Source organism: Ruegeria marisrubri (genome assembly GCF_001507595.1).
Taxonomy (GTDB): domain Bacteria; phylum Pseudomonadota; class Alphaproteobacteria; order Rhodobacterales; family Rhodobacteraceae; genus Ruegeria; species Ruegeria marisrubri.
On record NZ_LQBQ01000012.1, the window covers coordinates 169624 to 225850 of the forward strand.

At 61.6% G+C, this 56227-nt stretch carries 56 protein-coding genes (2 of these 56 running past the window's edge); 31 read left to right on the forward strand and 25 right to left on the reverse strand.

Annotation, left to right across the window (positions count from 1 at the left end):
* The 8 genes from tolB to folD form a co-directional block, all read left to right on the forward strand.
* A protein-coding gene (gene tolB, locus AVO45_RS07880) for a Tol-Pal system beta propeller repeat protein TolB (RefSeq protein ID WP_068345674.1) crosses the window boundary here: on the forward strand, nt 1–788 show its 3' portion. Its footprint begins 532 nt before the window's first position; only the last 788 of its 1320 coding nucleotides appear in the window; its start codon lies beyond the left edge, outside the window; it ends in the stop codon at nt 786–788.
* A gap of 88 nt (nt 789–876) precedes the next feature.
* Complete coding sequence (gene pal / locus AVO45_RS07885) at nt 877–1383, forward strand: peptidoglycan-associated lipoprotein Pal (protein WP_068345676.1); 507 nt, start codon at nt 877–879, stop codon at nt 1381–1383.
* Between the two features lie 4 nt (nt 1384–1387).
* Nucleotides 1388–2212 carry a tol-pal system protein YbgF gene (gene ybgF, locus AVO45_RS07890; RefSeq protein ID WP_068345678.1) on the forward strand — a complete coding sequence of 275 codons (825 nt, stop codon included), beginning with the start codon at nt 1388–1390 and terminating at the stop codon, nt 2210–2212.
* The gene (tilS, locus tag AVO45_RS07895) at nt 2209–3462 is read left to right on the forward strand and encodes a tRNA lysidine(34) synthetase TilS (RefSeq protein WP_240482098.1); all 1254 of its coding nucleotides are present in this window, start codon (nt 2209–2211) and stop codon (nt 3460–3462) included. The genes ybgF and tilS overlap by 4 nt, the downstream gene beginning before the upstream one ends.
* Nucleotides 3463–3541: 79 nt before the next feature.
* The gene (gene ftsH / locus AVO45_RS07900; RefSeq protein ID WP_068345681.1) at nt 3542–5458 is read left to right on the forward strand and encodes an ATP-dependent zinc metalloprotease FtsH; all 1917 of its coding nucleotides are present in this window, start codon (nt 3542–3544) and stop codon (nt 5456–5458) included.
* A 326-nt stretch (nt 5459–5784) separates the two neighbouring features.
* Nucleotides 5785–7461, forward strand: coding sequence for a formate--tetrahydrofolate ligase (locus AVO45_RS07905; protein ID WP_068345683.1), 1677 nt, complete (start codon nt 5785–5787; stop codon nt 7459–7461).
* Between the two features lie 60 nt (nt 7462–7521).
* Nucleotides 7522–7854 carry a chorismate mutase gene (locus AVO45_RS07910; protein WP_068345685.1) on the forward strand — a complete coding sequence of 111 codons (333 nt, stop codon included), beginning with the start codon at nt 7522–7524 and terminating at the stop codon, nt 7852–7854.
* A 46-nt stretch (nt 7855–7900) separates the two neighbouring features.
* Nucleotides 7901–8791: a bifunctional methylenetetrahydrofolate dehydrogenase/methenyltetrahydrofolate cyclohydrolase FolD gene (folD, locus tag AVO45_RS07915; protein ID WP_068345688.1), complete on the forward strand. Its 891-nt coding sequence runs from the start codon at nt 7901–7903 to the stop codon at nt 8789–8791.
* A 48-nt stretch (nt 8792–8839) separates the two neighbouring features.
* On the opposite strand, the gene pdeM is transcribed toward folD, so the two are convergent.
* Entirely contained in the window at nt 8840–9502 is a 663-nt protein-coding gene (gene pdeM, locus AVO45_RS07920; protein ID WP_068345690.1) for a ligase-associated DNA damage response endonuclease PdeM, read from the reverse strand.
* 41 nt (nt 9503–9543) lie between these two features.
* The gene (locus AVO45_RS07925) at nt 9544–11964 is read right to left on the reverse strand and encodes a ligase-associated DNA damage response DEXH box helicase (protein ID WP_068345692.1); all 2421 of its coding nucleotides are present in this window, start codon (nt 11962–11964) and stop codon (nt 9544–9546) included.
* Between the two features lie 110 nt (nt 11965–12074).
* Between AVO45_RS07925 and AVO45_RS07930 the strand changes: the two genes are divergently transcribed.
* Nucleotides 12075–12554 (forward strand): DUF4405 domain-containing protein, encoded by a 480-nt coding sequence (locus tag AVO45_RS07930; RefSeq protein ID WP_068345694.1) that lies wholly within the window; start codon nt 12075–12077, stop codon nt 12552–12554.
* Nucleotides 12555–12567: 13 nt separating this feature from the next.
* On the opposite strand, the gene AVO45_RS07935 is transcribed toward AVO45_RS07930, so the two are convergent.
* From AVO45_RS07935 to AVO45_RS07990, 13 genes are all read right to left on the reverse strand, one after another.
* Entirely contained in the window at nt 12568–13875 is a 1308-nt protein-coding gene (locus AVO45_RS07935; RefSeq protein ID WP_068346664.1) for an ATPase, read from the reverse strand.
* 117 nt (nt 13876–13992) lie between these two features.
* A complete protein-coding gene (locus AVO45_RS07940; RefSeq protein WP_068345696.1) occupies nt 13993–14538 on the reverse strand; it encodes a prepilin peptidase in 546 nt (181 codons plus the stop codon).
* A gap of 3 nt (nt 14539–14541) precedes the next feature.
* Nucleotides 14542–15390 carry a tetratricopeptide repeat protein gene (locus tag AVO45_RS07945; protein WP_068345698.1) on the reverse strand — a complete coding sequence of 283 codons (849 nt, stop codon included), beginning with the start codon at nt 15388–15390 and terminating at the stop codon, nt 14542–14544.
* A gap of 30 nt (nt 15391–15420) precedes the next feature.
* On the reverse strand, nt 15421–16005 hold the full coding sequence (locus tag AVO45_RS07950) for a tetratricopeptide repeat protein (protein ID WP_082688722.1): 585 nt from the start codon (nt 16003–16005) through the stop codon (nt 15421–15423).
* A gap of 12 nt (nt 16006–16017) precedes the next feature.
* Entirely contained in the window at nt 16018–16995 is a 978-nt protein-coding gene (locus AVO45_RS07955; protein ID WP_068345700.1) for a type II secretion system F family protein, read from the reverse strand.
* Nucleotides 16996–17007: 12 nt separating this feature from the next.
* Nucleotides 17008–17976: a type II secretion system F family protein gene (locus tag AVO45_RS07960; protein ID WP_068345702.1), complete on the reverse strand. Its 969-nt coding sequence runs from the start codon at nt 17974–17976 to the stop codon at nt 17008–17010.
* Nucleotides 17977–17985: 9 nt separating this feature from the next.
* Nucleotides 17986–19434, reverse strand: coding sequence for a TadA family conjugal transfer-associated ATPase (locus AVO45_RS07965; protein ID WP_068345703.1), 1449 nt, complete (start codon nt 19432–19434; stop codon nt 17986–17988).
* 22 nt (nt 19435–19456) lie between these two features.
* Nucleotides 19457–20692: a CpaE/TadZ family protein gene (locus AVO45_RS07970; protein WP_068345705.1), complete on the reverse strand. Its 1236-nt coding sequence runs from the start codon at nt 20690–20692 to the stop codon at nt 19457–19459.
* A gap of 202 nt (nt 20693–20894) precedes the next feature.
* Entirely contained in the window at nt 20895–21524 is a 630-nt protein-coding gene (locus tag AVO45_RS07975; RefSeq protein ID WP_068345707.1) for an OmpA family protein, read from the reverse strand.
* A gap of 17 nt (nt 21525–21541) precedes the next feature.
* Complete coding sequence (locus AVO45_RS07980; protein WP_068345709.1) at nt 21542–22948, reverse strand: type II and III secretion system protein family protein; 1407 nt, start codon at nt 22946–22948, stop codon at nt 21542–21544.
* Between the two features lie 192 nt (nt 22949–23140).
* Complete coding sequence (cpaB, locus tag AVO45_RS07985) at nt 23141–24004, reverse strand: Flp pilus assembly protein CpaB (RefSeq protein ID WP_068345711.1); 864 nt, start codon at nt 24002–24004, stop codon at nt 23141–23143.
* A 200-nt stretch (nt 24005–24204) separates the two neighbouring features.
* On the reverse strand, nt 24205–24390 hold the full coding sequence (locus AVO45_RS19865; RefSeq protein ID WP_099045719.1) for a hypothetical protein: 186 nt from the start codon (nt 24388–24390) through the stop codon (nt 24205–24207).
* 98 nt (nt 24391–24488) lie between these two features.
* On the reverse strand, nt 24489–24710 hold the full coding sequence (locus AVO45_RS07990) for a hypothetical protein (protein ID WP_068345716.1): 222 nt from the start codon (nt 24708–24710) through the stop codon (nt 24489–24491).
* A 193-nt stretch (nt 24711–24903) separates the two neighbouring features.
* Between AVO45_RS07990 and AVO45_RS19870 the strand changes: the two genes are divergently transcribed.
* Both AVO45_RS19870 and AVO45_RS07995 read left to right on the forward strand, forming a co-directional pair.
* Nucleotides 24904–25062 (forward strand): hypothetical protein, encoded by a 159-nt coding sequence (locus AVO45_RS19870; protein ID WP_169795999.1) that lies wholly within the window; start codon nt 24904–24906, stop codon nt 25060–25062.
* On the forward strand, nt 25059–25928 hold the full coding sequence (locus AVO45_RS07995) for a lytic transglycosylase domain-containing protein (protein WP_068345719.1): 870 nt from the start codon (nt 25059–25061) through the stop codon (nt 25926–25928). The genes AVO45_RS19870 and AVO45_RS07995 overlap by 4 nt, the downstream gene beginning before the upstream one ends.
* 49 nt (nt 25929–25977) lie before the next feature.
* Here AVO45_RS07995 and AVO45_RS08000 read toward each other — a convergent pair whose 3' ends face one another.
* From AVO45_RS08000 to tldD, 5 genes are all read right to left on the reverse strand, one after another.
* Complete coding sequence (locus AVO45_RS08000) at nt 25978–26604, reverse strand: CoA transferase subunit B (protein WP_068345722.1); 627 nt, start codon at nt 26602–26604, stop codon at nt 25978–25980.
* A 3-nt stretch (nt 26605–26607) separates the two neighbouring features.
* The gene (locus AVO45_RS08005; RefSeq protein WP_068345724.1) at nt 26608–27312 is read right to left on the reverse strand and encodes a CoA transferase subunit A; all 705 of its coding nucleotides are present in this window, start codon (nt 27310–27312) and stop codon (nt 26608–26610) included.
* 133 nt (nt 27313–27445) lie between these two features.
* Nucleotides 27446–30073 carry a type I DNA topoisomerase gene (gene topA, locus AVO45_RS08010; RefSeq protein ID WP_068345726.1) on the reverse strand — a complete coding sequence of 876 codons (2628 nt, stop codon included), beginning with the start codon at nt 30071–30073 and terminating at the stop codon, nt 27446–27448.
* Between the two features lie 234 nt (nt 30074–30307).
* Nucleotides 30308–31459, reverse strand: a complete 1152-nt coding sequence (gene dprA, locus AVO45_RS08015; protein WP_068345728.1) for a DNA-processing protein DprA — start codon at nt 31457–31459, stop codon at nt 30308–30310.
* A 238-nt stretch (nt 31460–31697) separates the two neighbouring features.
* Complete coding sequence (gene tldD, locus AVO45_RS08020) at nt 31698–33119, reverse strand: metalloprotease TldD (protein WP_068345730.1); 1422 nt, start codon at nt 33117–33119, stop codon at nt 31698–31700.
* A 174-nt stretch (nt 33120–33293) separates the two neighbouring features.
* Between tldD and coxB the strand changes: the two genes are divergently transcribed.
* The 11 genes from coxB (at nt 33294) to AVO45_RS08070 (ending at nt 43230) form a co-directional block, all read left to right on the forward strand.
* Nucleotides 33294–34130, forward strand: coding sequence for a cytochrome c oxidase subunit II (gene coxB / locus AVO45_RS08025; protein ID WP_068345732.1), 837 nt, complete (start codon nt 33294–33296; stop codon nt 34128–34130).
* An 89-nt stretch (nt 34131–34219) separates the two neighbouring features.
* On the forward strand, nt 34220–35164 hold the full coding sequence (cyoE, locus tag AVO45_RS08030; protein ID WP_068345734.1) for a heme o synthase: 945 nt from the start codon (nt 34220–34222) through the stop codon (nt 35162–35164).
* Nucleotides 35161–35322: a hypothetical protein gene (locus AVO45_RS19875; RefSeq protein WP_169796000.1), complete on the forward strand. Its 162-nt coding sequence runs from the start codon at nt 35161–35163 to the stop codon at nt 35320–35322. Before cyoE ends, AVO45_RS19875 begins: the two co-directional genes overlap by 4 nt.
* Nucleotides 35322–35897, forward strand: a complete 576-nt coding sequence (locus tag AVO45_RS08035) for a cytochrome c oxidase assembly protein (protein ID WP_068345735.1) — start codon at nt 35322–35324, stop codon at nt 35895–35897. Before AVO45_RS19875 ends, AVO45_RS08035 begins: the two co-directional genes overlap by 1 nt.
* A 22-nt stretch (nt 35898–35919) precedes the next feature.
* Nucleotides 35920–36738 (forward strand): cytochrome c oxidase subunit 3, encoded by an 819-nt coding sequence (locus AVO45_RS08040; RefSeq protein WP_068345736.1) that lies wholly within the window; start codon nt 35920–35922, stop codon nt 36736–36738.
* Nucleotides 36739–36948: 210 nt separating this feature from the next.
* On the forward strand, nt 36949–37626 hold the full coding sequence (locus AVO45_RS08045) for an SURF1 family protein (protein WP_068345737.1): 678 nt from the start codon (nt 36949–36951) through the stop codon (nt 37624–37626).
* Nucleotides 37623–39011 carry a threonine synthase gene (thrC, locus tag AVO45_RS08050; RefSeq protein ID WP_068345738.1) on the forward strand — a complete coding sequence of 463 codons (1389 nt, stop codon included), beginning with the start codon at nt 37623–37625 and terminating at the stop codon, nt 39009–39011. The genes AVO45_RS08045 and thrC overlap by 4 nt, the downstream gene beginning before the upstream one ends.
* Nucleotides 39008–40270 carry a M16 family metallopeptidase gene (locus AVO45_RS08055; RefSeq protein ID WP_068345739.1) on the forward strand — a complete coding sequence of 421 codons (1263 nt, stop codon included), beginning with the start codon at nt 39008–39010 and terminating at the stop codon, nt 40268–40270. The genes thrC and AVO45_RS08055 overlap by 4 nt, the downstream gene beginning before the upstream one ends.
* Nucleotides 40270–40854 carry a GNAT family N-acetyltransferase gene (locus AVO45_RS08060; protein WP_068345740.1) on the forward strand — a complete coding sequence of 195 codons (585 nt, stop codon included), beginning with the start codon at nt 40270–40272 and terminating at the stop codon, nt 40852–40854. Before AVO45_RS08055 ends, AVO45_RS08060 begins: the two co-directional genes overlap by 1 nt.
* 103 nt (nt 40855–40957) lie before the next feature.
* Entirely contained in the window at nt 40958–41776 is an 819-nt protein-coding gene (locus tag AVO45_RS08065) for an MBL fold metallo-hydrolase (RefSeq protein ID WP_068345743.1), read from the forward strand.
* Between the two features lie 38 nt (nt 41777–41814).
* Nucleotides 41815–43230: an FAD-binding oxidoreductase gene (locus AVO45_RS08070; protein WP_068345745.1), complete on the forward strand. Its 1416-nt coding sequence runs from the start codon at nt 41815–41817 to the stop codon at nt 43228–43230.
* Between the two features lie 13 nt (nt 43231–43243).
* Here AVO45_RS08070 and AVO45_RS08075 read toward each other — a convergent pair whose 3' ends face one another.
* The 3 genes from AVO45_RS08075 to AVO45_RS08085 form a co-directional block, all read right to left on the reverse strand.
* Nucleotides 43244–43783, reverse strand: coding sequence for an adenine phosphoribosyltransferase (locus tag AVO45_RS08075; RefSeq protein ID WP_068345747.1), 540 nt, complete (start codon nt 43781–43783; stop codon nt 43244–43246).
* 108 nt (nt 43784–43891) lie between these two features.
* On the reverse strand, nt 43892–44521 hold the full coding sequence (locus AVO45_RS08080; protein WP_068345749.1) for a LysE family translocator: 630 nt from the start codon (nt 44519–44521) through the stop codon (nt 43892–43894).
* Between the two features lie 68 nt (nt 44522–44589).
* Nucleotides 44590–45462 (reverse strand): S-methyl-5'-thioadenosine phosphorylase, encoded by an 873-nt coding sequence (locus AVO45_RS08085; protein ID WP_068345751.1) that lies wholly within the window; start codon nt 45460–45462, stop codon nt 44590–44592.
* A 225-nt stretch (nt 45463–45687) separates the two neighbouring features.
* On the opposite strand from AVO45_RS08085, the gene AVO45_RS08090 reads away from it, so the two are divergent.
* On the forward strand, nt 45688–47316 hold the full coding sequence (locus tag AVO45_RS08090; RefSeq protein ID WP_068345752.1) for a SulP family inorganic anion transporter: 1629 nt from the start codon (nt 45688–45690) through the stop codon (nt 47314–47316).
* A gap of 165 nt (nt 47317–47481) precedes the next feature.
* On the opposite strand, the gene AVO45_RS08095 is transcribed toward AVO45_RS08090, so the two are convergent.
* Entirely contained in the window at nt 47482–48087 is a 606-nt protein-coding gene (locus AVO45_RS08095; protein WP_068345754.1) for a flavin reductase family protein, read from the reverse strand.
* Nucleotides 48088–48160: 73 nt separating this feature from the next.
* On the opposite strand from AVO45_RS08095, the gene AVO45_RS08100 reads away from it, so the two are divergent.
* From AVO45_RS08100 to AVO45_RS08120, 5 genes are all read left to right on the forward strand, one after another.
* Complete coding sequence (locus AVO45_RS08100) at nt 48161–48655, forward strand: GNAT family N-acetyltransferase (RefSeq protein WP_068345756.1); 495 nt, start codon at nt 48161–48163, stop codon at nt 48653–48655.
* A gap of 55 nt (nt 48656–48710) precedes the next feature.
* Nucleotides 48711–49469, forward strand: a complete 759-nt coding sequence (locus AVO45_RS08105) for an EcsC family protein (protein ID WP_068346668.1) — start codon at nt 48711–48713, stop codon at nt 49467–49469.
* Nucleotides 49470–49617: 148 nt separating this feature from the next.
* Nucleotides 49618–50070 (forward strand): NUDIX hydrolase, encoded by a 453-nt coding sequence (locus AVO45_RS08110; protein ID WP_068345759.1) that lies wholly within the window; start codon nt 49618–49620, stop codon nt 50068–50070.
* A gap of 81 nt (nt 50071–50151) precedes the next feature.
* Complete coding sequence (locus AVO45_RS08115) at nt 50152–50595, forward strand: DUF1178 family protein (RefSeq protein ID WP_068345761.1); 444 nt, start codon at nt 50152–50154, stop codon at nt 50593–50595.
* A 3-nt stretch (nt 50596–50598) separates the two neighbouring features.
* The gene (locus tag AVO45_RS08120) at nt 50599–51237 is read left to right on the forward strand and encodes an SDR family oxidoreductase (RefSeq protein WP_068345763.1); all 639 of its coding nucleotides are present in this window, start codon (nt 50599–50601) and stop codon (nt 51235–51237) included.
* Here the strand turns inward: AVO45_RS08120 and AVO45_RS08125 are convergent.
* Entirely contained in the window at nt 51231–51584 is a 354-nt protein-coding gene (locus AVO45_RS08125) for a hypothetical protein (RefSeq protein WP_068345764.1), read from the reverse strand. The two genes, AVO45_RS08120 and AVO45_RS08125, sit on opposite strands and share 7 nt — an antisense overlap.
* Before the next feature lie 164 nt (nt 51585–51748).
* Between AVO45_RS08125 and AVO45_RS08130 the strand changes: the two genes are divergently transcribed.
* The 3 genes from AVO45_RS08130 to zwf form a co-directional block, all read left to right on the forward strand.
* Entirely contained in the window at nt 51749–52984 is a 1236-nt protein-coding gene (locus AVO45_RS08130; protein ID WP_068345766.1) for an aspartate kinase, read from the forward strand.
* A 45-nt stretch (nt 52985–53029) separates the two neighbouring features.
* Nucleotides 53030–55273, forward strand: coding sequence for a phosphoenolpyruvate--protein phosphotransferase (gene ptsP, locus AVO45_RS08135; RefSeq protein ID WP_068345768.1), 2244 nt, complete (start codon nt 53030–53032; stop codon nt 55271–55273).
* Between the two features lie 161 nt (nt 55274–55434).
* Nucleotides 55435–56227: the 5' portion of a glucose-6-phosphate dehydrogenase gene (gene zwf / locus AVO45_RS08140; protein WP_068345770.1), read on the forward strand. 650 nt of this gene lie beyond the right edge of the window; 793 of the gene's 1443 nt are visible here — the first part of the coding sequence; it begins with the start codon at nt 55435–55437; its stop codon lies beyond the right edge, outside the window.

The following is a 56227-nucleotide window of genomic DNA, read 5'->3' on the forward strand; positions in this document are numbered from 1 at the left end:
GCCCCAAGGATCAGCGGCGCAAGCGGTTGGCGATCATGGACTACGATGGCGCAAATGTTCAGTATCTGACCGACAGTTCCTCGATCGTTCTGGCGCCGCGGTTCTCACCCACCGGCGACCGGTTGCTTTATACCAGCTATGAAACCGGGTCGCCGCGCATCTACGTGCTGGATGTGAACAGCGTCAAGCGGCAGGTCCTGCCGACGCAAGAGGGCACGATGAGTTTCGCGCCCCGGTTCTCGCCGGATGGCAAGACGGTTCTCTATTCACTGGCACAGGGTGGCAATACGGATCTCTGGCGGATGGACATCTCGACCGGCAACAGTGTGCGGCTGACCAGCGCGCCCTCGATCGAGACGGCCCCCAGTTATTCGCCGGACGGCAGCCAGATCGTTTTCGAAAGCGACCGTTCAGGCACGCCGCAGCTATACATCATGCCCGCCAACGGGGGCGAGGCGACGCGGATCAGCTTTGGCAAGGGGCGATATGGCACGCCTGTCTGGTCGCCGCGCGGCGACCTGATCGCCTTTACCAAGCAGAGCAAGGGGCGGTTCCATATCGGCGTCATGCGCATCGACGGCAGCGAAGAACGGTTGCTGACGGCCTCGTTCCTGGACGAAGGGCCGACTTGGTCGCCCAATGGGCGGGTGATCATGTTCACGCGCGAAACCCAAGGGGCCAGCGGGCGCTCGACGCTCTATTCCGTGGATATCTCGGGACGCAACCTTCGTCCCGTTCGCACGCCCGACGGCGGCAGCGACCCGTCCTGGTCGCCGCTGCTGAACTGAGGCGGCCTTGGCGCGCCCGGTAGCGTTCACACAGGCCGGGCAGTGTGTTAGAGAGAGACAAACAACAGGAAGAGTGAGGCAATCGGAAATGAACGTATTGGGCAAACTGGCAGCCCTCGGCGCGCTGACGCTGGTTGCGGCCTGCAGCAACAATGATCCCTCCACATGGGGAAGTGGCGGAGCCGGCGGCAGCGGCGCTTTGGCGCCGGGATCGGTCAGCGATCCTCGCTCTCCGGCCTATTTCCAGCAGGCGGTCGGTGATCGTGTGCTGTTCGAGGTGGACCAGTCGACCCTGACGCCGGCCGCACAAGCGACGCTTCAGGCGCAGGCCGAATGGCTGATGGCCAACCCTGACTACACCGCGACCATCGAGGGCCACGCGGACGAGCAGGGAACGCGGGAATACAACCTTGCACTGGGCGCGCGACGCGCCAATGCCGCGCGCGAGTTCCTGGTTTCGCGTGGCGTCGCCGGCAACCGGCTGACGACCGTGAGCTACGGCAAGGAGCGCCCGATCGAGATCTGCAGCGAAGAATCCTGCTATGCCAAGAACCGCCGGGCCGTCACCGTTCTGACCGGCTCGACCACGGGGTAGGATCATGCGCATCGCGGCACTGGTTCTGGCTGCAGTCGTAGCAACCACTGGGCTGGCCCGGGCGCAGGACCAGCAGACTTTGGCGGACATCCGGCAGGAACTGACGGTTTTGCATGTGGAGATCCAGCGCCTCAAGCGCGAGCTCTCCACCACGGGCGCACCGTCACCCAACCTGGCAAGCAGTTCGGTTCTGGAGCGGGTCGATGCCATCGAGACCGAGTTGCAGCGCCTGACCCGGCAGACCGAACAGCTGCACCAGCGGATCGAAAGGATCGTGGCTGACGGGACCAACCGGATCGGCGATCTCGAGTTTCGTCTGGTGGAACTGGAAGGGGGCGATCTTGCCGCCTTGGGTGAAACCACGACGCTTGGCGGCGATCAGGACGAGAGTGCCACGAATACCGTTGTCGTCCCCGCGCCGACAGAGCCGGAAACCGAAGAACTGGCGGTCGGCGAACGCGCGGACTTTGATGAGGCCTCTGCGGCTCTGGAAAAGGGTGATTTCCAGACCGCTGCCGCGTTGCTGGCCAATTTCGACACCAACTATCCCGGCAGCCCCCTGGCGCCCGAAGCCAATCTGAAGCGGGGGCAGGCTTTGGAAGGTCTGGGTGACACCCGCGAAGCCGCGCGCGCCTTCCTTGCCAGTTTCACCGGTGATTCCGAGGGGCCGGTGGCACCGCAGGCCTTGTTCAAGCTCGGGGAGGCGCTGGGTCGTCTGGGGCAGGTGGAACAGGCCTGCATCACGCTGGGTGAGGTGTCCGTGCGGTTCCCGAATTCCGAGGCGGTAAAGGATGCCAGTCAGGAAATGGCGGCACTGGGCTGTTCTTGACCTCTGACTCCAAATCGCTTCGGGATCAGGTTCGCGCCCTGCTGCCGGGCGATTTGTCGCGCCGGTTGGGCGTCGCTGTCTCGGGGGGCGGCGACTCGGTGGCTTTGCTCGATCTGTTGGCCGGTATCGCCGCGACAGAAGGCGTCAGCCTGTTCGTCGCGACGGTGGATCACGGTCTGCGCCCTGACTCCGCGGATGAGGCGGCGGGTGTTGCCGACTTGGCCAGGCGCCTGAACCTGCCGCATGAAACGCTCCGTTGGGAAGGCTGGGATGGATCGGGCAATTTGCAAGATCAGGCCCGGCGGGCCCGGTACCGGTTGCTGACCGAGTGGGCAGAACGGAACGGGGTCGAGGCGATCGCGTTGGGACATACCGCGGACGACCAAGCGGAAACCGTGCTGATGCGCCTTGCGCGTGCGGCAGGGGTGAACGGTCTGGCCGGGATGCCGGCGCAGCGTATCGAGAATGGTATCCTGCTGCTCAGGCCGCTTCTGGGAATCACCCGTGCGCGCTTGCGCGAGCACCTGCGCGAGCGTGACCTGTCATGGGTCGAGGATCCGTCCAATCAAGACCTGCGCTATGACCGGATCAAGGCGCGCGATGCACTTGCGCATCTCGAACCGCTTGGAATCACGACCAATACGCTGGTTCGCGTGGCGCAGAACATGGCGCAGGCCCGCGACGCGCTTGATCGATATACGCAAGAAACCGCCCGGACCCTGGTGCGGATCGACGCGGGCGACGTCCTGTTGGACCGGAACGGTTTTCTTGCACTGCCCGACGAAATCTCCCGCCGGCTGCTGGTCGGGATCGTCGGTTGGATTGGCGGAGCCGGCTATCCCCCACGCAGCAGCGCGGTGCAGCAGGCCGTCAAGGCGGTCCAGGACAACGCGCCCGCTGTGCTGGGTGGGTGTCTACTATTGCCCTCGGGCGGCGTTGTGCGATTTTGCCGGGAATACAATGCTGTTCGGGACGTGACAGCCATGCCGGGCGAGGCCTGGGATCGCCGCTGGGTCGTAAAGGGGCCGGAAATCCAAGGCCTGTCCGTGCGGGCCCTGGGCGAAGAAGGGTTGCGGCAGCTCCCGGATTGGCGCGTAACCGGCCGCCCGCGGGCTGCTCTGGCCGGGACTCCTGCCGTTTGGAAGGGCGACGAATTGCTTGCGGCTCCGGTCGCCGGGTTCGCCGCTGAGTGGAGCGCGGACCTCGTCGCTGGCAGCGAAGAGTTCTTTACTTCTCTTTTATCGCATTGAACCTGCCTCAATCATCTCTATTTTAAAGCCCAAGTCGGCGACCTCCTCCTCAGCCGAACAAGATTTTGGGAGATTTTTCTTGGGCAACGCTCGTAACATCGCCTTCTGGGTCGTTCTGTTTCTGCTCATCCTCGCTCTGTTCAACCTGTTCAGCGGGTCGGGTGGAACGCTTCAGAGTCACGAAAAGACCTATACCGAATTCGTCAGCGCCGTTAACTCGGGCGAAGTCAGCCGCGTTACGCTGGATGGCGAGCAGATCCGGTATCGCACCAACGACGGACGGGACTACATCACCATCAAGCCCGGCGATGCCGAGGTGACCGAATTGCTGATCGACAAGGACATTCCCGTCCGCGCCGAGAAACAGCAGCAGTCGGGGTTCCAGTCCTTCATCATCACGCTGCTGCCCTTCCTGCTGCTGATCGGCGTCTGGGTCTATTTCATGAACCGGATGCAGGGCGGTGGCAAAGGCGGCGCGATGGGCTTTGGCAAATCCAAGGCCAAGATGCTGACGGAAAAGCACGGTCGTGTGACCTTTGACGACGTGGCGGGCATCGACGAGGCCAAGGAAGAACTGGAAGAGATCGTCGAATTCCTGCGCAACCCGCAGAAATTCTCGCGCCTTGGCGGCAAGATTCCCAAGGGCGCGCTGCTGGTCGGCCCACCGGGCACCGGTAAGACCCTGCTGGCCCGCGCGATCGCGGGTGAGGCGGGCGTGCCCTTCTTCACCATCTCGGGTTCGGACTTCGTCGAAATGTTCGTCGGCGTGGGGGCGTCGCGTGTGCGCGACATGTTCGAGCAGGCCAAGAAAAATGCGCCCTGCATCGTTTTCATCGACGAGATCGACGCCGTGGGCCGCCATCGTGGCGCCGGATACGGCGGCGGCAATGATGAACGCGAACAGACGCTGAACCAACTGCTGGTCGAAATGGACGGGTTCGAGGCGAACGAAGGCGTCATCATCCTCGCCGCGACCAACCGCAAGGATGTGCTGGACCCGGCGCTGCTGCGCCCCGGCCGGTTCGACCGCCAGGTAACGGTGGCAAATCCCGACATCAAGGGGCGCGAGAAAATCCTCGGCGTGCATGCGCGAAAGACGCCTTTGGGACCGGATGTCGATCTGCGCATCATCGCGCGCGGGACGCCGGGCTTCTCGGGGGCCGATCTCGCCAACCTGGTGAACGAGGCCGCGTTGATGGCGGCCCGCGTCGGTCGTCGCTTTGTCACCATGGAGGACTTCGAGAACGCCAAGGACAAGGTGATGATGGGGTCCGAGCGCCGCTCGATGGTGCTGACGGCCGAACAGAAGGAAAAGACCGCCTATCACGAGGCCGGCCACGCGGTTGTCGGTCTGGTTCTGCCCGAGTGCGACCCGGTCTACAAGGCAACCATCATTCCGCGCGGCGGCGCGCTGGGCATGGTTGTCTCGCTGCCTGAAATGGACCGTCTCAACTGGCACAAGGACGAGTGCGAGCAAAAACTGGCCATGACAATGGCCGGCAAGGCTGCCGAGATCATCAAATATGGTCCCGATCATGTCTCCAACGGCCCGGCTGGTGATATTCAGCAGGCCAGCCAGTTGGCGCGTGCAATGGTGATGCGCTGGGGGATGTCGGACAAGGTCGGCAACATCGACTATGCCGAAGCCCACGAAGGGTATCAGGGAAACACGGCCGGCTTCTCGGTTTCCGCCCACACGAAGGAGTTGATCGAAGAGGAAGTGAAACGCTTCATCCAGGAGGGTTATGAGCGCGCCTTCCAGATCCTCAACGAACACAAGGAGGGGTGGGAACGTCTGGCGCAAGGGCTGCTCGAATATGAGACGCTGACCGGCGAAGAAATCAAGCGGGTCATGAAAGGCGAATCGCCGCACGAAAGCGACGATGAAAGCGGCGGATCCGATACGGGCCGTGTGCCCAGCGTAACCGCGATTCCGAAAACCAAGATAAAGAAGGCGCCGCCCGAAGAGGGGATGGAGCCCGAACCCACCTCGTGACATGTTGCAAGAGACCCGGGATCGCCCCGGGTCTTTTCGTATTACGACAGGGAAGTCCGGGTGCCGGCACATGCGCTGCTCGGCGGCTGGCGACGTCTCGACGGAAAGGCCGGCCCTTGTGCGGGCGTCGTGGACAGCGGCGGCCAGCCCTTGCTCAATAAGGGCCTGCTGTTTCCTATTTGATGCAGGCGTTGCAAGGGCACGCCGCTTCACGGCGTGATTATGTCGGAATCCATATCTACTGCCGGTGTACACAACGGTATGGGTTGACCAGCACCGACGCACCGCGCCGGTTTTGCACGGACTTCAATCAGGGACCCTGCCCAATGAGCTACAAATCCGACATCGAAATCGCCCGCGAGGCGAACAAGAAACCAATTCAGGAGATCGGCGCCAAGCTGGGAATCGCCAGCGAAGATCTGCTGCCGTATGGCCACGACAAGGCAAAGGTCAGCCAGAATTTCATCAACTCGGTGCAGGACCGCGTGGATGGCAAGCTGATCCTGGTGACCGCGATCAACCCAACCCCTGCGGGTGAGGGCAAGACCACCACCACCGTTGGCCTGGGCGACGGCCTGAACCGGATCGGCAAGAATGCGATGATCTGCATCCGCGAAGCCTCGCTGGGTCCGAACTTTGGCATGAAAGGCGGGGCCGCGGGCGGCGGCTATGCGCAGGTCGTTCCGATGGAAGAGATGAACCTGCATTTCACAGGCGACTTCCACGCCATCACGTCAGCGCACTCGCTGCTGTCGGCGATGATCGACAACCACATCTACTGGGGCAACGAGCTGGAAATCGACGAGCGCCGCGTGGCCTGGCGTCGTGTGGTCGATATGAACGACCGCGCTCTGCGTGACATCGTGGTGTCGCTGGGTGGTGTGTCGAACGGCTTCCCCCGTCAGACGGGCTTTGACATCACCGTGGCGTCGGAAGTCATGGCAATCCTGTGCCTCGCCAACGACCTGGAAGACCTGCAGAAGCGTCTGGGTGACATCATCGTGGCCTACACCCGGGAACGCAAGCCGATCTACTGCCGTGACATCGGCGCCGACGGCGCAATGACCGTTCTGCTGAAAGACGCGATGCAGCCGAACCTGGTGCAGACGCTGGAAAACAACCCGGCCTTCGTGCATGGCGGCCCGTTCGCCAACATCGCGCATGGCTGCAACTCGGTGATCGCCACCAAGACCGCGCTGAAACTGTGCGACTATGTCGTGACCGAGGCCGGTTTCGGCGCCGACCTGGGGGCCGAGAAATTCATGAACATCAAATGCCGCAAGGCAGGTATCGCCCCGTCGGCGGTTGTCATCGTGGCCACCGTGCGCGCGATGAAGATGAACGGTGGCGTCGAAAAGGCCGATCTGGGCGCGGAAAACGTCGAGGCGGTCGTCAACGGCTGCGCGAACCTGGGTCGCCATATCGAGAACGTCAAATCCTTCGGCGTTCCTGTTGTCGTGGCCATCAACCACTTCGTCACCGACACCGATGCCGAAGTGCAGGCCGTCAAGGACTACTGCGCCGAGCATGGCGTCGAGGCGGTTCTGTCCCGTCACTGGGAACTGGGCTCGGAAGGCTCGGAAGACCTGGCGCGCAAGGTGGTCGAGGTGGCGGATGCCGGCACCGCGAACTTTGCGCCGATCTACCCGGACGACATGCCGCTGTTCGAAAAGATCGAAACCATCGCCAAGCGCATCTACCGTGCTGACGAGGTTCTGGCCGATGCCAAGATCCGCAACCAGTTGAAGGATTGGGAAGCTGCCGGCTACGGCAACCTGCCGGTCTGCATGGCCAAGACCCAGTATTCCTTCTCGACCGACCCGGCGCTTCGCGGGGCGCCCGTGGGCCATTCGGTGCCGGTACGCGAAGTGCGCCTGAGCGCGGGTGCCGGTTTCATCGTCGTGGTCTGCGGCGAGATCATGACCATGCCGGGTCTGCCGCGCAAACCTGCGGCCGAGTCGATCTGCCTGAATGCAGAAGGTCAGATCGAGGGCTTGTTCTAAGCTCGCAAATGATACATCCCGTGGCCCGGGAGGAAACCACCCGGGCCGCAGGAGAAAACCATGCCCCCTCTGACACCACCGCAAGATTGTGCCTCGATGCAGCAGCTGCGGGTCCAGATTGACAAGCTTGACCGGCAGCTGATCGAAATGCTGGTGATACGCGCAGGTTACATCGACCGCGCGGCCGAGCTGAAACCCGGCGAGGGCCTGCCTGCCCGCATACCGGACCGGGTCGAAGAGGTGGTTGAAAATGTCCGCGCCAAGGCCGACGCAACGGGGATGGACCCTGATCTGGCCGAGCGGCTTTGGCGCATTTTGATTGACTGGTCCATCGCCCGCGAAGAGCGGGTGCTTGGCGTTGGTGGGCCGCATGTGGACGCAGTTGGATCGTGACCTGGGGCGGAAGCACCCAGATGGTTTTGGAAGGAAGGGATCGAGGATGGTAGCACAAGTTATCGACGGCAAGGCCTTTGCGGCCACCGTGCGGGGCCAGGTGGCGGATCATGTGGCCCGGCTGAAGGAAGAGCATGGCATTACCCCGGGTCTTGCCGTGGTACTGGTAGGCGAAGACCCGGCCAGCCAGGTCTATGTCCGCTCGAAGGGCAAGCAGACCGTCGAGGTCGGCATGAACTCATATGAGCACAAGCTGGATGCCGATACGTCCGAGGCCGAGCTGCTGGCGCTGATCGACAAGCTGAACAACGACCCGGCCGTTCATGGCATTCTGGTGCAACTGCCGCTGCCCAAGCACCTGAACGAAGATCTGGTGATCAACGCCATCGACCCCGCCAAGGACGTGGACGGGTTCCACATCTCGAACGTGGGTCTGCTGGGTACCGGCCAGAAGTCAATGGTGCCCTGCACGCCGCTGGGCTGCCTGATGATGCTGCGCGATCATCACGGCTCGCTTTCGGGGATGGACGCGGTGGTGATCGGCCGTTCCAACATCGTCGGCAAGCCGATGGCGCAACTGCTGCTGGGGGACAGCTGCACCGTGACCATTGCCCACTCGCGCACCAGGAACCTGCCCGAGGTCGTCCGCCGCGCCGATATCGTGGTGGCTGCTGTCGGGCGTCCGGAAATGGTGCAGGGTGACTGGATCAAGGAAGGCGCGACCGTGATCGACGTGGGCATCAACCGTATCGAGCGCGATGGCAAGAAGGTGCTGGTCGGCGACGTGCATTACGAAAGCGCCGCGGCCGTGGCCGGTGCCATTACCCCGGTTCCCGGCGGCGTCGGGCCGATGACCATCGCCTGCCTGCTGGCCAACACGCTGACCGCCTGCTGCCGGTCGCATGGTCTGCCCGAGCCCGAAGGCCTGACCGCCTGAACCCACTAACCCAGGCCGCGCCATATGGAGCGGCCTGACTTTTCTTGCTCAACGTGGCATCGGGATCGAGCGGGGGCGCTTCCCGGTCAGGATTGCCACAGCGTCTTCTGCCATCAACCCTTTCAAAGTTTCATCGCTGCTGCGAAGCCCGCCGGTATAGGTGCCATAGGCCGGTAGGATGATCCGGGAATCGTCCACCAGAAAAGCCGGTCGCGTCATCAAGCGGCCAGCGGCGCGAAGTGTCGCCTTTGGGTGGAAATGACCCGAGATTTCCGATTTGGCCCCAAGCTGGGCGATGTGGCGGAAGACCAGCGCGGAACACCTCCATTCGGCCAAATATGTCCCCCCCAGTTCGATCGGGCCCGGGTCATGGTTGCCTTCGATCCAGATCCAGCGCCGCCCCGCCTGCAGGGTGGAAATCCGCGACCGCTCTGCCTCGGCCAGCGATCGCGCTGCGTCCAGATCGTCGAAACTGTCTCCAAGGCAGACGACCGTGCCTGCCTTGGTCTGCTCGATATCCTCTGCCAGCCGGTTCAGGGTGTCGTGGCTATCATACGGCGGCAGGGCAGGGCCACCGCGTCTGACGAAGCGCTCGGATTTGCCGAGATGCAGGTCTGACACGCACAAGGTCTTCTGCTCTGGCCACCACAGCGCGCCGGATCCCAGCGCGACGAGAAGCTGGCCCGCAAAGGAAAACTTTACCCCATTCATGCCGTGGTCTTTCCCTGTTCTGCCGAACAACGCAAGCCTCGTCAGGTACTTTCCATTTGTGCGAGGCCGGCCGCGCGCAGCAAGCGGTCGCTTTCCTCGGCCAACAGCCGTTCCTCGGCTGCCCCCTTCACTGGAACCTTGCCCACTTCGAGAAACAGCGGTGCAGCAAACGGCGAGACACGCTCCAGCCGGATGAGATCTATTCGCCCCTGCACGCGGGCGATCATGACTTCGATCCGGCCGAAATCCACCAGACCCCGCATCGCCTCTTCGCGCGTGATTTGCATCAACAGGTGGTCGGGGTCGTATTTCAACAGCGTGTCATAGAGGATGTCCGACGAAAACGTAGCCTGCCGCCCGGACTTTCTCTGGCCGGGCATGTTCCGCTCGATCAGGCCTGCAATCGTTGCGCTGGCCCGAAAGGTGCGTTTCATCAGTGCATTGCCCGCCAGCCATGTCTCCAGCCCGTGCCGCAGATCTTCGATGCGGAACAGGGGGCGGGGGTCGGTCACGGCGTCCAGCCCCCAGATCAGTGTCGCATAGTCGGTTGCGACGAACCCGAGCGGGGCCAGGTCCAGTTCCTCCATCCGCTTGGTGAGCAGCAGCCCTAGCGTCTGTTGCGCATTGCGGCCGGCAAAACCGTAAACACAAAGATGCTCCCGACCCTCGTGCGGAAAGCTCTCGATCAGCAGCCGTCCCCGCCCGGGCAGGCGAGACACGTCGCGTTGGAGCGCCAGCCACTCGGCAGTGTGCCCGGGCAACTGGGGCCAGTCGGACTGTTCCAGCATGGTCATGATCCGGTCGCTGAGTTGGGTCGAAGTGGCGAACTTCGTGCCCATGAAGGTGGCGATCTTGGGTTTCTTGTCGGCCCGCCGGGTCACTTCGACGACCATTTCGCGCAGGCCCTCGTATCGGACGATCTGGCCGCCGATCAGGAAGGTGTCGCCGGGGGTGAGGGAGGCCGCGAAGCTTTCCTCGATCTCGCCCAAGGGTTTCCCACCCCGGTTGCGCCTGAGCCGAACCTTGAGCGTGTCGGTATCCTGAATGGTCCCGATATTCATGCGAATGCGCTGCGCCGCGCGGGGGTCGCGCAGCTGCCACATGCCGTCGGAGCGCTGTTGCAGCCGTTGCCACCGGTCATAGGCGCGCAGGGCATATCCGCCGGTTGCGCAGAACTCGAGGCAGGCGTCGAACTCGGGCCGGGAAAGGCCGGCAAACGGCCCGGCCGAAGTCATCTCGGCAAACAGCGAATCCGCGTCGAACGGCCCCGAGGCCGCGGCGATCAGGATATGCTGACACAGCACGTCACGTGGGCCGCGGCCCCGCGGCTCTCCGTCCAGATCATGCGCCTTGACCGCTTCCAGCGCCGCCACGCATTCCACCACCTCGAACCGGTTCGCCGGGACGAGCAGCGCCTTGGACGGAGCGTTGTAGCGGTGATTGGCGCGCCCGATCCGCTGCACCAGGCGTTTGACGTTCTTTGGCGCCCCGATCTGGATCACCAGATCGACGTCGCCCCAGTCGATGCCCAGATCCAGCGACCCGGTGCACACGATGGCGCGCAGCTCGCCACGAACCATTGCGGCCTCGACGCGCGCGCGCTGCTGCCGGTCGAGGCTGCCGTGGTGGATGCCGATCGGCAGCCCTTCGTCATTGGCCAGCCACAGGTTGTGAAAGAATATCTCGGCCTGAGCGCGTGTATTGTGAAAGATGAGGGTCGTCTTGTGACGCTTGATCTGTTCGAGCACCGCGGGAATCGCGTAGGCCGCACCGCCGCCTGCCCATGGGGGCATTTCCTCGGTTTGCAACATCGAGATATCCGGGTCGGGGCCGGGGTCGGCCAGAACGATGTCGCAGTGGTCGGGGTGGCGGGCAAGAAAACTTGCGATAGCGTCCGGGTCCTCGACGGTCGCTGACAGGCCGACGCGCCTGAGATTCGGGCGCAGCCGCTGAAGCCTCGCCAGTGCGAGCATCAGCTGATCGCCCCGCTTGCTCTCGGCAAGCGCGTGGATTTCATCGACGATCACGCGCTCGAGCCCGGCAAAGGTGCGGGCCGCATCCTCGTAGGAGGTCAGCAGGGCCAGGCTCTCGGGCGTGGTCAACAGGATGTGCGGCGGGTCGGCGCGCTGGCGTTTCTTCTGCGTCTGAGAGGTATCGCCGGTTCTGTCCTCGATACGGATCGGCAATCCGATCTCGTCGGCGGGGGTGCGCAGGTTACGCTTGATGTCTGCCGCCAAGGCCTTGAGAGGCGAGACATAGAGAGTGTGAAGGCCCTGATGTCCCCCGTCGGCCAGCTCCGCCAGGGTTGGCAGGAAACCAGCCATTGTCTTGCCGCCACCGGTTGGTGCGATCAGCAATGTCGCGGGCTGACCTGCGCGATCGAGCATGGCCTGCTGATGGGGGTGGATCGACCATCCGCGCGCGGAAAACCAGGAGTGAATCGAAGCGGGTAGGGGAGGCATGCAGGCACTTTATCTTCGTTGTGGGGCAGGGGGAAAAAATTTCACCGGTCGGCGACGGGAACTTGCGGAATCGACGTTCAAGCAAAGAACCGAAAACTCAGGAGTGTGACATGTCCAAACTGCGCAGATGGGCGACGCCGCTGACCATCGGCAGCTTTCTGGTCATGGGGGTGACCGGAATCCTCATGTTCTTTCATCTCGACACAGGGTTGAACAAGCTGGCGCATGAATGGGCGGGCTGGGCGATGGTCGTGGGCGTCGTGGCACATCTGGTGGTGAATTGGCGCGCCTTCATGGCCTATTTCAAACGCCCGGTGGCCAGCGCGTTCATGGCCGCCGGAGCGGTCGTGCTGACCTTGTCCTTCTGGCCGGTAGACGGCGTTGGCAACCCCATGCAGTCGGTCGCGCAGGCCATTGCCGCGGCGGATGTCGCCACGGTCGTTTCGTTGAGCGGACATGATCTGGACACTGGGCTGGACCGGTTGGCTGCGGCCGGTTTCGACGCGCAGGCGGACACAGCCATCCATGATCTCACCGGTGGTGAACGCGCTCAGCAGATGAGGATCATCAGTGCCCTGTTTTCGGAGTAACGGGGCCGCCCCGTTACTTCACGATCTCTTCGTCGCGCACGAACATGTTGGCCCAGGCCCGGTCGATCAACTCGGGGCTCATCTGATAGGGAATGCCCTCGAACTCGCAGATCGAGATCATCTGATCGATCAGGAAGATCGGCTGGTAGTTCGCGTAGATGTTGTTGATCGTCGGGTATTTGACCTTGAGCAGATGAACCAGCGCAGCCTCGTCCAGCGGCATGCCGCGCTTGCGTGCGACCATGGCAAAGATCTTGAGGAAGTTCTCCTGGTTCGGGCCATCGATCTTGATCTTGAAGAAGATCCGGCGCAGGGCGGCCTGGTCGAAGATCTCGTTCGGGTGGAAGTTGGTCGAGAAGATGACCAGCGTGTCGAAGGGCACTTCGAATTTCTCCCCCGATTGCAGACCGAGAATGTCCTTGCCTTCCTCCAGCGGAACGATCCAGCGGTTGATCAGCGCCTGCGGCGGTTCGCTCTGACGGCCAAGGTCGTCGACGATGAAGATGCCACCCGTCGATTTCAACTGCAGCGGGGCCTGATAGGTTCGTGCAGTGGGGTTGTAGACCAGATCGAGCATGTTGAGCGTCAGTTCGCCGCCGGTGATGACGGTGGGGCGCTCACACATCACATAGCGCGTGTCGAACCGCTTGCGGCGGCGCAGTTGCGTTGGGTCGTCCGGCTCTTGCTCGATGGCATTGTGCACGATCGGGTCATAGACGGTGATCACCTGACCCGCGTATTCGATCGCGCGGGGAACATAGACATTGTCGCCCAAAGCATCGCGAATGCCGTTCGAAATCGAGGATTTACCGTTGCCCGGCGGGCCATACATCAGGATCGAACGGCCCGCGCTGACGGCAGGGCCGAGGTGGTCCAGCAGGCTGTCGGGCAGAACCAGATGCCCCATCGCGTTGACAAGCTGGTCGCGGGTGACCTGGATGTTGCGGATGGACTGACGTTTGACCTGCTCGCGATAGACATCGAGCGGTACGGGCATGGCGCCGAAATATTCCGACTGGCTGAGCGCATCCAAGGCGCGGGCCTTGCCGGCATCGGTCAGTTGATAACCCATTTCATTGCCACTGTTGGCATTCAGCGTACCGGTTGCCTCAAGCAGTTTTTGGCTGCGGGCGATGTCCACCAGTTCCTGCGTGACCGAAGTGGGCAGACAGATCGCCTCGGCGATTTCGCTGACAAGGTTGGCGTTCTTCCTGAAAATCGTTTTCAGAAGAATGTCCCGCATCATCACCAAGGGAAGCTTCATTTCCTCCAGGCCCTTCGGGGCCGGAGGGGCGATCACGTTGGTGGTTTGCATGTTCATGAGCGATGCCCGCCTGCTTCGTTGCGCGTCAAAACCCTGCGGTTGGTTCCGCATGTGGTAAATTTCACCCGCCAATGTGGCAGCACAAAGGCAGAGACGGGGCGGAGAAATGGTGGCTTAGGAACCTGAAAAAGCGCCCAATATCAGGTAGATGGATAATGTCCCGGCCAGGGCGAGCCCCATGGGGAAAAGTTTTCCCCTGTCCCAGCTAATCCAATCCGGCGCAAACCGCCGCAAGGCCGTGTATTTTCCGATCCGGTGCGCCGTGAATGCCCCGAGTATGGCGGCCGCGAAGATGGCCAACAATAGTCGGAGATCCCCGGTCCAGATGAAAGGGGCGGCAGCGGCGGCAAACTTGGCGTCACCAGCCCCGACAGCGCCGCCAGCGCTCAGCAGGAACCCGATCACCAGCACCACGACCAGATGCAGAAGCTGCCAAGCGTAAACCGGTAGAGATATCGTCAAAGGGCCGATGGCGCCGACACTCCATTCAGAGGCCCAGGGCGGCAGCACAAAGAATCCCACGACAAGAAACACCGCCGCCAACGTGACCACCGCATGATTCTTGATCCGCATTTCCCGCATATCGGTAAACGCGACGTAAAAGCAGATGGGAAGCACGAACGGCAGGAACCACAGCGCCGCCGACGCCGGAATTTCCATGAATCAGGCTTCCTCCAGCGCGGCCAGCGAACGAGCGGCTTCGTCGTAGTGCTGCGGGTGGGTCGCAATGGCATCCCGGAACAGGTTCTTGGCAGTGGCGACATCGCCCCGCTTTACCGCCGAGATCGCCATCGTGTTGAGCAGTTGCGCCCGCTCCACCTGGTTCATGGGGATGACCGGCAGGGTGTAGTTGCCCTGCGCGCTGCGTGCCAGCACCAGATTGTTCTTGGCCGTATAGAGCGAAGGGTCTTGACGGATTGCCTCGGTGAACAGCTTTTCGGCCTCGGCAAAATCCCCGCGAGTGAGCTTGGAATAGCCCCAGTTGTTCATGACGCCCGCAGGGCGAGTGGTCAGCCCGACCGCGGTCTCATAAAAGGCATCTGCGCGTTCCCAGTCCTTGTTGGCATCTGCCACGATCGCCTCCAGCCGGTAGCGCTTGAACGTCTCGTGCGTCGGAGGGATCGCGTTCAAGACCTCTTCGGCACGTTTCCATTCGCCGTTGCGAACCAACGCACCAGCAAAGTTGACTTTGTCCTCGACCGTCGTCCCCTTCATCGTGGTCAGTTTCGACCAGGCTGCGACCGCTTCGGTATTGCGCTTGGCGCGGGTCAAAGAGATTGCAAGGCCCCGCTGCAAATCGGTTCGGCCCGGATTCTTGCTGACCGCCCGATGAAAATAGGTGACCGCCTCGTTCGGGTTGGCGGCGTTCAGCATCACGTCATTGAGGTTGGTTTCGTCGATGACGTTGACTTCCTGAAAGGCGCGGTCGACGGCCTCCTCGCCTTTCTGTTCGCAGGCCGACAGAACCAGCCCGCACGCCATCACGGTCGTTGTCAAGATTGGGTGGCGCATGATTTGCGTCCTTTTCTGCTCTTGCCTTTGTCATGGTGACTTGCGGATGACGAATTCGCCTTCTCCCCGCCGCACCAGTCTCAGTTCTTGTTCTTCTTGTGGCCCATTATTATCAGGGTTTTCCATTTTTGCGAGTGCCAAGCGCAAATTGTCCCCGATTGCGTCACTTTCGCCATTGGAAAGGGCAAAGGCTCGTTCAAAGACATTGGCTGCTTCGGAATATTCGCCTTTCTCCATCAGGAGGACGCCAAGATTGTTCCATGCAACCGGCCATTCCGGATCGTCTTCGACTGCGCGGCGCAGCAGCATTTCGGCTTGTCCCAGCCGACCCAGACCAAGGTTGGCCGTGCCAATCGAGGTCAGGATCTCGGTGGTCATTCCCTGGTCCAGCGCCGCACGGGTAAAGGCGTCCAAAGCCAGTTCGTATTCGCCGGCTTCCATCAGACGGTTGCCGACCTCGACCCCATCCACGGCTTGGCCCTTGGGGTCCACTCCGGGTGGGTAGGGGCCTTTGCCAAGCTCAGAAGACGTACAAGAAGCCACAGCGGCAAACGCCGCTGTGGCCAGGATCATCCAGAGAAGACGTGCAGGTCCGCCCGCACTCGTCTTTTTCATACTTTTTTCTGCTCACATGTTGCCCAGATCCATAATGCCTTTTGCCGAGGGGCCGACAAGAATGACCAGCAGCGGCGGCACCGTCAGCATCATTGTGGCAAGGGTCATTTTGGTTGGCAACTTGTTCGCGGCTTCTTCCGCCCGCATCACCCGTTTGTCACGCATTTCCCCTGCGTAAACGCGCAGAGCTTCTGCAATCGGGGTGCCGAAGGTCGCGGATTGGATCAAGACGGTAACAAAGGAGCTGATGTCCTGGACGCCGCAGCGTGTCCCGAACTCCCTGAGAACCTTGTCCTTCTCCTTGCCGGCCTTCATCTCGTAGGCAACGACTTCGAATTCTTCCGCGATTTCCGGATAGGAGGCGCGAATCTCCTGGGCCACGCGCACGACGGACTGGTCAAGCGACTGGCCTGCCTCGACACAGACCAGCATCATGTCCAACGCATCGGGAAAGCCTTGGGTGATCTTTTCCTTGCGGGTCTCAACCCTGCGGGTGATCCAGTATTTTGGCAGAAAATAGCCGGCAACCGCCGGGCCCAGCACCCGCATCGCCAATTGCTGACCGTCGAATTCCTGATCGCCTGCCAAGACGGTTACGAACAAGATTCCGATCAGCAGCCCGGCGATGCCCAGGGCGAACTGCGCAAAATGATAGAAGCGTACCGCGTCCTTGGTTTGATAGCCGGCCTGGCGGAGCTTGAGCTGCAACGCAGACAGTTCTTCCGCGTCTTTCGGTTCCAGGAATGTCGCGAAACGTTCCAGCTGTTCGTTTCGGCCGGCCTGGCGCAACTGCTCCTTCTTGCTCTTTTTCTTTTCCTTCTTGGGCGCGTTGGCGCGTTGAAGCTTTTTCAGCGGGTCTTCGGGTTGGTTCAGAATTGCCGGGATGGTGAGCAGGATCATGAACAAGCCCAAGGCGCCGACCACGATGAGCGGCCCGAACTCTCCAAGGTATTCCGTCAGGAAGTCATTGATGCGGGTAAGAAATTCCATTTTCTGACCTCCTCAGACCTTGATGTTCGTCAGCATGCGCATCACGACGAGGTTCGCGGTCAGCATGATGCCGACAAAGAAACAGGCCGGGATAAACCAGGGATGATCGATTACCCCGTCGTAGTAGCCCGGATCGTTGACCAGGATCACGAGAAGGCAAAAGAGGGGAAAGCCCGACAGGAATTTTCCCGACCACTGAGCTTCGGCGGTGATCGCCTTGACCCGGCGGAACAGGCGAAACCGGGCACGGATCACCTTGGCCAGACCGGCGAGAATCTCGGCCAGGTTACCGCCGGACTGCCGCTGAATCGCGACGGCAACGGCAAGAAAGCGTAAGTCCTGCATGTCCAGCCGTTCGGCCATTTCCTTTAGCGCCTCGCCAACGTCGCGGCCATAGGCGCTTTCGTCGGCGATGATCCCGAATTCGGTGGCAAGAGGGTCTTCCACTTCCTTGGCGACGATCTGGATCGCCGAAACGAAGGGGTGACCCACACGCAGAGATCGCACCATCAGTTCGACCGCATCGGGAAGCTGCTCTTCGATCATGCTCATGCGCGTCTTTGCCTTGCGGTTGACCCAAGCGTAGACAGCCCCGATGCCGATTGCCACCGAGATGGCCGCACGCACCGGCGTGTCCGTGCTGGTGCCGATGCTGAGCCCGATGAAGGCAAAGACAGACAACAGGGCCATGATCATGATCAGTTGGCTGGGCGTGAAGGCGATCGCGGCCTTCTGGGCCTTCTCGGCAAGCAGCGAATAGAGCGGAATGCTCTTGGTTTTCATGTGCTGCTGCATTTCCTTGCGCAGCTGTTCCAGCACCTGTTCGCGGGCGGCACCCTTGTCGAGCATGTCCAGACGGCGATTCACGCGGCTGTTCAGGCTGATGGATTTGCCGAATGCGACCAGGTAGATGCCTTCGACCAGCGCGAGGACGCCGAAGAAGATGAGGCCGTAGATCAGTGGTTCCATGCTGAGTTGCATAATCGTCTCCTACATCGTGGTCGGATCGTAGATCGACGGGGGCAGGTCGAAGCCCCACAGACGGAACCGTTCCGAGTAGTGGCTGCGGACACCCGTTGCGGTGAAATGCCCGATGATCTTGTTGTCCGGTGTCAGGCCGACGCGCTGGAAACGAAAGATTTCCTGCATCGAAATCACGTCGCCTTCCATGCCGGTTATTTCGGTGATCGAGGTCATGCGGCGCGAACCGTCCTGCAGGCGGCTGGCCTGCACGATCAGATTCACGGCGCTTGCGATCTGGCTGCGGACCGCCTTGATCGGCATTTCGATCCCGGCCATGGCGATCATGTTTTCCAGACGCGAGATGCCGTCACGGGCCGAGTTGGCGTGGATCGTGGTCATCGATCCGTCGTGTCCGGTATTCATCGCCTGAAGCATGTCGATCACCTCGGCGCCGCGCGTCTCGCCCACGATGATGCGGTCAGGGCGCATCCGCAGGGCGTTCTTCAGGCAGTCGCGCGGGCTGACCTCGCCCTTGCCTTCCACGTTGGGTGGGCGGCTTTCCATCCGGCCCACGTGAGTCTGCTGCAGCTGAAGTTCCGCTGTATCCTCGATGGTCAGGATGCGCTCCGAGTCGTCGATGAAGCTGGACAGGGCGTTCAGCGTCGTCGTCTTGCCTGATCCGGTACCGCCAGAGACGATGATGTTCAGGCGCGTGGAAACCGCGGCCTGCAGATAGGCAGCCATTTCCTCGGTGAAGGCGCCGAATTTCACCAGATCGTCGATGCTGAGCTTGTCTTTCTTGAATTTCCGGATCGACACCAAAGAGCCGTCCACCGCGATCGGGGGAACCATGGCATTGAAGCGCGAACCATCCGCGAGACGCGCGTCGACATAAGGGTTCGATTCATCGACCCGGCGTCCCACTGCGGAAACGATCTTGTCGATGATCCGCATCAGGTGTCGTTCGTCCTTGAACGAAATCTCGCTGAGTTCGAGCTTGCCGTTGCGCTCTACGAAGACCTGTTGCGGTCCGTTCACCAGAATATCGCTGACGGTGTCATCCCGCAGCAACGTTTCCAACGGGCCAAGCCCCGTGACTTCATCGTAGAGTTCGTTGTTGAGCTGCGACCGGTCTTCCCGGTTGAGAACGATGTTCTTCTGCTCGAGGATCTCGCTGGCGATCGCGCTGATTTCGCTCCGAAGTTCGGCCTCCGAGGCATGCTCCAGGGCCGCCAGGTTCAGGTTCTCGAGCAGTTCGCGGTGCAGCTCGACCTTGATTTCACCCAGGCGTTCCTTGCGTTTGCGCTCGCGATCGACCGCCACGGGTTTTGCAGGCTGCTTTTGAAGCGGCCTTCGGGTCACGGCGGCCGGCTTGACCTCGGGCGTTGGTTCGGCCGCCTGCGGGGCGGCGCTGGTGGCTGGCTCCTGAGCTGCCACAGGCTGGGCGGTCGGCTTTTTCTTGTATCTTGAAAACACGTGCTACTCCCCTTGTCTGTCGTTACGCGGCTTCAGCATCGCTGCTACCGAGGGAATGAAGCGATTGTGCCAGTTTCGCGATTTCCTTCCTCAGGGGATTTTTCGCTGCAGAGCTCGCCAGCGGCAGTCCGTGATCTCCGCTTTGCATGACGGGTTTTCCGCCGTCTGGAAGCAGCAGGTCGATCGAGATGCCTAGGCTCTCACCCATGCGCTTGACGCGGCTCTTTCCTCCGAGGTCGGTGAACTTCGGCGCCTTGTTCAGCGCGAAGCGAAGCTTGTTGAAGGGCAGATCCTCCGCTTGCAGGGCACGTTTGAGGCGGAGTGTGTTCTGGGCAGAGCGCATGTCCAGTTCAATCAGCGCGAAATAGACATGCGCCGCATTCAGGACGGTTTCCGACCATTGAACCAGCGTCTTGGGCATGTCCACGATGACGTAATCGAAATGAGCGCGGGCCATATCTATGACGCGCTGGATATCCTCGGGGGTGATGATGTCGAGCGGGATCATGTCCGCCGGAGCCGTCAACACCTGCAATTTGTCTTCGAATGTCTGCAAAGCCTGGCCAAAGACGTCTTCGTCCATCGACGCGGTCTCTGACAGCATCTCGAATACGGCGTCACGGCGTTGCAGGTCGAGATAGGTCGAAACCGATCCGTATTGCAGATCGAGATCCAACAGGCAGACCTTCGGAGCATCCTTGTCTGAAACGGTGGCAAGTTCCCAGGCCAGGTTCACGGCGAGGGTCGTTGCGCCGACACCTCCGGCAAGGCCCTGCACGACGAACAGGGCGCCTTCCTTTGGTGCTCCGGACTTCAAGGAGACCGCCTCCTGCTGTGCTGCAACAGCAGGCGCCGGTTTGTTCATCCGCTCGATCGCTTCCTGCAACTCGTTTTCGGGAAGGGGGTAGGGGACGAATTCGTCCGCCCCCTTGCGCAACAGTTGATGAAGGGAGGCGGGCGAGACATCTTCTGCGATCAGGACGACCTTGATGTCGCGCGCCTTCGCCTGGGTGATGACCTCACCCAACAGCGACAGGTTGTCCTCATCTTCTCCGTCGATAGCCAGGGCAATGAATTTCACACCATCCGACTCGGGTTGGGTGAAGAAAGCCAGCGCCTCGGCGAAACCAAGATCCCCCCAGTTCTCGCCAAGCGCGGCTTCCATGTCTTCGATGAGAAGGTCGAAATTCTGCACGTCCCGGCTGACGGTGCAAGCTTGAATGGCGCTCGTTTCCGGCTGCTGCGTAGCGCTGCTCATTGACACAATCCTCTGTTACGAGGCGTGGCTGGCCATATGAGACTGATTTTGCCTTATCTGGTCTGCCGTTGCCCCCGCGCGGTCAATTCTGGCCGCAGGTCACCTATCGTTGACAGTGTTACGGGGAAGTTTGGCGAGATTGGGGCGCAAAAGAACCAATTGTAGGGAATTGGGCGACGATGTCGCCCAATCCAACTTATTGTTATTCAGACGTAAAGGTCGTGGCCTTGCTTTCCGTGGTGAGGCCGGACGGCGGCACCGCGCTCTGAACATATTCGCGATAGATGATCCGCGCATATTTGCCGTCCAGAACGTTCGGGTGGCGGCCAACGAACCCGGACACGGCAGTCACGGTCCGGCGGTTGCGCCGCTCTCGGTCCGCCGTTGGAATCAGCGGCTGCGTTTCACCGCGGGAAACCACGGCTTCCAGCCGCGATCGCGAGATTCCCTGGCTGGCAAAGAAGGACACAACTGCCTGGGCTCGGCGGAGCCCGAGGTTGTAGTTGTACGATTCAGAGCCCACGGCGTCGGTGTGGCCATATACCCGGAAACGGACTTCCGGGAATTGCTTGATCCAATTTGCCTGCTTGACAAGTATCTGCTGGGCTGATGCGTCCAGTTTTGCGCTGTCAAAGGCAAAGTTGATCTGGGTCGGTACGTCGGCTGCGAATCGCTGCGCCAGAATCTGACCGTAGCTGAGTTCGCCATTCATGATCTGGACGTTGTTCAGCGTCGCATTTCCGAATGTGCCTTGATCGATCTCGTGACCGGCTTCGCGTGCGCAGGCCGCGACGGAGACCGTAAGACCCAACGTGACTATCCACTTTCTCATTGGTCCCATCCTTCCCATCAATCCAACACGTAGCCGTAAGAGTCGCCGAAGTCCTGCTTGGCAACTTCGGCTGCCGCTCCGCCTCCAACTCGCACGGTGTTTGCCACCCGGCCGTTCATGAACAGGTCAAACTCGCTCGGCGGTTTCACCCGGTCCGTCGGCAGGGCCAGAGCTTCGCCTCGGGTCGGCGAGACCAGATGCGCGGTGACGATGATCACCAGCTCTGATTGCTGGCGCTGGAATTCGGCGCTGCGGAACAGCGAACCGAGAACCGGTACGTCACCCAGCCAAGGCAGTTGAGAGGCTTCGTCCAGGAAGGTGTCCTGCACCAGCCCTGCGATCGCAAAGCTTTCCCCATCGCGCAGTTCAACCGTGGTTGCTGCTTCGCGCCGGATAAAGGAATCGATCGAGAAACCCGAGATGACGACCTGATTTGTCGAATCCAGAGCCGACACCGCTGCAACCATCTCGAGATTGATCAGGTCTCCGTCCACAACGCGCGGAACGAATTTCATTTCCACGCCGAACGGCTTGTATTCGATCGTGGTCACGCCTTCTTCCTGTTGAACGGGGATCGGATATTCCCCACCTGCAAGAAAGTTCGCTTCTTGCCCGGACAATGCCGAAAGATTGGGTTCGGCCAGGGTGCGAACGACACCCTTTTGTTCCAGAGCTTCGAGAAGCAAGCGAACCTGCGTCGATCCTGCGCCGAAACCGAACAGGATCGCGCCGGTGTTGGTGTTCGCAAATGGAATGAAGTTGTTGAGCGCGCCGGTCAGGGCGCCTTGGGTGTTCAGGGCGTTGTAACCGCCGGTCACGTCGCTGCCGCCAAAGCCGAGCGAGGCGCTGAGCGCCTTGCGCGCAGAGCGCTGCATCTCGGCAAAGCGGACCTTCAGCATGACCTGCTGAACACCGCCCACTACCAGAAGGTTGGAAACCCGTTCGGGTGCGTACCGTTCGGCCAGCTCAAGCGCGCGTTCAAGACGGGCCGAGCTGGAGACGGTGCCCGACAGGACAATCCCGTCATTGGCAGTGCGAACTTCGATCTTCTCGTTGGGAAGAATCTGGAGCAGACGTTCCTTGAACTCCGTGACATCCGGAGACACGCGCACCTTGACGTTTGCAATCAGGTTGCCCGACCCGTCAAACAGCGTAAGGGTCGTAAGCCCGGGCGATTTGCCCAATACATAGATCGTACGGTCGGAAAGCGACGATATGTCGGCGATGCCGGCATTCGCGATGCTGAGTTCAGCAAACGGCTCGTCGCTTTCAACCACTACAGCGCGGTTCATGGGGACTTCGAGTGTCTCAGCCGTCCCCTTCTTGACAACGCTGATCGTTTCGGCCCAAGCGGCGTCGCCGGTTGGACCCACAACAAGAGCCAACCCAAGCAGGGCCGCCCTAATCCAGGAACTAAATGTCATGTGACCTGCCTTTCGGATCACGCCTCGTTTCTCGGGTCTAATGCCCTATGGGAAAGAACAGTGCGCGAGTTCCCATTTTATTGCAATAATCAATGGTTTCCGGATGGTTTCTTATGTGGACAATCGGCAACAACCAAATTGAAGGGGCCGCGTCGTGACGCGGCCCCGGTGGCGTAACTTTTTGAAATCCGGTCAGTTTGTGCAGGGGATCGGGATCACTGCCACCTCGGCCCCTCGACGGGTGCGAATGGTGCACACCTTCTCCTGTTCCACTTCCGGAGCTGCCTCGATTTCGCCCAGCCCCAGCAGCTTTCTCTGGTTGACCTCGATGGAGGACACGACAGTATCATCCCTTGCCCCGACCAGAGCGAGGGAGAGGGTGCCAGTGTTCTGAGCCTGCGCCAGGGCAGCGACTTGTTCCGGTGTGGCGGCCACGGTGACGGTGCGGGCAATGATGGCTCCGGTCAGATCGCTTCCTGCGATCTGGTCCACGGCGATCAGTTCGATATTGGGCTCGATCAGGCGGGTGATTTCTCCCCGGGCGCCTTCGACGGCATCGCCGATGTTGCCGGTCCAGTAGACGTCAACCAGATCTCCTGGGCGCAGAAAGCCCGACACGCCAGATGCCACGTCGACGCGCAGCGCAAATGCGCGCATTCCGGGCGAGAGTTGCGAAGTAAGTCCTGCTGGTTCTCCCGGTTTCGTGACCTTGACGGCCATGATGGCCTCGTCTTTTTCCATGGCGCGCAAGACGAAACGGTTGTCCTCCTCCTGCTCAGGGAAAAGAATCGCCGGATCGGTAAACGTTCCTTCCGGAATCGCGTTTTCCGGCCATTCGACGATACGCACATCTTCCTTGGTCAGACGTTCACCATAGCGGAGCTTTCTCTCGGCAACTATGACTTCGACGGTCGGAATGACCTTGACCTGCGCGCGTGCCTGACGTTCGCGGGCCAGCTCGGCCTGGTAGGCCTCTATGTAGTTGCGGGCCATATAGACTGCGCCGCCCGCCAGGGCGATTCCGACAACTAGTACAAGTCCAAAGACAGCCCGCATTGGTGAACCTCTCTTTTGTTTGTGCAACTAGACACTATGATTGGGTGCGCGATTTGATCGATATGCACATTAGCCAAGAATTGTGTCGAAATAAGGGACAAACGTTGCAGTGGTGATATTCAAAACGCCAATTTTCATTTTGACGACGATTTAGCTGCGATTGCAGAACTGCAAAATACCGACGGTGAGAAAAACTTGTATCAGCTTTTGGTGCTGACGTTGGTGTTGCTCAAAGAATTGCCGACCCCGTTTGCAACGTTTCCAGTAGGGCCGTTTATTTGTGTATATACAATCCAGGCCAAAGCAACGACTGCGGCTGAAAGTACGACCCAGTCTATGGCAACGGCGCCGCCTTCTTTGGAAAAAAAACGATGAATCGGTTTCATTGTGTCATTCTGTACTAGACGTGGAAAAAGCATGGGGGCGCGTCCATGATGTAAGACACGCCCCCTACATTGTTCATAAATTGAACAAGTTTTAGCTATTAGGTGCCAGCATCAGAACCAGTCAGGCCGCCTGCCGATGTGGTCGTGACAGTGGTGTTGCTCAGGGCGCTGTTAATGTTCCCCGCCATGTTGCTGGTGCCTGTCGCGATGCCATTGTAAGCAACGGCTGCCAGTGCGACGACGGCTGCGGTCAGAACGACCCAGTCAACAGTAACGGCGCCGTCTTCGTCTTTGCGGAAGTTCTTGATGAACTTGATCATGATATGTCCCTCCTAAGGATCGAAACGATTTCTACCTCGGCGTCGTTCGGAACCATCTCTCACTTCGGTCCTTTTCCGTCGCGGTATGGAAGTATGATTGCCTGCCGCCCGTGGCAGGATTTTGGCCAAAACTGGATTTTTTCGCCCATGGCTGAAATTTTGGCGCTGAATTTGAATAAGTAGTTGGTTTTGAATGAAAAAAAATCATGGCGCATTTCCCCTTCGAGTTGGGGGCGATGCAATTTGGTATCAAATGCGGCAAAACTGCCCCATTCTTTGGCGTTTTGCTGGTGTTGAGCGGCAGAATTTCAGACAAATCCTTCCAAAACATGAAGGTGAGGCGAGCAAATGAATCTCCGGAACGCGTTGCTACGTGCTGGCGTGCTGGCGTTTCTGGTCGCGGGGCTTGTTCCAGTTCTTGCGACCGAAGCCGCGTCAGGCGGTGCGTACAAGAGAATCAAGGCGCCCAAGCCGGGCGCGCGGCCCAAGGTAACGGTTCAGATAACCCCCGAGGAACATGCTGCGAAGCCTTTCGCGCCCAGCACGGGGAAGAAAATCGACCGCCCCGTGGTCGCATCCCTGCCTGCGGTGGCGGCACAACCGGATGGCTCGATTACGCGTTCTTCGGCAACCAGGCTGGGTCGGTACGGAGATTTCTGGGCTAGGATTTCTCCGGACATGGCAAGCGCCGGGGCAGGCCGGCTGGAAACTGCAATCAGCGCCGTGTCCAGCGTCGGGGTGGCCGCTCCGCGGCTGCAGACCCTTCAGAATATCGCGCGTGAAAGGGGAATCGACATTCTCCGCGCCACGATTGGAACCAATGTGTCGCCCGCCCTGGTTCTGGCCGTCATTTCGGTCGAATCCGCGGGACGCGCTGACGCTGTCAGCAAGGCCGGGGCCAAAGGTTTGATGCAGCTGATGCCGGCGACCGCCAAACGCTTTGGTGTAAAGGACAGCCTGAAACCGGAACAAAACATCGCCGGAGGGGTCAAGTATCTCGACTGGCTGATGAAGGAGTTCAACCGCGACCCGATCCTCGTTCTCGCCGGATACAATGCCGGGGAAGGGGCCGTGCGCGAGCATCGGGGCGTGCCGCCCTATGCCGAAACCCGTGATTATGTGCCAAAGGTGTTGGCGGCCTTTCAGGTGGCGCGGGCCTTGTGCGCCACGCCGCCCGAGCTGATCTCGGACGGTTGCGTGTTTCAGACCATGAAATGAAAAAGGCCCGCCATCAAAAGGCGGGCCCATTCATCAGATGTGACTCAGATCAATCGACGATGGTCGCCTCGGTTGCGGCGCGCATCTCTTCCTCGGTGACGCCGTCGGCCAGTTCGACGATCTTCAGGCCGCCTTCGACAACGTCCAGCACGCCCAAGTTGGTGATGATGCGGTCAACGACGCCCTTGCCGGTCAGCGGCAGGGTGCATTCCCTGAGCACCTTGGACTGGCCATGCTTGTTGGTGTGGTCCATCACGACGATCACTCGGCCGACGCCGGCGACCAGGTCCATCGCGCCGCCCATGCCCTTGACCAGCTTGCCCGGAATCATCCAGTTCGCGAGGTCGCCTTTTTCATCGACTTCCATGGCGCCCAGAATCGCCGCTGCGATCTTGCCGCCGCGGATCATGGCAAACGAAGTTGCGCTGTCGAAATAAGCGGTGCGGGCCAGTTCGGTGATCGTCTGCTTGCCGGCGTTGATCAGGTCGGGGTCTTCTTCGCCCTCATAGGGGAAGGGGCCCATGCCCAGCATGCCGTTCTCGGATTGCAGGGTGATGTCCTTGTCACCCACATAGTTCGCCACCAGCGTCGGAATGCCGATGCCGAGGTTCACATACATGCCGTCTTCAAGCTCTTCCGCCGCGCGCGCGGCCATCTGGTTGCGATCCCAAGGCATGGTTCAGGCCTCCTCACGTTTGCGGGTGGTGCGCTGTTCGATGCGCTTTTCGTGCTCACCCTGAATGATGCGATGCACATAGATGCCGGGCAGGTGGATGCAGTCGGGGTCCAGCGAGCCGCGCGGCACGATCTCTTCCACTTCGGCCACGCAGATCTTGCCGCAGGTCGCCGCCGGCACGTTGAAGTTGCGTGCGGTCTTGCGGAAGATCAGGTTGCCGGTGTCGTCGGCCTTCCATGCCTTGATGATGGCGAGGTCTGCAAAGATCCCCTCTTCGAGGATGTAGGTCTCGCCGTTGAACTCCTTGTGTTCCTTGCCTTCGGCGATGACGGTGCCCACGCCGGTCTTGGTGTAGAAGCCCGGAATGCCTGCGCCGCCGGCGCGCATGCGCTCGGCCAGGGTGCCCTGCGGGTTGAATTCCAGCTCCAGTTCCCCGGACAGGTACTGGCGCATGAATTCCGCGTTTTCGCCCACGTAGGAGCTGATCATTTTCTTGACCTGCCGGGTCTGCAGCAGGATGCCGATGCCGAAATCGTCGACGCCCGCGTTGTTGGACGCAAAGGTCAGATCCTTGGTGCCGGCGTCCTTGATCGCCTGAAGCAGCAACTCCGGGATGCCGCACAAGCCGAAGCCGCCGGCCGCGATGAACATGCCGTCGAACAGCAGCCCGTCGAGCGCCTCTGTGGCGTTGGCATAGACTTTGTTCATGGAAAACTCCCCCAATGACTTGGTGATGGCGCAGGTTGTGCCGCCACGTCACGGTGAAGTCAATGAAAGCACGCAGGGCTTGGTATTTCTACCTAATGGAAAAGGTCCGGTTCTTGGCCGGACCTTTTCGACTTTAATCAGCTTTGGCTTTCTTGGTGGTCTTTTTCGCCGCCGTCTTCCGTTTTGCCGGCGCCTTTTTCCGGGTGCCTTTCTTGGCCGCCTTCTCGGCGATCAGTTCAAGCGCCATTTCCATGGTCACGTCGGCAGGTTCGACCCCTTTGGGTAGGGTGGCGTTGATCTTTTCCCATTTCACATAGGGCCCATAGCGACCGTCCAGAACCTGGATCGCGCCCCCATCGGGATGCTCGCCCAGTTCCTTCAGCGGCTTGGCCGCTGCCTGCCCGCGCCGCCCGGGATTGGCGCGCTTTTCCGCCAACAGCTCGACCGCGCGGTTCATCCCGATCTCGAACACGTCGTTGGGATCCTTGAGATTGACATAGACCGGCTTTGCCTCATCCGGCAGCTGGTGCATGACATAAGGACCGAACCGCCCGAAATTGGCGCTGATCATGCCGCCCTCGGGGTGCTCGCCGATCTCGCGTGGCAGGCTGAGAAGGGTCAGCGCCTTCTCAAGGTCCATGTCATCCTTGCTCCAGCCCTTCGGCAAGGAAGCGCGCGGCGGTTTCTTGTTCTCGGGCGTGGCTTCGCCGCGCTGAACATAGGGACCGAACCGGCCGGATTTCAGCCAGATCTCGTCCTCTCCATCCATGCCCAGCAGACGTTCCTCGCCCTCGGCGCCCTCACCGGCGATGGGGCGGGTATAGGTGCATTCGGGATAGTTCCCGCAGCCCACGAACCCGCCGGTCCGCGAGGTTTTCAGGTGCAGCCTGCCAACGCCACATTTCGGACAGATGCGCGGGTCCGAGCCGTCTTCCCGCGGCGGGTAGAGTTGCGGCGCCAGCGCCTCGTCCAGCTTTTCCAGAACTTCCGAGATGCGCAATTCGGATGTCTCCGCGATCGCAGCCGAGAAATCGCGCCAGAACTTGCTTAGCAGATCCTTGTAATCGCGGCTGCCCGCGCTGACCTCGTCAAGCTGCTCTTCCAGCTTTGCCGTGAACTCATAGCCCACGTACTGACGGAAGAAGTTCAGCAAGAAGATGGTGACGATCCGGCCTTTCTCTTCGGGGATCAGGCGGTTCTTGTCCTTTCGGACATAGCCCCGGTCCTGGATCGTGGTCACGATCGAGGCATAGGTCGAGGGGCGGCCGATTCCCAGTTCTTCCATCCGCTTGACCAGCGTCGCCTCGGTATAGCGTGGCGGGGGCTGGGTGTGGTGTTGCAGGGCCAGAACCGCTTCGTTTTCGGACAGGATCGCCTGCGCGTCATTAGACCGGGCCTTTTCGGCCTGGTCCTTGAACGATTGCTTGGCAAAGACGGCTTTCTCGCCCTGCATGATCTGGGGCAGACGCTTGTCGTCCTCGTCGGCCACGTCGTCGCGGCCTTCTTCGTAAACGCGCATGAAACCGTCGAACAGAACGACCTGACCGGTCGCGCGCAGGCCGACCTGGCCGTCGTCGCTGCCGATTTCCACGGTCGTGCGCTCCAGGCGCGCGGCTGCCATCTGGCAGGCGATGGTGCGCTTCCAGATCAGATCATACAGCTTGCGCTGGTCATCGTCGGTGAGCTTGAGCGAGGCCGCATCCCGTGTCATGTCCGTTGGCCGGATGCATTCGTGGGCTTCCTGCGCGTTCTTGGCCTTGTTCTTGTACATGCGTGGGCTGTCGGGCACGTATTCCGCGCCATAGCGGTTCTTGATCGCCTCGCGGGTCGCCATCACCGCCTCGGGCGCCATGTCGATGCCGTCGGTTCGCATGTAAGTGATGTATCCCGCCTCGTAGAGACGCTGGGCCGCGCTCATGGTCTGGCGCGCGCCCATGCCGAATTTGCGGCTGGCCTCCTGCTGCAGGGTCGAGGTCATGAACGGGGCGCTGGGGTTGCGCGCGGCCGGCTTGGCCTCAACCGAGGTCACGCTCAGCGCGCGGCTGGTGATTGCCTGTACCGCGAGTTCCGCCTGCGTGGCGTTGGCGATGTCGTGCTTGTCGAGCTTCTTGCCCGCCAGCGTGACCAGCCGCGCCTCGTAGGTCTGGCCGCGTGGCGTTTCGAACAGCGCCTTGACCGACCAGTATTCGACCGGCTTGAACGCCTCGATCTCCATTTCGCGTTCGACGATGAGGCGCAGGCAGACCGACTGTACCCGACCCGCCGACTTGGCACCGGGCAGTTTGCGCCACAGAACCGGGCTGAGGTTGAAGCCCACAAGGTAGTCCAGGGCGCGGCGGGCCAGATAGGCCTCGACCAGCGGCATGTCCACCTCGCGCGGGTTTTTCATGGCCTGCGCGACGGCGTCCTTGGTGATCGCGTTGAAGGTGACGCGGCTGACCTCGGTATCCTTCTTGATCGAGCGCCGCTTGGTCAGCGCCTCCTGCAGGTGCCAACTGATCGCCTCGCCCTCGCGATCGGGGTCGGTGGCGAGGATCAGCGCGTTGTCTTCCTTGAGCGCGTCGGCGATCGCCTTCACGTGCTTTCGGCTGTCCGGGCTGATTTCCCAGGTCATGGAGAAATCATGCTCGGGATCGACCGATCCGTCCTTGGCCGGCAGGTCGCGGACATGGCCATACGAGGCCAAAACCTTGTAGTCGGAACCAAGATATTTGTTGATCGTTTTTGCCTTGGCTGGGGATTCTACAACGACTACAGGCATTTAAGGGAAATCCTCGTGCAACGGGCTGGGCGCTTTCTATGGGCGTGCAACATGTGGAGCACAAGGGCCGATTGTCAATCCGTTCAATTCGGGATCCGAAACAAGGCGCAAAACTAGCCCCTTTTTCCGTTCGCCGGCCTTTCCCGACACGCCTGAACGGGCTTCGGCAGGGGATTCGAAACCGCAACACCGGTTCAACGCTTCGGGGAAAAACGCGAACCTTTTTCGCACGCCTCAACCAACCCGTGACAGCAACCCACCGGCCTGCCGGAGAATTTTCCCGTCCAGTTCCAGATCGACCAGAGCCGGCCCGACTTCACCCGCGCTGGCGGCCAGGTCGCGGATCAGTTGGTCTTCGGCCAAGGGCGATGGCCCCAACCGCTCGAGAATCCGGGCGTGCAGCTTTTCGGCGGTTTGCGCCGTGGTTTGTCTGGGAAACGGCGAAACGCTGTTTGTTGAACTTTCCCGAGGTTCTCGAGGGGTTTCCGTCTTTTGCGGCGGCAGGGCATCAATCACATCCTGAGCATCGCGGACAAGAATGGCGCCGTCGCGGATCAGCATGTTGCACCCCGCCGCGCGCGCATCAAAAGGGTGGCCCGGAACGGCCAGAACCTCGCGCCCCTGATCCAGGGCGTCCCGTGCAGTGATCAGGCTGCCCGATCTGGCAGCAGCCTCCACGACGACAACCGCCTGCGCCAACCCCGAGATGATGCGGTTGCGGCGCGGAAAATGGCGGGCCTGCGGCACCGTCCCCAAGGGCTGTTCCGACAGCCTCAGACCTCTTTCCGCGATTCTCTCTGCCAGTTTCATGTTTTCGGCCGGATAGATCACGTCCACGCCCCCGGCCATGACTGCAACCGTTCCGCTATCCAGCGCGGCCAGATGGGCCGAGGTGTCTATTCCCCGGGCGAGGCCGGACACCACGACATAGCCTTGCTCACCAAGGTCACGGGCCAAAGACCGCGCCATGCGCGAGCCCAGGGAAGAACAGTTTCTTGCCCCGACGAGTGCGATCACGGGGCGCTTCAACAGGTTGGGGTCGCCGATCGCCCAAAGCATCGGAGGAGCGTCCTGCAAATCCACAAGCGCGGGCGGAAAATCGGCGTCGCCCAGGCACAAGAGCCGCGCATTGACGGCCCTTGCGGCCCTGAGCTCAGCTTCGACAATGCCGGGCGGACATGTTTCATAGTCCTCGATCCCGGCGGCGCGCGCCATTTCAGGCAGCGCGGCCAGCGCGTTCTGCGCCGTGCCATGTTCGCGCAGCAACCGGCGGAACGTCGCCGGGCCAACCTTTCGCGAACGCAACAGACGGAGCCACGAAAACCGTTCTTCTTCCGTGGTGGGTGGGAGTGGGGGGTGATTGGAAGAAAGCTGTTCCTCGGTCATCCGGTGCTCCGCCTGTTGGCAAGACCGGTTTACGCAAGCCCCGGTTAACGGCGCGTGAATCGAGAAAAATTAGCCGGGCATTTTCCGAAGAATTTTCTCGCCTGCGCGTAGGGTTTTGACAAAATTGACTTTTATCCAGGTCGGTTGCGCCGGGCCTTCGAGGTCGATGGCCCAGGCTATGCGAATCGCTGATTTCGCAGGTCGAGTCTGCGCTTTTCTGAACGGCGAGAAATATGGTTCAGGCGGCCGAGCCACCGACCGTCAGGCCATCCATCAGTACGGTCGGCTGCCCGACGCCAACCGGAACCCACTGACCGTCCTTGCCGCAATTGCCCATTCCCGGATCCAGCTCCATGTCATTGCCCAACCCGCGAATCCGTTTCAGCGCCGACGGTCCGTCGCCGATCAAGGTCGCACCCTTGACCGGAGCGCCGATCTTGCCGTTCTGAACGCGATAGGCCTCGGTGCAGGAAAAGACGAACTTGCCGTTTGTGATGTCGACCTGACCGCCGCCGAAACCGACGGCCCAGATGCCGTCCTTTATGTCGGCCACCAGCGCCGCCGGGTCGGCGTCTCCTCCCAGCATGATCGTGTTGGTCATGCGCGGCATGGGCTTGTGCGCGAAGCTCTGCCGCCGACCGTTGCCGGTGGAAACCGTGCCCATCAGCCGGGCGTTCTGGCGGTCCTGCATGAAGCCTGTCAGGATGCCGTCCTCGATCAGGACAGTGCGCGAACTCGGGGTGCCCTCGTCGTCCACCGTGATCGAACCGCGGCGATCGGGGATCGTGCCGTCGTCCAGAACCGTGACGCCCCTGGAGGCGATCCGTTGTCCCATCAGCCCGGCAAAGGCCGAGCTGCCCTTGCGGTTGAAGTCGCCTTCCAGCCCGTGCCCGATCGCCTCGTGCAACAGGATTCCGGGCCAGCCGGGGCCGAGCGCAACTTCCATGACACCAGCCGGGGCAGGGACGGCTTCGAGGTTCACCAACGCGATGCGCAGCGCCTCTTTGGCTTTAGCCTGCCAATCGGCCGGATCGATCAGGCCATCCAGCCCGATGCGGCCGCCACCGCCGGCCGATCCGCTTTCACGACGACCGTTCTGTTCGACGATCACCGAGACGTTCAGCCGCGTCATAGGCCGCACATCCCGGACATGAACCCCGTCCGGGCGCAGAATCTCGACCTCCTGAAGGGATGCGGCAAGCGTTGCGCTCACCTGCACCACCCGCGGGTCCAGGTCGCGGGAAAAGGCGTCGATCTCTCGTAGGGTCTCGATCTTGACCGGAAAGCTGGCTGAGTCGATCGGATCATCGTCGCCATATAGTCGCGTGTTGGTCGGCCGCGGAGCATCCGCCAGCGTGCCGCCGCCATCGCCAACCGCCAGACGCGCCGTTTCAGCCGCCCGTTTCAGCGCCGGAATCGAAACATCGGTGGAATGCGCATACCCGGCCACTTCGCCCTGAACGGCACGCAGGCCGAACCCTTCGGATGCGTCGTAGGAGGCGCTGCGCAGGCGGCCATCGTCGAACACCAGCGCCTCGGATTTCCGCCGCTCGACGAACAATTCGCCATCCTCGGCCCCGGTCGTGGCTGCCTGCAGAACGGCAAGCGCCTCATCGCGCGGAAGCGTTGTTTCGAAGGGGCGAAACGGGTCTTGGGGCATGCAGCAGGCCTTTCGGATTTGATCCAGATCAAAAAAGCGTCCGTTTGACGCAAGCATTTTGCTTTATCTAGCATCCGGAATATGATTTTAAACACAGCCAAAGACAACGGGAGGGGTGTGACCTGATTCACGTCCCCCTGCAGGGACGCAGAGATCAAACGATCAGGACAGAAAATGAAGAACGTTTTGACGCTTTCGGGGCTTTTCGCGGCCCTTTCCGGCCTGCCGGCCATGGCACAGGAACTGGAATCCATCGGCAAACCCGTGAGCGGGGGCTTGGGCTTTCAGCCTGCGGCGACCGAGCTGGCTCGTGACCTGCAATCGCTGGATGGTTTGATTCTCGTCATCATCACCGCCATCTGCCTGCTGGTCGGCGCGCTGCTGCTTTATTGCATCGTTCGCTTCAACACGCGCATGAATTCGACGCCCGCGAAATTCTCGCACTACACGCCGATCGAGATCGCCTGGACCGTCGGGCCGATCCTCATCCTGGTGTTCATCGGTGCGTTCTCGTTGCCGGTGCTGTTCAAGCAGCAGGAAATCCCCGAGGCTGACATCACCATCAAGGTGACCGGCTATCAGTGGTACTGGGGCTACGACTATGTCGACGAAGGCTTTGGTTTCGAAAGCTTCCTGCTCGAGAAGGACCAACTGGCCGAGTATGGCTATGCCGAGGACGAGTACCTGCTGGCAACTGACACCGCTGTCGTCGTTCCGGTCAACAAGACCATCGTGATGCAGGTAACCGGCGCTGACGTGATCCACTCGTGGACGATCCCGGCCTTTGGTGTGAAGCAGGACGCCGTTCCGGGCCGCCTGGCTGAGCTGTGGTTCAAGGCCGAAAAGGAAGGCATCTATTTCGGCCAGTGCTCCGAACTGTGCGGCAAGGATCACGCCTATATGCCGATCACCGTGAAAGTGGTCAGCGAAGAGGCCTATGCCGAATGGCTCGCGGGCGCCAAGGAAGAATATGCGGGCATCCCGCAGAGTTACCAGGTTGCATCGAACTGAGCCTGTGAGGGCGGGATGAAGCTCCGCCCCGTCCAGACGCCAAGTAGGGTGCGTGGAATCCACGCACCTTTCGCACCAAGGGACCCGAAATGAGCGACGCAAGCATCAACGCCAGCACGATCCGCGAGGACGAGGCCAGCTTTGGCGACTACTTCGCCCTGCTGAAGCCGCGCGTGATGTCGCTCGTGGTGTTCACGGCGCTGGTCGGCCTGCTGGCCGCTCCGGTCCCGGTCCATCCGGTGATCGGTTTCTGCGCCATCCTGTTCATCGCCATCGGGGGCGGTGCCTCGGGCGCGCTGAACATGTGGTGGGATGCGGATATCGACCGGGTGATGAAACGGACCAAGGGCCGCCCGATCCCGTCCGGCAAGGTCGAGCCCGGAGAGGCGATGGCGCTGGGTCTGGCACTGTCAGCCATGTCGGTGACGATGCTGGCGCTGGCGACGAACATCTTTGCGGGCGCCTTCCTGGCCTTCACCATCTTTTTCTACGTCGTGGTCTACACCATGTGGCTCAAGCGATCGACGCCGCAGAACATCGTGATCGGCGGGGCTGCCGGGGCCTTTCCGCCGGTGATCGGATGGATTGCCGCGACGGGATCGATGTCGGTTGAGCCGTGGCTGATGTTCGCGCTGACCTTCATGTGGACGCCGCCGCATTTCTGGGCGCTGGCCCTGTTCATGCGCTCGGACTACGACGATGCCGGCGTGCCCATGCTGACCGTGACCCATGGCCGCCCGGCGACGCGCAAGCACATCCTGTTCTACACGGCCATGCTGGCGTTGCTGGCCGTTGGCACCGCGTTTTCCGACATCGGTGGCCCGGTCTATCTGGTGGTGGCGATGGTTCTGAACGCCCTGTTCCTGCACGGCGCATGGAAAATCTCCCGCCGTGACGAAGAGGCGTCCGAAGCAGACAACTTCAAGGTCGAGCGTGGCTTTTTCAAACTCTCGCTGCTCTACCTGTTCCTGCATTTCGGCGCCATTCTGGCCGAAGCCCTGCTCAAGCCCTACGGGCTGGGAGGCTGGGGATGAGCCTGCGCAAGACACATGAGCTGCACCAGCGCCGCTTTGGCCGCAACCTGGGTGTTGCGCTGACGCTAGTCGCCTTCATCGTCATCGTTTTCGGTCTGACCGTGGTCAAGGTCACGAGGGGCGATTTCGAGCCGCCGCGCGGAGAGGTGCAGAACTGATGGCTCTCAACGGTCCCCAGAAAACGGTTGTTCAACTGGTTGGTGTGGTCGTGGTCATGGGTGCACTCGCCTGGGCCTCGGTGCCGTTCTACAACTGGTTCTGCCGGGTCACCGGCTTTGGTGGCACGACGGCCGTCGCCGAACAGGGCGCGGACACCGTTCTGGACAAGACCATCACGGTGCGCTTCGACGCCTCGAAGGAACGCGGCATGCCGTGGGAGTTCAAGCCGGTCGAGAACGAGATGAAGATCCGCATCGGCGAGACGGGGCTGGCTTTTTACGAGGCCTACAACCCGACCGACAGGCCCATTGCCGGGCAGGCGTCCTACAACGTGACGCCCTATTCGGCCGGTGGCTATTTCTCGAAAATCGCCTGTTTCTGTTTCGAGGAACAGGTGCTGCAACCGGGTGAGCGGGTTCAGATGCCCGTGACCTTCTTCGTCGATCCGGAGATCGTCGAGGATCCTGAAGCGAAATATGTGCATACGATCACTCTGTCGTATACATTCTACGAAATCGATCTGCCGGAGGGCTATGCAGCCCTTGACGGGCAGGCGAAAACAAACACGAACTAATGCCTGTAGGTGAGGGACGCTGATGGCACACGCTAAAAACCACGATTACCACATTCTGAACCCGTCGATCTGGCCGCTGATCGGCGCGGTTGGCGGCTTTGTGATGCTGTTCGGAGCCGTTCTGTGGATGCATGACGTCACAGCATTCGTGTTCTGGGCCGGGCTGATCGCCGTCCTCTACACCATGTACGGCTGGTGGTCGGACGTCGTGGCCGAAAGCCGTGCTGGCGACCATACCCCGGTGGTGCGGATTGGCCTGCGTTATGGCTTCATCCTGTTCATCATGTCCGAGGTGATGTTCTTCTTCGCCTGGTTCTGGTCGTTCTTCAAACACCGCATGTACCCGATGTATGAATATGCGGGCACCGAATACGTCCAGCCGGAGATCCACGCGGTCGACCCGTTCCACCTGCCGCTGATCAACACGCTGATCCTGCTGCTGTCGGGCTGTGCCGTTACCTGGGCGCACCATGCGCTGGTCCATGACAACGACCGCAAGGCGCTGGTTCAGGGTCTGGCCATCGGCATCGTTCTGGGCATCGCCTTTACCGCTCTGCAGGCCTATGAATACGCTGAACTGCTTCTGCATGAAGGCTGGGAATTCGGCGGTGACCAGTTCTATTCGAACTTCTTCATGGCAACCGGCTTCCACGGGGCGCACGTCATCATCGGCACCATCTTCCTGACGGTCTGCCTGATCCGGGCGATGCGCGGCGACTTCACGCCTGAAAAGCACATCGGGTTCGAGGCGGCAGCATGGTACTGGCACTTCGTTGACGTCGTCTGGCTGTTCCTGTTCTTCGCCGTCTACATCTGGGGACAGGCTCCGCTGTTCCACTGAGGTACGGCGAACCGGAATATCGTCGGGGCGCTGCGGTGCCCTGACGAAATCGGGCAAGGCCCGATAGAGCCGCCCCAAGGCGGCTTTTTCATTGCCGGATGGTCGTGATATTGCACCCGACACAATTGCGCGGTTGCAAAGCCCGCCATTCCGAACGTAACAAGGCACCGCTTCGCCGACCCCCGGCGTCCGAGGATTTCTGGACCTGACATGCGCCGCATCCTGTTCCTTCTGATATTTGGCCTGACCGGTCTGGCGATCCTGCTGTCGCTGGGCACATGGCAGGTTCAGCGGCTGGCCTGGAAAGAGGCCCTTCTGGCAGATATCGAGGCGCGTATCTCGGGTGACCCGGTTGGCCTGCCGGAAAGTCCCGATCCCGAGGCGGACCGCTTCCTGCCCGTCGCGGTTTCAGGCGAGTTGTTGCCGGGCGAGGTGCATGTTCTGGTTTCCGTCAAGCAGGTCGGCCCGGGATACCGGATCATCGCGCCATTCCGGGTTGGCGACAGAACCATCCTGCTGGATCGCGGTTTCGTCCGGATCGAGGACAAGGACAAGGACCGTCAGACCGGACCAATGGAGGTCACCGGAAACCTGCACTGGCCGGACGAGATCGACGGTTACACGCCAGAGCCGGACCTGAAGGAAAATATCTGGTTTGCGCGCGATGTTCCCGCGCTGGCCGCCGAACTCGATACGGAACCTGTTTTGTTGATTGCGCGCAGCAGAACCGACCCCGGTGTGACACCGCTGCCGGTGGACACGGCCGGCATTCCCAACGATCACCTTCAATATGCGGTTACCTGGTTCGGGCTGGCTCTGGTCTGGGCCGCCATGACCGCCTATTTCCTGTGGCGCGGCCGCGCCCCATCTGAAAGCAGAGAGCGATGAAATACATCTCGACCCGCGGGCAGGCGCCCGAACTGACCTTCGAAGAGGCGATGCTGACCGGTCTGGCACGCGATGGCGGCCTCTACCTGCCCGCCGAGATTCCGGTGATGACGAAGGACGAGATCGCGTCACTTGCTGGTCTGCCCTACGAGGAAATCGCGTTCCGGGTCATGTGGCCCTATGTCAGCGGGTCGTTCGCCGAGGACGAGTTCAAGAGCATCATCGCCCGCGCCTATCAGGGCTTCGGCCATGCCGCCCGCGCGCCGCTGAAGCAGCTGAACGAAAACCACTTCCTGCTGGAGTTGTTCCACGGGCCGACGCTGGCCTTCAAGGACTTCGCCATGCAACTGATCGGTCAGCTGTTCCAGGTGGCCCTCAAACGGCGGGGTGAGCGCGTGACGATCGTGGGCGCCACCAGCGGCGACACCGGCTCGGCCGCGATCGAGGCCTTCCGGGGGCTCGATGCGGTGGACGTGTTCATCCTGTTCCCCCATGGCCGCGTGTCCGAAGTGCAGCGCCGCCAGATGACCACGCCCGCCGACAGCAACGTGCATGCGCTGGCGCTGGAGGGCGATTTCGATGATTGCCAGGCCGCCGTGAAGGACATGTTCAACGATTTCGACTTCCGCGACGGGGTCAAGCTGGCCGGGGTGAACTCGATCAACTTCGCCCGCGTGCTGGCGCAGGTGGTCTATTACTTCTCGGCCGCGACCAGCCTGGGCGCGCCGCACCGCAAGGTCAGCTTCACCGTGCCCACCGGCAATTTCGGCGACATCTTCGCCGGCTACATCGCCAAGCGCATGGGGCTGCCGATCGACCGGCTGGTGGTGGCCACCAACCAGAACGACATCCTGCACCGCTGCCTGTCGGGCGAGGGTTATTACAAGGGCGACACAATCCCCTCGATCAGCCCGTCGATGGACATTCAGGTCAGTTCCAACTTCGAACGCGCGCTGTATTACGCCTATGGCGAGGACGGCAACGCCGTGGCGCAGTTGATGGAAGAGCTGAAATCGGGCGGCTTCGACGTCAGCCAGGGCGCGCTTCAGGCACTGCGCGAAACCTTTGACTCGGGGCGTGCGTCGGAAGAGGAAACGCTGGAGACGATCAAGGCGACCTTGGCATCCAGTGCCGAGTTGCTCTGCCCCCATTCCGCCGTTGGCGTGAAGGTGGGCGAAGAGCATCGCGCACCCGATGTCCCGATGATCACGCTCGCCACTGCGCATCCGGCGAAATTCCCCGCGGCGGTCGAACAGGCCAGCGGCGTGCATCCGCCTCTTCCCCCCCGGATGGCAGACCTGTATGAACGTCCGGAACGGGTGACCCGCATCACCAACGATCTGGGCGCCATCCAGGCACATATCAAAGGGCACATCTCTGCGTGACTGTTAGACAAGACCAACTGGCCAACGGATTTCGGATCGTCAGTGAACACATGCCGGGGCTGCAATCGGCGGCCATCGGAATCTGGGTGACGGCCGGCGGGCGTCACGAGCGGATCGAGCAGAACGGCATCGCGCATTTCCTCGAGCACATGGCGTTCAAGGGAACCGAACGCCGCACAGCTCTGGAAATTGCCGAGACGATCGAGGATGTGGGTGGCTACATCAACGCCTACACGTCGCGCGAGGTGACGGCCTATTACGCCCGTGTCCTCAAAGATGACGTGGCGCTGGCGTTGGACGTGATCGGCGACATCGTGTTGAACCCGGTCTTCGATCCCCACGAGATCGAGGTCGAGCGCGGCGTGATCCTGCAGGAGATCGGTCAGGCCCACGACACGCCCGACGACGTGATCTTTGACTGGCTGCAGGAGGAAAGCTATCGCGACCAGCCTCTGGGCCGGACCATCCTTGGCCCGTCCGAACGAGTCAGCGCCTTTTCCCGCGAGGATCTGTCGGCTTTCGTGAACGAGCATTACGGCCCCGACCAGATGATCCTGTCGGCTGCGGGTGCCGTGGACCATGACCAGTTGATGAAACTGGCCGAAGAAATGTTCGGACATCTTCAGCCGCGCAGGGGGCTGATCGCCGAGCCCGCCCGTTTCACCGGCGGCGAGGCGCGCCGGGAAAAGGCGCTGGAGCAGGCGCATTTCGCCCTGGCGCTGGAAAGCCCCGGCTATCGCGACGACGCGATCTATACCGCGCAGATCTATTCCTCGGCCCTGGGTGGCGGCATGTCCTCGCGCCTGTTCCAGGAGGTACGCGAGGTGCGCGGCCTTTGCTACACGATCTTTGCCCAGACCGGGGCCTATGCCGACACCGGAACCACGACCATCTATGCCGGTACATCCGCCGGTCAGGTCGCGGAACTGGCTGGGATCACCATCGACGAGATGAAGCGCGCGGCCGAGGACATGACGCCCGAGGAAGTCGCCCGCGCCCGTGCGCAGATGAAGGCCGGGATGCTGATGGGGCTTGAAAGTCCCTCGAACCGGGCGGAACGCCTGGCACGGCTGGTGCAGATCTGGGGCAAGGTGCCTGCGCTCGAGGAAACCATCGCGCGGATCGATGCGGTCACCACCGAGCAGGTGCGGGATTTTGCCGAGCAGATGGCCGTCAAGGCCCCGGCGGCGCTGGCGCTCTACGGGCCGGTTTCGGCGGCGCCCACGCTGGCCGAATTGCAGGAGAGGCGCGCGGCGTGATGCTTCTGGGCAGGCGCAAGCTGAAACTCGAGACCGAGCGGCTCAGCCTGCGCCCGCCCGCGCATTCCGATTTCCACGACTGGGCCGCGCTGCGGCGCGCCTCGAAGGAGTTCCTGACCCCTTGGGAACCCAGCTGGGCGCCCGACCATCTGAGCCGCAAGGCCTTCACCAACCGCGTCTATTGGGCTCAGCGGTCGGTGGCCAACGGCTCGGCGATTCCGTTGTTCCTGTTCCGGCGCGAGGACGACGTGCTGGTCGGCGCCATCACGTTGGACAATATCCGGCGCGGGCCTGCCCAGGCGGGAACGCTTGGATACTGGACCGGACAGGCTTTTGCGCGACAGGGCTACATGCGCGAAGCGATAGCTGCGCTTGTCCACTATGCCTTTGCGCGTTTGGACCTGAGCCGTATCGAGGCCGCCTGCCTGCCGGAAAACCGCGCCTCGCGCGGGCTGCTGGAGAGTTCCGGTTTCAAGTACGAAGGTGTCGCGCAGTCCTATCTGCAGATCAACGGGCGATGGCGTACGCATGTACTCTATGCCAGCCTGAGATCAGATCGTCGTGGCCGGACGGATGTCGGCTAGTTGGCCCTTCGGGCCATTGGGGCGCTGCCCCAAACCCCGGAGTATTTTTGAAAAGATGAAGAAGGCGATGTGACTCGGGCAGCGGTCACGCTACAATTTCCTCATGCGGTGGATATTGGCGGTGTTGATATTGCTGGCAAGTGGCGCGGCGGCACAAGAGCGGCGGCCGAGCCATTGCATTGCCATCGCCGACGCCGCGCCGGGTATCGAATATCTGCGCAAGGCCAGCTGGCAGGACCCGGTGCCCGAGTTCTCGGTTCGGGTCAGCTATGTCGCCCACGCGTCGTTTCTGATCCAGACTCGGGGCGGGTTGAACGTCGTAACTGACTTTACCGGCTTCATCGGCAGCGCGCCCCTGATCCCTGACGTGGTGACGATGAACCACGCCCATGAGACCCATTGGACTGCCCATCCCGACCCGGCCATTCCGCATGTCCTGCGGGGGTGGGGGCCGTTCGGAGAGGGGGTCGAGCACCATCTGGATCTTGGCGAGATGCTGATCCGCAATGTTTCGACCGACATCCGTTCGGTTTATGGCGGGGTGGAGGAGCGCGGCAATTCGATCTTCGTATTCGAAGTCGAGGGTCTGTGCATCGGCCATCTGGGGCATCTGCATCATATCCCGAGCGACGAGCAGTTCGCCGCATTGGGGCGGCTGGACGTGGTGATGGCGGCGGTGGATGGCGGCACGACCATGCCCTTGCCTGAAATGATCACGGTGCTCAAGCGGCTGAAGAGTTCGGTCATCATCCCGATGCACTGGTTCTCGGGATATTCGCTGGAACGTTTCCTGGAGGGTATCCGCGAGGATTTTGACATTCGCCGCGACGGGGTTTCGGAACTCGTCGTTTCGTTGCGCACGTTGCCGGACCGGCCAACGGTGGTCGTTCTGGAACCGCGATTTCTGATCGAACAGGAATAGGGCTTGCCGGGCGGCCGCGCCTTGGGCAAGGAAGAGGCATGGTTCTGAATCCCGCCGACGACAATTTTGCCTCGAAATTGCATGGTCTTTTGCCGCAGGACGTGTTCCGCCCGGTAGAAGCTAGGTATCTTGAGGAGCCGCGTGGACGCTACGCGGGGCAAGCCGGGATTCTGGCTGTGCCGCGCAATGTCGACGAGGTCGCAACGCTTGTTCGGGCGGCAGCCGAGGCGCGCGTGCCGGTTCTTCCTTATGGCGGCGGCACCGGGCTGGTCGGGGGGCAGGTCATGCCCGAAGGCCCCGCGCCGCTGGTGATCTCGATGGAGCGGATGAATGCCATCCGCAGCGTGCACCCGATCGAGAACGTGCTGGTGGCCGACGCGGGTGTCGTTCTGGCGGATATCCAGTCTGCGGCGCGCGAGGCGAACCGCCTGTTCCCCCTGTCGCTGGCTGCTGAAGGTTCCTGCCGGATTGGCGGCAACCTTTCGACCAATGCGGGCGGTGTCAACGTGCTGCGCTATGGCAATGCGCGGGAGCTGTGCCTTGGGCTCGAGGCCGTGTTGCCGAACGGAACGGTCTGGCACGGGTTGAGCCGGCTGAGAAAAGACAATACCGGCTATGACCTGCGCGACCTGTTGATCGGGGCCGAGGGAACGCTGGGGATCATCACCGCCGCCGCGCTGAAACTGTTTCCGGTGCCCGCCGATGTCGGAACCGCGGTCTTCGTGGTGCCGTCGCCCGAGGCCGCGCTGAAACTGTTGGCGCTGGTGCGGGAGCAGGTGGGCGAGGGCGTGAGCGCGTTTGAACTGATCCACGGTCAGGGCCTCGATTTCCTGGCCGAAGTCCTGCCGGACGTGCGGCAGCCATTTGCTGACCGGCCCGAGTGGTGCGTTCTGATCGAACTGGGGTTGCCGGCTGGCCTGAAGCCTGTCGAGGCGCTTGAAACGCTATACGAAGGCGCGGACGCGGCGGGTTTGGTGCTGGACGGGGTGATCGCCCAATCAGAAGCGCAGCGAAACGAACTCTGGTCCGTTCGCGAGCATATCCCCGAGGCCAACCGGCGGATCGGGTCGGTATCCAGTCACGATGTGTCCGTGCCGATTTCGGCCATCCCCGAGTTCATCCGGCGTGGAGCCGAGGTAGTCTCGGCTGTCGGGCCATTCCGGATCAACTGTTTCGGCCATCTGGGTGACGGAAACCTGCATTTCAACGTCTTTCCGATGGCGGGGCGCAGCCGGGACGCGCATGAGAACCAGCGCGAGGCGGTGAAGCGCTCCGTGCATGACCTTGTGCATGAGATGGGCGGATCGGTCAGTGCCGAACACGGCATAGGCCGGATGAAGGTTGCCGATCTGGAACGTTATGGTGATCCGGCCCGGTTGGAGGCCATGCGCGCCATCAAGCAGGCGCTCGATCCGGCCGGGATCATGAATCCCGGCGCGGTGCTGCGTGCCTGATTGTTCAGGTGGCTTACAGGCCTTCGAACTCGCACAGGACGTGGACGTCCATGCCCATGTCCTCGAGGATCTTGCGACCGCCGAGTTCCGGCAGATCGACGACAAAGGCGCAAGAAACGATCTCGCCGCCCAGACGCTGGATCAGCTTGATTCCTGCGGCGGCGGTGCCTCCGGTCGCGATCAGGTCGTCGACCATCAGCACCTTCTCTCCGGGCTGGATCGCGTCGTCGTGGATTTCCACGATCGCCTCGCCATATTCCAGCTTGTACTCTTGGCTGATCGTGGTGCCGGGCAGTTTGCCCTTCTTGCGGATCGGAACGAAGCCGACGCTCAGCTGGTGCGCGATTGCGCCGCCCAGAATGAAGCCCCGTGCTTCCAGCCCGACGACCTTGTCGATGCGCTCGCCGGCATAGGGGTGCAGCATCTGGTCGATTGCCATGCGAAAGCCGCGCGGATCCGCAAACAGCGTCGTCACGTCGCGAAACATGATCCCTTCATGGGGGAAGTCGACAATGGTGCGGATGTAGTCTTTGACGGTTTTGTTTCTGGGCATGTGCCACCCCCATAGCGCCGAAATTCACGCAGGTGTTTGGCGCAACGGGGGCGGTCATGCAAGGGGAAGCTTGGGTTCGGGTTGCCGCTGACGCTACGGACGCTTGCCTCAGGCCGGTCGGCGCAAGACCGCAGTTGCCATACCCATCCCGATCAAAGCGACCCCGCCCAGCCGCGTCAGCCCGTTGACCACGTTGGCCCGCCCGATCACCCGCCGCAGCCGGTCGGCCAGCAGGGCATAGGCCAGTGCGTTGATCCATGCCAGACCGACGAAGGTGGCGATCAGAATGGCGAACTGCGGCGCCAGAGGCTCGCTTGGCCGCAGAAACTGCGGCACGAAGGCGATGAAAAAGGCGATGGACTTGGGGTTGAGCGCCGTAACGGCCGCCGCATGGAAGAACACGCTATGTGGCGTGACCTCCCGCCCGGTTTCGACCGCTCTCAAACCGCTGGTCGGGGCGCTGCGCAGCAGCTTGATGCCCAGCCAGACCAGATAGGCGGCCCCGATCCATTTGAGAACGGAAAACAAGGTCGCCGAGGCCAGCACCAACGCGCCCAGCCCCAGAAGTGACGCGGTCATGGCGATGAGATCGTCCAGGGCCACTCCGGTCGCCGAGGCAACGGCGACACTGCGCCCCTTGGACAAGGCGTAGCTGAGCACCAGAAGAACCGTGGGGCCAGGGATCAGCAGCAACGCGGTGGACGCGGCGACAAAGGCCAGCCAGAGTTCTATGGGCATGGGGCGCTCCTGTGGCAATCGGAGCATACAGGCCACCTGTGTGGCGGCCTGTCAAGCCGGTCTGTCGGTCACAAGACGCGCCCGGCGACCGCATCCAGCTTGGCCACAAGCGCCGGGTCGCGTTTCTCGGGCGCGGTCAGAACCGCGTATTCCAGCGCGCGGTCACATCCATGAGGACAGGGCGCGCGCTCGGCCCCCAGAAGGGCGGGCAGCCCCTTGACCAGCGCACGGCCCTTCTCGGCATTGCCGGTCAGGGTGGCGATGATTGCCGCGATGTCCACTTCGCCGTGGTCGGGGTGCCAGCTGTCATAGTCGGTGACCATGGCGATGGACGCGTAGCAAAGTTCGGCCTCGCGGGCGAGTTTCGCCTCGGGCATATTCGTCATCCCGATCACGTCACAGCCCCATTGTTCGCGATACATCTTCGATTCCGCCAGCGTCGAGAACTGCGGCCCCTCCATCGCCAGATAGGTGCCGCCGCGATGGATCGTGATCCCGGCGGCGCGGCCGGCCGTTTCGCAGGCATCGGACAGGCGCGGGCAGGTGGGTTCGGCGACGCTCACATGAGCCACGAAACCGGTGCCGAAAAAGCTTTTCTCGCGGGCAAAGGTCCGGTCGATGAACTGATCGACGATCACGAAGTCGCCCGGCGCCATGTGCTCGCGAAACGAGCCGCAGGCCGAAACCGAGATCACGTCCGTCACCCCGATGCGCTTGAGCGCGTCGATATTCGCGCGATAGGGAACCTCGGTGGGGGAATGGACATGGCCGCGCCCATGGCGTGGAAGAAAGGCCATCTCGACCCCATCCAGCGAGCCGGTCAGAATCTGGTCAGACGGTTCACCCCATGGGGTTTCGACGGTCACCCATTCGGCATTTTTCAGCCCGTCAATGTCATAGATGCCGGATCCGCCGATGACGGCGATTTTCGATTGGGTCACCTGTGCTCTCCCTGCCGGTTCCAGTGGTTTCGTGTGGGATTTCTGCGGATTGCAGCCGGAATTGGCAAGGGCGAATGCCGAACTTCCGGCGGTGGCACGCCTCCGCGCTACGCGCCGCCATGCGTTTGATGCATGTCAGTATCCCGCCGGGTGCAGTGGCTCATGTTCGCTTCAGGCTGTAGAAGGCCCTTTTGCGCGAATCGAAATCACCGACAGGACTGTCCGATGCCCCGAGCCTTGATGGCAAGTGTTGCCAATCGCCTCGCCATACCCGATCTGAGCTGGATGCCTGACGAGGGGCTTACGCCATCGCGTCTGCGGATCGAATTGCTGTCTGGCCTGACGGTCGCTCTGGCGCTGGTGCCCGAGGCGGTGGCCTTTGCCTTTGTTGCAGGCGTACACCCGCTGGTTGGTCTTTATGCCGCCTTCCTGGTGGGGCTGATCACCGCCCTGATCGGCGGCCGCCCCGGCATGATTTCCGGCGCGACCGGTGCTCTGGCGGTCGTGATGGTGTCTCTGGTGGCGCAACACGGGGTCGAATACCTTTTTGCGACGGTGGTCCTGATGGGGATCCTGCAGATCATTGCCGGCGTCATGCAATGGGGCCGGTTCATCCGGCTGGTGCCGCACCCGGTGATGCTGGGCTTTGTCAACGGCTTGGCCATCGTGATCTTTCTGGCGCAGATGGGGCAGTTCAAGGTGCCGGGGTCCATGGAGAATACCGGGCACGGTCTGGGCGGTGGCGAGTGGCTGTCGGGCCTGCAACTCTACACCATGCTGGGGCTGGTGGCGCTGACCATGGCGGTGATCTGGGTCATGCCGCGCATCACCCGTGTCGTTCCCGCGCCGCTGGCAGGGATCGCCGTGGTCGCCGCCGTCGTGATCGGGTTCGGCCTCGATGTGCCGCGCGTCGGCGACATGGCGTCGATCGAGGGCGGGCTGCCGCAATTCCATATCCCCATGGTGCCGTTAAACTGGGAGACGTTGAAAATCATTCTGCCGTATTCGGTGATCCTGGCGGCTATCGGCCTGATCGAGTCGCTGCTGACCCTGAACCTGGTCGGAGACATTACCGGCAAGCGGGGCGGTGCTTCGCAGGAGTGCATCGCGCAGGGAACAGCCAACGTCGTCACCGGGTTTTTCGGCGGGATGGGTGGTTGCGCCATGATCGGTCAATCGATGATCAACGTGAAATCCGGCGGCCGCACCCGCATCGCGGGGATCGCAGCAGCGCTGTTCCTGCTGCTGTTCATCCTGGTGGGCTCGCCCCTGATCGAACAGATCCCTCTGGCGGCGCTGGTCGGCGTGATGTTCATGGTGGTGATCGGAACCTTTGCCTGGAACTCTTTCAACATCCTGCGCAAGGTGCCGCTGATGGATGCCTTCGTGATCGTTCTGGTGACGGTCGTGACAGTGATGGAAGACCTTGCCGTTGCGGTGGTCGTTGGCGTGATCGTCTCGGCGCTGGCCTATGCTTGGAACAATGCCAAGCGCATTCACGCCGAGACCGAGGAAACGGAAGACGGCGTAAAGATCTATAGGGTCGTGGGGCCGCTGTTCTTCGGTTCGTCGGATGGCTTCGTCGAGCTTTTTGACCCGAAAACTGATCCCGAGAACGTGGTCGTGGACTTCGCGAACAGCCGCGTCGTTGATCAATCCGCCCTGCAGGCGATCGAGGCGGTGGCCGCAAAATATGAGGCCGAGGGAAAGCAGCTCCAGTTGCGCCACCTGAGCCGCGACTGCCACCAGTTGCTGACAAAGGCTGGCCATCTGATGGTCGACAGTGATGATGACCCGGATTACGGGCTGGCAGTGAACTACTCGGTTCGCACTGGTATCCTCGGCGGACACTGAAGCCGCTGGAGTCGCTTGGTTGTCAGCTAGGATGCGAGGCTCTGCCTCGCGCTCCGGGATATTTAAAGCCAGATGAAGTGTGAGCCAGCTTCCTTCATCTGGCTTTAAATATCCCGGGGGAGTCGCCGCAGGCGACGGGGGCAGCGCCCCCGAGGGAACAGGTATTTAATCGTCTGGTCGTTTGAGGCTGAACAGGTCGCGAACCACTGAATAGTCCCGGTAACCCAGGCGGGCCACCGGCTGGAACGTGGTTACATCGAACTTGCCGTCCCTCAGGCAGTCATCGCGCAGGTTGATGCCGGTAACCTCACCGAACACGACACGGTTGGCTTCGCCGGGCAGAGTGACGATTTGGGTCACCTTGCACTCGAGCGCCGCCGGGGCCCCTTCAATTCGGGCGCAGTCGATCGTTTCGCACTCCACCGGGGTCAGGCCGGCATGGGCGAACTCGTCGGTTTCCCTGGGTAGCGTCGCGGAACTGGCGTTCATCGCGTCGCGCTGGGCGTATTCGACGATGTTGACGCAGAAAACGCCGGTTGCCTCGATATTGGCCATGCTGTCCTTGGTGTCGCCCTGGTCGGGTTTGGTTCCTGTCGAGGCAAACATGACTTGCGGCGGCTCATAGGCGACGCCGTTGAAAAAGGAATATGGCGCGAGATTGTTGATCCCGTCCCCGTCACGCGATGATATCCAGCCGATCGGCCGGGGGGTGATGATTGCGTTGAAGGGATTGTGCGGCAGGCCATGGCCATCTTCGGGACGATAGAACATTGAAAACTCCAAGCGTTTGCCCAAGGCGTAACGAAGTGCTAGGGCGAATGCCACAGTTGAAAAGAGGGCAGGGGTGCAGCAGTTCCGGATCAGACCCGAAGAGCCGGGCGATTGGTGGGAGGTCGAAGCTCTCTATGACCTGTGCTTTGCGCCGGGGCGCGAGGCGCTGTCATCCTACCGCCTGCGCGATGATGTTCCGCCGGTCGCGGGGCTGTCGATGGTGGCCCGCGACGGAGAGGGGATTCTGGCAGGGGCCATAAGGTTCTGGCCGGTTCATGTCGGGAACCTTGATGCGCTCTTGCTGGGGCCAGTGGCCGTCCACCCGACGCATCAGGGCGAAGGGCTGGGTGGGTACCTCATCCGCGAAGGCATCTCTGCTGGCCGGAAAAAGGGGTGGCAGCGGGTCATGCTGGTGGGGGATGCGCCCTATTATTCCCGCTTCGGTTTCAAGCGCCTTTCGGGGGTCGAGATGCCGCCGCCCACCAACCCCGAGCGGGTTCTGGGGCTGGAATTGACCCCGGGCAGTTGGGACGGTGTCCGGGGCGCGGTCTCGCGGTGGAGCAAATAGACCATTGAAACCTGTCCTCTCTGCACCGATCTTTTGACAAAGGGAGCGGATGCCGATGCAGGACGTCATTCTTGTTGAGAACGTCGATGCCGAAGCTGAACTGGATCGGCTGGCGGCGGAATACAAGGCAGCCGGCGGCGCGGCGATCCGCCTGCTGAACAGGTTTGGCGGAAAGGCCGAAGAACTGCTGGGCCAGTTGCCTCCGCCTGTTCGCGACGGTCTGTACGAGGCCACCGAAAAGGCGCTCTGGATCGCGGTGCGCGCTGCGCAGGGGTCGCGCCGGGCCGTGCCGGACCAGAAACCCTGGATCAACACGGCGGTCGCCACGGCGATGGGAACCGCCGGCGGGTTCGGAGGGCTGCCGACGGCCCTGGTCGAACTGCCCGTGACCACAACGATGCTGCTCAGGGCCATACAGGGCGTCGCCGCAGAGGAGGGTTTTGACCCCGGCGAAGAGAACGTGATGTTCGATTGCGTCCGGGTCCTCGCAGCGGCAGGGCCTCTGGCGCAGGATGACGGGGCGGATCTGGGATTCTTCTCGGTGCGTCTGACATTGACGGGCAGCACCGCGCAACGCCTGATTTCCAGCGTGGCGCCGCGTCTTGCAAGCGCCTTGGGGCAGAAACTGGCGGCGCAGACCGTTCCGGTTCTGGGGGCGGTGGCGGGCGGCAGCACCAACTACATCTATGCGCGCTATTACCAGCAGGTTGCGCGGGTGCATTTCGGGCTGCGCAACCTCGCGGTCAATTCGGATATCCCCCATGAAGAACTCGTGGAGCGGCTGGCGGCCAGGATGAAGCGAAAGTTGATGTGATCTTTCACATACACCCGTGACACGTATGCAAGAGACGCTTCGATATATGGTGTCAGAGAGCGGTATTGGGGCGACATGTGGGCATGCACCTTCAGGTGCCACCTGACTCGAAGCAATTTTCCGGATAAGATGGGGCCAAGGAGGGAAAATGAACGCCAAGCTGTCCGGAAAGCACCAGTTCGAAACCGGCACCAGCGTGGTGCGGCAGCAATTCGGTGCATTGTGCTACCGAATTGACAACGGAAAGCTGCAGATCCTGCTGGTGACATCACGCGATACCGGCCGCTGGATCATTCCCAAGGGGTGGCCGGAAGGTGATCTTGATCCGGCAAGTTCCGCGAGCCGGGAAGCATGGGAGGAGGCCGGTGTCGTCGGGGTATGCAAGCCCAAAAACCTCGGTCGGTTTTCATATCTCAAGAGGCGGCCAAGCAAGGGGAACATCGTTTGTCTGGTCGAAGTATTCCCGTTGCGCGTTCGCAAGCTTGCATCCGACTACCCCGAGGCCGGGCAGAGGCGTCGCAAATGGTTCTCGCGGAAAAAGGCGGCACAACGTGTGAGCGACCCGGGTCTGGCCGGGATTCTGCGTGAATTTCGGCCATGATCGTGAACCATGCCGTGATGAAGGCTTGATCTTGTCAGGGCGGTGGATATCTATCCATGAACCCGAAATGGTGAGAATTCGATGATTCAATACGCCTTGAAATGCAGCGAAGGTCACAGTTTTGACAGCTGGTTCCAGTCGGCCGAGGCTTTTGACAAGCTGTCCGCCGCTGGAATGGTGGCCTGTGCGGTCTGTGGCAGCAGCAAGGTGGAAAAGGCGATCATGACACCGCGCGTGCGGCCGGCGCGCAATGCGGTGAAACAGGCGGGTGAGGCAAGTGAAAACAAGCTTTCCGACCCCGCTTCGGCGGCCGAGCAGGCCCTTGCGGAACTGCGGCGCAAAATCGAAGCGAATGCGGATTACGTCGGCAAGGATTTCGCCGACGAGGCCCGCAAGATCCACCTTGGCGAGGCACCCGAGCGGTCGATCTATGGAGAGGCCCGCGCGGATGAGGCCAAGGCGCTGGCCGAAGAGGGCGTGCCCGTCGCTCTTCTTCCCTTTGTCCCGAACAGAAAGACCAACTGATCCATGCATGTCGTGATCACCGGGGCCAATCGAGGAATTGGCCGGGCTTTGGCGGATCTGTATCGACAGGGTGGGCATGAGGTTACGGGAACGGCAAGGGATGGCAGCGCCCAGATCACGCTGGACGTGACAGACCCGGCACAGCACGCCACCGTGGCGCGGGAGCTGAGAGACAGGCCGGTGGACCTATTGGTCTGCAATGCAGGTGTTTTTCTGGACAAGGGTCAGCAACTTGATGGCTACCCGGCCGATATGTGGGCGCAGACCTTCGCCGCCAATGTCACCGGCGTTTTCCTGACCATTCAGGCGCTCTTGCCCAATCTCAGGGCTGCCGGCGGAAAAATCGCGATCATCTCGTCGCAAATGGCGTCGGATACCACTGCGCCGGGCGGCAGCTACATCTACCGGGCGTCCAAGGCGGCGGCGCTCAACCTGGGGCGCAACCTGGCCGTCGATCTGCGCGGCGAGGGGATCGCCGTGGGCATCTACCACCCGGGTTGGGTCCAGACCGACATGGGGGGCGGTGCTGCGGACATCACCGTTGACGAGGCTGCCTCGGGCCTGTGCGCGCGGTTCGCGGCGCTTTCGCTCGAAACCACAGGCTGTTTCGAGACCTGGGATGGGCGACCCCATCCCTACTGATTTGCGACGGCAGCCTTGGGGATTTCGTAGACTTCGCTGGGTTCGATGAAAATCACCAAGATGTCCCCGCGGGTCTCCGACGTGATCTTTGACGCGGAACTGGACGATGTGGGCGCGCCGTTTTCAAAGTAAATCCGCCGAACCTCGCCGGTTTTGAGCTGCACGGCAAGCGTTGCGGTTCCGTCATCCTTGCGGCGCAGTTCGGCCGGGCAGCTTTCGACCGGCATCCCCGCCGTTGCGCAGGGGACCGTGCCCAGGGCGTTCTGGCCATCCGTGCCGGACTGCGTGGCGACCTGGGCGGTGGCTGGCGAAGCGAGCAGGCCAAGGAGAAGAAGAAATCTGTGCATCTGGAACCTCGAGAAAGGAAATTTCCGCTAGGCTGGCACCGGCTTGCGGCAAAGTAAAGCGATCCGGCGCCGGGGTTGCGACATGTTTGTCCACTTGCCCTTGAAGGGCGCCTCGCATATGAGGCACGGAACCGGAATTCCAAGGCGCGGAGACACTTGGCCCCATGCCCGTACTCGTGATGAAATTTGGTGGCACCTCGGTTGCCAATCTCGACCGCATCCGCCGCGCGGCGAAACGTGTCGGCGTCGAGGTGGCCAAAGGCTATGACGTGATCGTCATCGTTTCGGCCATGTCGGGCAAGACCAACGAACTGGTTGGCTGGGTCGACGAGATTTCCCCGCTTTACGATGCGCGCGAATACGACGCCGTCGTGTCGTCGGGCGAGAACGTGACTGCCGGCCTGATGGCGCTGACCCTGCAGGAAATGGATATTCCCGCCCGCAGCTGGCAGGGCTGGCAGGTGCCGCTGATCACCACCAGCGCCCATTCGGCAGCCCGGATCGAAGAGATCCCCACCGACAACATCAACCAGAAATTCGCGGAAGGCATGAAGGTTGCCGTCGTGGCAGGCTTTCAGGGCATCTCGCCCGAGGGCCGTATCACCACGCTGGGCCGGGGCGGCTCGGATACCACGGCGGTTGCGTTTGCCGCGGCCTTCGGCGCGGAACGCTGCGATATCTATACCGACGTGGATGGTGTCTATACGACCGACCCGCGCATCTGCAGCAAGGCGCGCAAGCTGGACAAGATCTCGTTCGAGGAAATGCTCGAACTCGCCTCGCTCGGGGCCAAGGTGCTGCAGACCCGTTCGGTCGAACTGGCGATGCGCTACAAAGTGAAACTGCGTGTTCTTTCGAGTTTCGAGGAACAATCCGACGCGGCCGGCACGCTGGTCTGCGATGAGGAGGAAATCATGGAATCCAATGTTGTCTCCGGTGTCGCCTACTCGCGCGACGAAGCCCAGATGACCCTGCTGTCGGTGGCCGACCGCCCCGGCATCGCCGCCACCATCTTTGGCGCCCTGTCGGATGCAGGGGTGGTTGTGGACATGATCGTGCAGGACATCTCGGAAGAGGGCCGGACGAACATGACCTTCAGCCTGCCCGTCGATCAGGTCAAGCGCGCCGAGAAAGCCATGAACGAGATCAAGGGCGTTGCGCTCAACTTTGACGTGCTGCAGATCGAGCCGGATGTCGCCAAGGTTTCGGTCGTGGGAATCGGCATGCGGTCTCAGTCGGGCGTGGCGGCCAAGATGTTCAAGGTGCTCTCGGATGAGGGGATCAACATCAAGGTCATTACAACCTCAGAGATCAAAATTTCCGTTCTCATCGAGCGGAAATACATGGAACTTGCCGTTCAGGCGCTGCATGATGCGTTTGAATTGGACAAGGCAGCCTGAGTATCCCGAAACAGGCCAGCCTGACACCGTAATGTGACTGGGGCCATGGCTGACGGCACCGAAACCGAATCCCGCAAGCTGCTGGGGCGGCTGCGCGAGGAAATGGCCAGCGAGGCGGCTGGCCAGGAGCGGCTGGACCGGATCACCCATCTGATCGCGGACAGCATGCGCTGCGAGGTGTGCTCGATCTATCTGTTCCGGGACGAGGAAACGCTTGAACTGTGCGCGACCGAGGGGCTTGCGGCCGAGGCCGTTCACAAGACCCGGATGCGGATGGGCGAAGGTCTGGTCGGTCGCGTCGCGAAATACGGTCAGGTCATCAACACGGCTGATGCGCCTTCGGAAAAGGGTTTCCGGTACATGCCGGAAACCGGTGAAGAACGGTTTTCCTCGTTTCTTGGGGTGCCGATTCAGCGGCTTGGCGAAAAGCTGGGCGTTCTGGTCGTGCAGTCCCGGGAAGAGCGGGAATTTTCGGCGGACGAGATCTATGCGCTGGAGGTCGTCGCGATGGTTCTGGCCGAGATGGCCGAACTGGGCGCCTTCATCGGCGAAGGCGCGGCCCTGTCGCCATTGCACCAGCACTCGGTGGTTCTGAAAGGCGGGCCGGCGCAGGAAGGCTCTGCCGAAGGCCATGTGTGGCTGCACGAACCGCGCGTGGTCGTCACCAACCCGATTGCCGAAGACCCGCAGAGGGAACTGGAAAGGCTCAACGAAGCGGTCGAGGAATTGCGCGTCGGTGTCGACAAGATGCTCGAAATCTCTCAAGGCGGCGACAAGGAGCATCTTCAAGTCCTCGAGGCCTACAGGATGTTCGCCAATTCCAAGGGCTGGATGCGGCGCATGGAAGAGGACATCGCCCGCGGCCTGAGCGCCGAGGCCGCCGTCGAAAAGGAACAGTCGCAGGCGCGGGCGCGCATGAGCCAGGTCTCGGACGCCTATCTGCGCGACCGCCTCGCGGATCTGGACGACCTCAGCAATCGCCTGCTGCGCATCCTGACCGGTCAGGGAAACAACACCGGCGCCGAATTGCCGCCCGATCCGATCCTGATCGCGCGCAACATAGGGCCGGGTGACCTGTTGGAATATGGCCGGTCGCTCAAGGGCATCGTGCTCGAAGAGGGGTCGGTTGGCAGCCATGCGACCATCGTGGCGCGTGCCCTGGCGATTCCGCTGGTCGTTCACGTTGACCGCATCACCACCGAGGCGCTGAACGGCGACCACATCCTTGTGGATGGCGATCACGGTGTCGTTCACCTGCGCCCCGAAGAAAGCGTCGTCGGGGCGTTTCGCGACAAGATCGCCATGCAGGCCGAGGCGCAGGAACGTTACGCTTCGATCCGGGACAAGCCGACGGTCACGCGTGACGGTCAACAAATCGACCTGGTAATGAATGCCGGTCTGATGGCCGACCTGCCGTCGCTGCCCAGTTCCGGCGCCGAAGGGGTCGGCCTGTTCAGGACCGAATTGCAGTTCCTCTTGCAGAACAAGATGCCGAAGCGGTCGGAACTGGTGGCGCAATACGAACGGGTTCTGGATGCCGCCATGGGCAAGCGGGTCGTGTTCCGCACGCTGGATATCGGCTCGGACAAGGTTCTGCCCTACATGAAACATGTCGCCGAGCCGAACCCGGCCCTGGGCTGGCGGGCGATTCGGGTCGGTCTGGACAAGAAAGGCGTGATGCGGATGCAGCTTCAGGCCTTGATCCGGGCGGCCAAGGGGCGGCCGTTGACCATCATGTTCCCGTTCGTAGCACAGGCCGAGGAATTTCGCGCCGCGCGCGCCGAGGTCGAAAAGACGATCGCCCGCGAAAAGCGGCTTGGGCACACCCTGCCGGAAACGCTTGAAATCGGCGCGATGCTGGAAACGCCATCATTGGCCTTCGCGCCTCAGAAATTCTTCGAAGAGGTCGATTTCATCTCGATCGGCGCCAATGACCTGAAGCAGTTCTTTTTTGCCGCCGACCGCGAGAATGAACTGGTGCGGCGCAGGTATGACACGCTGAATGTCAGCTTCCTAAGCTTCATCGAGCGCATCGTCGAACGGTGCGCGGTCTCCGACACACCGTTGAGTTTCTGCGGTGAGGACGCGGGGCGCCCGATCGAGGCGCTGTGCCTTGCGGCGATGGGTATTCGTTGCCTGTCTATGCGCCCGGCCTCCATCGGGCCGGTGAAAAGCCTGCTCTTGCGGTCTGATCTGGGCGAAATCCGCAAGATCATCGCGGATGCACGGCACCGGGGCGACCAGTCCGTGCGACCTGCGGTCATGGACTGGCTGCGCAACAACGGATAGGTCTTTTCCGCACCCGGCGGTGCCGGGGCTCTGATCGACCCTTGCCTTTTTCTCGAATTGGCCTATCAACATCTGCAAGATGTTAGCGATAACGGACGGTGGGGGCATTTGACCCGATCGCCTTGATATGGTTGCGGTGAGGAAGTGAGGAGGAGCCCGGCATGGTTTCACGCGTGATACCGGTTGACCCGTTCGATCTGGTGTTGTTCGGCGCGACCGGCGATCTGGCGCAACGCAAGATCCTGCCGGCGCTCTATCACCGTTTCGAAGTGGGCCAGATGCCGGAACAGGCGCGCATCATTGCCTCTGCCCGAAGCGACATGGAAAGCCATGCCTTCAGAGAGCATGTGCGCTCGGGCCTGCGGGACAAGCCCGAGGTAAAGGCCGAAATTCTCGACAGGTTTCTGGAACGGCTGGAATACGTGGCCGTTGACGCACTGGGTGAGACGGGTTGGAACTGCTTGCGCGAAATGCTGCGGCCGGACGTCGTGCGCGCCTTTTACCTGTCGGTTGGGCCAGGCCTGTTTCCCGAGATTGCCCAAAGGCTGCATGACCATGGTCTGGCCACGCCGGACAGCCGGATCGTCGTGGAAAAACCCTTCGGGCACGATCTCGAATCCGCCAAGGCATTGAACGAGGGTCTGCGCCGTTGTTTCGAAGAGCGTCAGATCTACCGGATCGATCATTATCTGGGCAAGGAGACCGTGCAGAACCTGATGGCGCTGCGCTTTGCCAATTCGCTGTTCGAGCCGCTATGGAACGCGTCTCATATCGACCATGTGCAGATTACCGTTGCGGAAACCGTAGGGGTCGAAGGGCGCGAGGCCTATTACGACAGGGCCGGCGCCATGCGGGACATGGTCCAGAACCACCTGATGCAACTGCTGTGCCTGACCGCGATGGAGCCACCATCGAAATTCGTTCCAAACGCGGTGCGCGACGAAAAGGTCAAGG

What these genes read in the sequence shown, in the direction of transcription:
- AVO45_RS08040 (WP_068345736.1), top strand. Translation starts at nt 35,920, where the DNA reads ATGGCACACGCTAAAAACCACGATTACCACATTCTGAACCCGTCGATC.
- cyoE (WP_068345734.1), top strand. Translation starts at nt 34,220, where the DNA reads ATGAGCGACGCAAGCATCAACGCCAGCACGATCCGCGAGGACGAGGCC.
- AVO45_RS07970 (WP_068345705.1), bottom strand. Translation starts at nt 20,692, where the DNA reads ATGAGCAGCGCTACGCAGCAGCCGGAAACGAGCGCCATTCAAGCTTGC.
- AVO45_RS08130 (WP_068345766.1), top strand. Translation starts at nt 51,749, where the DNA reads ATGCCCGTACTCGTGATGAAATTTGGTGGCACCTCGGTTGCCAATCTC.
- AVO45_RS08070 (WP_068345745.1), top strand. Translation starts at nt 41,815, where the DNA reads ATGGTTCTGAATCCCGCCGACGACAATTTTGCCTCGAAATTGCATGGT.
- folD (WP_068345688.1), top strand. Translation starts at nt 7,901, where the DNA reads ATGGTAGCACAAGTTATCGACGGCAAGGCCTTTGCGGCCACCGTGCGG.
- cpaB (WP_068345711.1), bottom strand. Translation starts at nt 24,004, where the DNA reads ATGCGGGCTGTCTTTGGACTTGTACTAGTTGTCGGAATCGCCCTGGCG.
- AVO45_RS08115 (WP_068345761.1), top strand. Translation starts at nt 50,152, where the DNA reads ATGATTCAATACGCCTTGAAATGCAGCGAAGGTCACAGTTTTGACAGC.
- tldD (WP_068345730.1), bottom strand. Translation starts at nt 33,119, where the DNA reads ATGCCCCAAGACCCGTTTCGCCCCTTCGAAACAACGCTTCCGCGCGAT.
- AVO45_RS08065 (WP_068345743.1), top strand. Translation starts at nt 40,958, where the DNA reads ATGCGGTGGATATTGGCGGTGTTGATATTGCTGGCAAGTGGCGCGGCG.
- coxB (WP_068345732.1), top strand. Translation starts at nt 33,294, where the DNA reads ATGAAGAACGTTTTGACGCTTTCGGGGCTTTTCGCGGCCCTTTCCGGC.
- AVO45_RS08075 (WP_068345747.1), bottom strand. Translation starts at nt 43,783, where the DNA reads ATGCCCAGAAACAAAACCGTCAAAGACTACATCCGCACCATTGTCGAC.
- AVO45_RS07945 (WP_068345698.1), bottom strand. Translation starts at nt 15,390, where the DNA reads ATGCGCCACCCAATCTTGACAACGACCGTGATGGCGTGCGGGCTGGTT.
- AVO45_RS08090 (WP_068345752.1), top strand. Translation starts at nt 45,688, where the DNA reads ATGCCCCGAGCCTTGATGGCAAGTGTTGCCAATCGCCTCGCCATACCC.
- AVO45_RS07980 (WP_068345709.1), bottom strand. Translation starts at nt 22,948, where the DNA reads ATGACATTTAGTTCCTGGATTAGGGCGGCCCTGCTTGGGTTGGCTCTT.
- AVO45_RS07995 (WP_068345719.1), top strand. Translation starts at nt 25,059, where the DNA reads ATGAATCTCCGGAACGCGTTGCTACGTGCTGGCGTGCTGGCGTTTCTG.
- AVO45_RS08035 (WP_068345735.1), top strand. Translation starts at nt 35,322, where the DNA reads ATGGCTCTCAACGGTCCCCAGAAAACGGTTGTTCAACTGGTTGGTGTG.
- AVO45_RS08095 (WP_068345754.1), bottom strand. Translation starts at nt 48,087, where the DNA reads ATGTTCTATCGTCCCGAAGATGGCCATGGCCTGCCGCACAATCCCTTC.
- AVO45_RS07925 (WP_068345692.1), bottom strand. Translation starts at nt 11,964, where the DNA reads ATGCCTCCCCTACCCGCTTCGATTCACTCCTGGTTTTCCGCGCGCGGA.
- AVO45_RS07960 (WP_068345702.1), bottom strand. Translation starts at nt 17,976, where the DNA reads ATGCAACTCAGCATGGAACCACTGATCTACGGCCTCATCTTCTTCGGC.
- AVO45_RS07935 (WP_068346664.1), bottom strand. Translation starts at nt 13,875, where the DNA reads ATGAACATGCAAACCACCAACGTGATCGCCCCTCCGGCCCCGAAGGGC.
- thrC (WP_068345738.1), top strand. Translation starts at nt 37,623, where the DNA reads ATGAAATACATCTCGACCCGCGGGCAGGCGCCCGAACTGACCTTCGAA.
- AVO45_RS07910 (WP_068345685.1), top strand. Translation starts at nt 7,522, where the DNA reads ATGCCCCCTCTGACACCACCGCAAGATTGTGCCTCGATGCAGCAGCTG.
- AVO45_RS08060 (WP_068345740.1), top strand. Translation starts at nt 40,270, where the DNA reads ATGCTTCTGGGCAGGCGCAAGCTGAAACTCGAGACCGAGCGGCTCAGC.
- ptsP (WP_068345768.1), top strand. Translation starts at nt 53,030, where the DNA reads ATGGCTGACGGCACCGAAACCGAATCCCGCAAGCTGCTGGGGCGGCTG.
- AVO45_RS08000 (WP_068345722.1), bottom strand. Translation starts at nt 26,604, where the DNA reads ATGCCTTGGGATCGCAACCAGATGGCCGCGCGCGCGGCGGAAGAGCTT.
- AVO45_RS08110 (WP_068345759.1), top strand. Translation starts at nt 49,618, where the DNA reads ATGAACGCCAAGCTGTCCGGAAAGCACCAGTTCGAAACCGGCACCAGC.
- AVO45_RS19865 (WP_099045719.1), bottom strand. Translation starts at nt 24,390, where the DNA reads ATGAAACCGATTCATCGTTTTTTTTCCAAAGAAGGCGGCGCCGTTGCC.
- AVO45_RS07905 (WP_068345683.1), top strand. Translation starts at nt 5,785, where the DNA reads ATGAGCTACAAATCCGACATCGAAATCGCCCGCGAGGCGAACAAGAAA.
- topA (WP_068345726.1), bottom strand. Translation starts at nt 30,073, where the DNA reads ATGCCTGTAGTCGTTGTAGAATCCCCAGCCAAGGCAAAAACGATCAAC.
- AVO45_RS07940 (WP_068345696.1), bottom strand. Translation starts at nt 14,538, where the DNA reads ATGGAAATTCCGGCGTCGGCGGCGCTGTGGTTCCTGCCGTTCGTGCTT.
- AVO45_RS07950 (WP_082688722.1), bottom strand. Translation starts at nt 16,005, where the DNA reads ATGAAAAAGACGAGTGCGGGCGGACCTGCACGTCTTCTCTGGATGATC.
- AVO45_RS08005 (WP_068345724.1), bottom strand. Translation starts at nt 27,312, where the DNA reads ATGAACAAAGTCTATGCCAACGCCACAGAGGCGCTCGACGGGCTGCTG.
- AVO45_RS08105 (WP_068346668.1), top strand. Translation starts at nt 48,711, where the DNA reads ATGCAGGACGTCATTCTTGTTGAGAACGTCGATGCCGAAGCTGAACTG.
- AVO45_RS07930 (WP_068345694.1), top strand. Translation starts at nt 12,075, where the DNA reads ATGTCCAAACTGCGCAGATGGGCGACGCCGCTGACCATCGGCAGCTTT.
- AVO45_RS07990 (WP_068345716.1), bottom strand. Translation starts at nt 24,710, where the DNA reads ATGATCAAGTTCATCAAGAACTTCCGCAAAGACGAAGACGGCGCCGTT.
- pal (WP_068345676.1), top strand. Translation starts at nt 877, where the DNA reads ATGAACGTATTGGGCAAACTGGCAGCCCTCGGCGCGCTGACGCTGGTT.
- dprA (WP_068345728.1), bottom strand. Translation starts at nt 31,459, where the DNA reads ATGACCGAGGAACAGCTTTCTTCCAATCACCCCCCACTCCCACCCACC.
- pdeM (WP_068345690.1), bottom strand. Translation starts at nt 9,502, where the DNA reads ATGAATGGGGTAAAGTTTTCCTTTGCGGGCCAGCTTCTCGTCGCGCTG.
- AVO45_RS08120 (WP_068345763.1), top strand. Translation starts at nt 50,599, where the DNA reads ATGCATGTCGTGATCACCGGGGCCAATCGAGGAATTGGCCGGGCTTTG.
- AVO45_RS19870 (WP_169795999.1), top strand. Translation starts at nt 24,904, where the DNA reads ATGAAAAAAAATCATGGCGCATTTCCCCTTCGAGTTGGGGGCGATGCA.
- AVO45_RS08125 (WP_068345764.1), bottom strand. Translation starts at nt 51,584, where the DNA reads ATGCACAGATTTCTTCTTCTCCTTGGCCTGCTCGCTTCGCCAGCCACC.
- AVO45_RS07955 (WP_068345700.1), bottom strand. Translation starts at nt 16,995, where the DNA reads ATGGAATTTCTTACCCGCATCAATGACTTCCTGACGGAATACCTTGGA.
- ybgF (WP_068345678.1), top strand. Translation starts at nt 1,388, where the DNA reads ATGCGCATCGCGGCACTGGTTCTGGCTGCAGTCGTAGCAACCACTGGG.
- AVO45_RS07975 (WP_068345707.1), bottom strand. Translation starts at nt 21,524, where the DNA reads ATGAGAAAGTGGATAGTCACGTTGGGTCTTACGGTCTCCGTCGCGGCC.
- AVO45_RS19875 (WP_169796000.1), top strand. Translation starts at nt 35,161, where the DNA reads ATGAGCCTGCGCAAGACACATGAGCTGCACCAGCGCCGCTTTGGCCGC.
- AVO45_RS08045 (WP_068345737.1), top strand. Translation starts at nt 36,949, where the DNA reads ATGCGCCGCATCCTGTTCCTTCTGATATTTGGCCTGACCGGTCTGGCG.
- AVO45_RS08080 (WP_068345749.1), bottom strand. Translation starts at nt 44,521, where the DNA reads ATGCCCATAGAACTCTGGCTGGCCTTTGTCGCCGCGTCCACCGCGTTG.